The 57,214-nt window shown below is 58.4% G+C and carries 51 protein-coding genes and 1 pseudogene (2 of these 52 cut by a window edge); 37 read left to right on the forward strand and 15 right to left on the reverse strand.

Annotation, left to right across the window (positions count from 1 at the left end; translation table 11 throughout):
* Positions 1–271, forward strand: the 3' portion of a protein-coding gene (chrA, locus tag AC5SEO_RS04270) for a chromate efflux transporter (RefSeq protein ID WP_112959739.1). It extends 959 nt beyond the left edge of the window; only the last 271 of its 1,230 coding nucleotides appear in the window; the start codon falls outside the window, past its left edge; its stop codon occupies positions 269–271.
* Here the strand turns inward: chrA and AC5SEO_RS04275 are convergent.
* Positions 266–1,156: a LysR family transcriptional regulator gene (locus tag AC5SEO_RS04275; protein WP_441360342.1), complete on the reverse strand. Its 891-nt coding sequence runs from the start codon at positions 1,154–1,156 to the stop codon at positions 266–268. The two genes, chrA and AC5SEO_RS04275, sit on opposite strands and share 6 nt — an antisense overlap.
* 133 nt (positions 1,157–1,289) lie before the next feature.
* Here AC5SEO_RS04275 and ampC point away from each other — a divergent pair, with 133 nt between their 5' ends.
* The 10 genes from ampC to AC5SEO_RS04325 all read left to right on the forward strand — a co-directional run bounded on the left by ampC (position 1,290) and on the right by AC5SEO_RS04325 (position 13,731).
* Positions 1,290–2,447 carry a class C beta-lactamase gene (gene ampC / locus AC5SEO_RS04280; protein ID WP_112959737.1) on the forward strand — a complete coding sequence of 386 codons (1,158 nt, stop codon included), beginning with the start codon at positions 1,290–1,292 and terminating at the stop codon, positions 2,445–2,447.
* Between the two features lie 191 nt (positions 2,448–2,638).
* Entirely contained in the window at positions 2,639–3,451 is an 813-nt protein-coding gene (locus AC5SEO_RS04285; protein WP_112959736.1) for a FadR/GntR family transcriptional regulator, read from the forward strand.
* Between the two features lie 78 nt (positions 3,452–3,529).
* Positions 3,530–5,038 (forward strand): ABC transporter substrate-binding protein, encoded by a 1,509-nt coding sequence (locus AC5SEO_RS04290; RefSeq protein WP_112959735.1) that lies wholly within the window; start codon positions 3,530–3,532, stop codon positions 5,036–5,038.
* Between the two features lie 67 nt (positions 5,039–5,105).
* Positions 5,106–6,053 (forward strand): ABC transporter permease, encoded by a 948-nt coding sequence (locus tag AC5SEO_RS04295; protein ID WP_003499573.1) that lies wholly within the window; start codon positions 5,106–5,108, stop codon positions 6,051–6,053.
* Positions 6,054–6,064: 11 nt separating this feature from the next.
* Entirely contained in the window at positions 6,065–6,937 is an 873-nt protein-coding gene (locus AC5SEO_RS04300; RefSeq protein WP_162695613.1) for an ABC transporter permease, read from the forward strand.
* 22 nt (positions 6,938–6,959) lie between these two features.
* Positions 6,960–8,744 carry a gamma-glutamyltransferase family protein gene (locus AC5SEO_RS04305; protein WP_495363741.1) on the forward strand — a complete coding sequence of 595 codons (1,785 nt, stop codon included), beginning with the start codon at positions 6,960–6,962 and terminating at the stop codon, positions 8,742–8,744.
* Between the two features lie 4 nt (positions 8,745–8,748).
* Positions 8,749–10,560 carry an ABC transporter ATP-binding protein gene (locus tag AC5SEO_RS04310; RefSeq protein WP_111828465.1) on the forward strand — a complete coding sequence of 604 codons (1,812 nt, stop codon included), beginning with the start codon at positions 8,749–8,751 and terminating at the stop codon, positions 10,558–10,560.
* A 240-nt stretch (positions 10,561–10,800) separates the two neighbouring features.
* Complete coding sequence (locus AC5SEO_RS04315; RefSeq protein WP_003517745.1) at positions 10,801–12,255, forward strand: sensor histidine kinase; 1,455 nt, start codon at positions 10,801–10,803, stop codon at positions 12,253–12,255.
* Positions 12,252–12,689, forward strand: a complete 438-nt coding sequence (locus tag AC5SEO_RS04320; protein WP_003517744.1) for a response regulator — start codon at positions 12,252–12,254, stop codon at positions 12,687–12,689. Before AC5SEO_RS04315 ends, AC5SEO_RS04320 begins: the two co-directional genes overlap by 4 nt.
* Positions 12,690–12,693: 4 nt before the next feature.
* Positions 12,694–13,731 carry a sensor histidine kinase gene (locus AC5SEO_RS04325; protein ID WP_038493696.1) on the forward strand — a complete coding sequence of 346 codons (1,038 nt, stop codon included), beginning with the start codon at positions 12,694–12,696 and terminating at the stop codon, positions 13,729–13,731.
* A gap of 210 nt (positions 13,732–13,941) precedes the next feature.
* Here the strand turns inward: AC5SEO_RS04325 and AC5SEO_RS04330 are convergent, their stop codons facing one another.
* Complete coding sequence (locus tag AC5SEO_RS04330) at positions 13,942–14,166, reverse strand: hypothetical protein (protein WP_003517740.1); 225 nt, start codon at positions 14,164–14,166, stop codon at positions 13,942–13,944.
* A 129-nt stretch (positions 14,167–14,295) separates the two neighbouring features.
* Positions 14,296–14,505 (reverse strand): cold-shock protein, encoded by a 210-nt coding sequence (locus tag AC5SEO_RS04335; protein WP_003517737.1) that lies wholly within the window; start codon positions 14,503–14,505, stop codon positions 14,296–14,298.
* Between the two features lie 224 nt (positions 14,506–14,729).
* On the opposite strand from AC5SEO_RS04335, the pseudogene AC5SEO_RS04340 reads away from it, so the two are divergent.
* A pseudogene (locus AC5SEO_RS04340) lies at positions 14,730–14,966 on the forward strand (type II toxin-antitoxin system VapC family toxin); the annotation flags it as partial.
* A gap of 33 nt (positions 14,967–14,999) precedes the next feature.
* Here the strand turns inward: AC5SEO_RS04340 and AC5SEO_RS04345 are convergent.
* From AC5SEO_RS04345 to AC5SEO_RS04365, 5 genes are all read right to left on the reverse strand, one after another.
* Positions 15,000–17,003 (reverse strand): CocE/NonD family hydrolase, encoded by a 2,004-nt coding sequence (locus AC5SEO_RS04345; RefSeq protein ID WP_495363742.1) that lies wholly within the window; start codon positions 17,001–17,003, stop codon positions 15,000–15,002.
* A gap of 105 nt (positions 17,004–17,108) precedes the next feature.
* The gene (locus AC5SEO_RS04350; RefSeq protein ID WP_045022873.1) at positions 17,109–18,722 is read right to left on the reverse strand and encodes an ABC transporter ATP-binding protein; all 1,614 of its coding nucleotides are present in this window, start codon (positions 18,720–18,722) and stop codon (positions 17,109–17,111) included.
* Positions 18,719–19,543, reverse strand: coding sequence for an ABC transporter permease (locus AC5SEO_RS04355; protein ID WP_019566413.1), 825 nt, complete (start codon positions 19,541–19,543; stop codon positions 18,719–18,721). Before AC5SEO_RS04355 ends, AC5SEO_RS04350 begins: the two co-directional genes overlap by 4 nt.
* Positions 19,540–20,487 carry an ABC transporter permease gene (locus AC5SEO_RS04360; protein ID WP_003517729.1) on the reverse strand — a complete coding sequence of 316 codons (948 nt, stop codon included), beginning with the start codon at positions 20,485–20,487 and terminating at the stop codon, positions 19,540–19,542. The genes AC5SEO_RS04355 and AC5SEO_RS04360 overlap by 4 nt, the downstream gene beginning before the upstream one ends.
* Positions 20,487–22,049 carry an ABC transporter substrate-binding protein gene (locus tag AC5SEO_RS04365; RefSeq protein WP_013761343.1) on the reverse strand — a complete coding sequence of 521 codons (1,563 nt, stop codon included), beginning with the start codon at positions 22,047–22,049 and terminating at the stop codon, positions 20,487–20,489. Before AC5SEO_RS04365 ends, AC5SEO_RS04360 begins: the two co-directional genes overlap by 1 nt.
* 234 nt (positions 22,050–22,283) lie before the next feature.
* On the opposite strand from AC5SEO_RS04365, the gene AC5SEO_RS04370 reads away from it, so the two are divergent.
* On the forward strand, positions 22,284–22,550 hold the full coding sequence (locus AC5SEO_RS04370; RefSeq protein WP_003517727.1) for a CBU_0592 family membrane protein: 267 nt from the start codon (positions 22,284–22,286) through the stop codon (positions 22,548–22,550).
* Positions 22,551–22,556: 6 nt separating this feature from the next.
* On the opposite strand, the gene AC5SEO_RS04375 is transcribed toward AC5SEO_RS04370, so the two are convergent.
* Complete coding sequence (locus AC5SEO_RS04375; protein ID WP_013761341.1) at positions 22,557–23,447, reverse strand: LysR substrate-binding domain-containing protein; 891 nt, start codon at positions 23,445–23,447, stop codon at positions 22,557–22,559.
* A gap of 118 nt (positions 23,448–23,565) precedes the next feature.
* Positions 23,566–23,784 carry a hypothetical protein gene (locus AC5SEO_RS04380; RefSeq protein WP_495363743.1) on the reverse strand — a complete coding sequence of 73 codons (219 nt, stop codon included), beginning with the start codon at positions 23,782–23,784 and terminating at the stop codon, positions 23,566–23,568.
* A 298-nt stretch (positions 23,785–24,082) separates the two neighbouring features.
* Here AC5SEO_RS04380 and AC5SEO_RS04385 point away from each other — a divergent pair, with 298 nt between their 5' ends.
* A complete protein-coding gene (locus AC5SEO_RS04385) occupies positions 24,083–24,409 on the forward strand; it encodes a GCG_CRPN prefix-to-repeats domain-containing protein (RefSeq protein WP_013761339.1) in 327 nt (108 codons plus the stop codon).
* A 269-nt stretch (positions 24,410–24,678) separates the two neighbouring features.
* Here AC5SEO_RS04385 and AC5SEO_RS04390 read toward each other — a convergent pair whose 3' ends face one another.
* Complete coding sequence (locus tag AC5SEO_RS04390; protein WP_495363744.1) at positions 24,679–25,473, reverse strand: SDR family oxidoreductase; 795 nt, start codon at positions 25,471–25,473, stop codon at positions 24,679–24,681.
* A 251-nt stretch (positions 25,474–25,724) separates the two neighbouring features.
* Positions 25,725–26,615, reverse strand: a complete 891-nt coding sequence (locus AC5SEO_RS04395) for a LysR family transcriptional regulator (protein WP_495363745.1) — start codon at positions 26,613–26,615, stop codon at positions 25,725–25,727.
* Positions 26,616–26,748: 133 nt separating this feature from the next.
* Here AC5SEO_RS04395 and AC5SEO_RS04400 point away from each other — a divergent pair, with 133 nt between their 5' ends.
* Positions 26,749–28,263, forward strand: a complete 1,515-nt coding sequence (locus tag AC5SEO_RS04400) for an MFS transporter (protein WP_495363746.1) — start codon at positions 26,749–26,751, stop codon at positions 28,261–28,263.
* A gap of 151 nt (positions 28,264–28,414) precedes the next feature.
* Here AC5SEO_RS04400 and AC5SEO_RS04405 read toward each other — a convergent pair whose 3' ends face one another.
* Both AC5SEO_RS04405 and AC5SEO_RS04410 read right to left on the reverse strand, forming a co-directional pair.
* Positions 28,415–29,350 carry an MYG1 family protein gene (locus AC5SEO_RS04405; RefSeq protein ID WP_495363747.1) on the reverse strand — a complete coding sequence of 312 codons (936 nt, stop codon included), beginning with the start codon at positions 29,348–29,350 and terminating at the stop codon, positions 28,415–28,417.
* A gap of 253 nt (positions 29,351–29,603) precedes the next feature.
* Positions 29,604–30,887 (reverse strand): cystathionine gamma-synthase family protein, encoded by a 1,284-nt coding sequence (locus tag AC5SEO_RS04410; protein WP_495363748.1) that lies wholly within the window; start codon positions 30,885–30,887, stop codon positions 29,604–29,606.
* Between the two features lie 126 nt (positions 30,888–31,013).
* Between AC5SEO_RS04410 and AC5SEO_RS04415 the strand changes: the two genes are divergently transcribed.
* Positions 31,014–31,472, forward strand: coding sequence for an Lrp/AsnC family transcriptional regulator (locus AC5SEO_RS04415; RefSeq protein ID WP_013761333.1), 459 nt, complete (start codon positions 31,014–31,016; stop codon positions 31,470–31,472).
* Positions 31,473–31,553: 81 nt separating this feature from the next.
* Here the strand turns inward: AC5SEO_RS04415 and AC5SEO_RS04420 are convergent, their stop codons facing one another.
* On the reverse strand, positions 31,554–33,581 hold the full coding sequence (locus AC5SEO_RS04420; protein WP_495363749.1) for an aq_1923 C-terminal domain: 2,028 nt from the start codon (positions 33,579–33,581) through the stop codon (positions 31,554–31,556).
* A 331-nt stretch (positions 33,582–33,912) separates the two neighbouring features.
* On the opposite strand from AC5SEO_RS04420, the gene AC5SEO_RS04425 reads away from it, so the two are divergent.
* From AC5SEO_RS04425 to AC5SEO_RS04525, 21 genes are all read left to right on the forward strand, one after another.
* Entirely contained in the window at positions 33,913–35,559 is a 1,647-nt protein-coding gene (locus AC5SEO_RS04425) for an ABC transporter ATP-binding protein (protein WP_019566405.1), read from the forward strand.
* Positions 35,560–35,853: 294 nt separating this feature from the next.
* The gene (locus AC5SEO_RS04430) at positions 35,854–36,339 is read left to right on the forward strand and encodes a MarR family winged helix-turn-helix transcriptional regulator (RefSeq protein WP_026330963.1); all 486 of its coding nucleotides are present in this window, start codon (positions 35,854–35,856) and stop codon (positions 36,337–36,339) included.
* A complete protein-coding gene (locus AC5SEO_RS04435; RefSeq protein WP_495363790.1) occupies positions 36,339–37,049 on the forward strand; it encodes an SDR family NAD(P)-dependent oxidoreductase in 711 nt (236 codons plus the stop codon). Before AC5SEO_RS04430 ends, AC5SEO_RS04435 begins: the two co-directional genes overlap by 1 nt.
* Before the next feature lies 1 nt (position 37,050).
* Positions 37,051–38,382: an NAD(P)/FAD-dependent oxidoreductase gene (locus AC5SEO_RS04440; RefSeq protein ID WP_495363750.1), complete on the forward strand. Its 1,332-nt coding sequence runs from the start codon at positions 37,051–37,053 to the stop codon at positions 38,380–38,382.
* 140 nt (positions 38,383–38,522) lie between these two features.
* Entirely contained in the window at positions 38,523–40,184 is a 1,662-nt protein-coding gene (locus AC5SEO_RS04445; protein WP_495363751.1) for a peptide ABC transporter substrate-binding protein, read from the forward strand.
* A gap of 124 nt (positions 40,185–40,308) precedes the next feature.
* Positions 40,309–41,259 (forward strand): ABC transporter permease, encoded by a 951-nt coding sequence (locus AC5SEO_RS04450; RefSeq protein WP_013761327.1) that lies wholly within the window; start codon positions 40,309–40,311, stop codon positions 41,257–41,259.
* Between the two features lie 42 nt (positions 41,260–41,301).
* Positions 41,302–42,192 (forward strand): ABC transporter permease, encoded by an 891-nt coding sequence (locus AC5SEO_RS04455; protein WP_003517690.1) that lies wholly within the window; start codon positions 41,302–41,304, stop codon positions 42,190–42,192.
* 12 nt (positions 42,193–42,204) lie between these two features.
* On the forward strand, positions 42,205–43,530 hold the full coding sequence (locus AC5SEO_RS04460; protein WP_035199276.1) for an NAD(P)/FAD-dependent oxidoreductase: 1,326 nt from the start codon (positions 42,205–42,207) through the stop codon (positions 43,528–43,530).
* Positions 43,531–43,589: 59 nt separating this feature from the next.
* Positions 43,590–43,931, forward strand: coding sequence for a cupin domain-containing protein (locus AC5SEO_RS04465; protein ID WP_236761863.1), 342 nt, complete (start codon positions 43,590–43,592; stop codon positions 43,929–43,931).
* 418 nt (positions 43,932–44,349) lie between these two features.
* Entirely contained in the window at positions 44,350–45,258 is a 909-nt protein-coding gene (locus tag AC5SEO_RS04470; protein ID WP_003517687.1) for a LysR family transcriptional regulator, read from the forward strand.
* Positions 45,259–45,405: 147 nt separating this feature from the next.
* Entirely contained in the window at positions 45,406–46,188 is a 783-nt protein-coding gene (locus tag AC5SEO_RS04475) for a carbon-nitrogen hydrolase family protein (RefSeq protein WP_236771338.1), read from the forward strand.
* A 15-nt stretch (positions 46,189–46,203) separates the two neighbouring features.
* A complete protein-coding gene (locus AC5SEO_RS04480; protein WP_003517685.1) occupies positions 46,204–46,869 on the forward strand; it encodes an RraA family protein in 666 nt (221 codons plus the stop codon).
* Between the two features lie 62 nt (positions 46,870–46,931).
* Positions 46,932–47,972: an ABC transporter substrate-binding protein gene (locus tag AC5SEO_RS04485; RefSeq protein ID WP_003517684.1), complete on the forward strand. Its 1,041-nt coding sequence runs from the start codon at positions 46,932–46,934 to the stop codon at positions 47,970–47,972.
* A 301-nt stretch (positions 47,973–48,273) separates the two neighbouring features.
* Positions 48,274–49,347, forward strand: a complete 1,074-nt coding sequence (locus tag AC5SEO_RS04490) for an ABC transporter ATP-binding protein (RefSeq protein WP_495363791.1) — start codon at positions 48,274–48,276, stop codon at positions 49,345–49,347.
* On the forward strand, positions 49,344–50,222 hold the full coding sequence (locus AC5SEO_RS04495) for an ABC transporter permease (RefSeq protein ID WP_019566396.1): 879 nt from the start codon (positions 49,344–49,346) through the stop codon (positions 50,220–50,222). The genes AC5SEO_RS04490 and AC5SEO_RS04495 overlap by 4 nt, the downstream gene beginning before the upstream one ends.
* A 12-nt stretch (positions 50,223–50,234) precedes the next feature.
* A complete protein-coding gene (locus tag AC5SEO_RS04500) occupies positions 50,235–51,029 on the forward strand; it encodes an ABC transporter permease (protein WP_013761321.1) in 795 nt (264 codons plus the stop codon).
* A gap of 12 nt (positions 51,030–51,041) precedes the next feature.
* Positions 51,042–52,442, forward strand: coding sequence for an ethanolamine ammonia-lyase subunit EutB (locus AC5SEO_RS04505; RefSeq protein WP_495363752.1), 1,401 nt, complete (start codon positions 51,042–51,044; stop codon positions 52,440–52,442).
* Complete coding sequence (eutC, locus tag AC5SEO_RS04510) at positions 52,442–53,218, forward strand: ethanolamine ammonia-lyase subunit EutC (RefSeq protein ID WP_174011844.1); 777 nt, start codon at positions 52,442–52,444, stop codon at positions 53,216–53,218. The genes AC5SEO_RS04505 and eutC overlap by 1 nt, the downstream gene beginning before the upstream one ends.
* Before the next feature lie 105 nt (positions 53,219–53,323).
* Positions 53,324–54,721: an NAD(P)/FAD-dependent oxidoreductase gene (locus AC5SEO_RS04515; protein WP_025596022.1), complete on the forward strand. Its 1,398-nt coding sequence runs from the start codon at positions 53,324–53,326 to the stop codon at positions 54,719–54,721.
* Positions 54,718–55,980, forward strand: coding sequence for an NAD(P)/FAD-dependent oxidoreductase (locus tag AC5SEO_RS04520; protein ID WP_174011840.1), 1,263 nt, complete (start codon positions 54,718–54,720; stop codon positions 55,978–55,980). Before AC5SEO_RS04515 ends, AC5SEO_RS04520 begins: the two co-directional genes overlap by 4 nt.
* On the forward strand, positions 55,980–57,214 hold the 5' portion of the coding sequence (locus tag AC5SEO_RS04525) for an FGGY family carbohydrate kinase (protein WP_025596024.1). Its footprint extends 163 nt past the window's final position; the window shows 1,235 of its 1,398 coding nt (coding positions 1–1,235); the start codon lies at positions 55,980–55,982; its stop codon lies off the right edge, out of view. Before AC5SEO_RS04520 ends, AC5SEO_RS04525 begins: the two co-directional genes overlap by 1 nt.

A 57,214-nucleotide genomic window follows, 5' to 3' on the forward strand; every position in this document is an offset into this window, starting at 1 on the left:
GGGCATGCTACTGCTCGTCGGTGCGCTGCCCTTCTGGGAGGGCTTTCGCAAGCACCTTCTGGCGCAGGCTGCCATGCGCGGCGCAAATGCCGCCGTCGTTGGCATTCTCGGGGCCGCGCTTTATGATCCGGTGTGGACAAGCGCCATATTCATGCCGAAGGATTTTGCGCTTGCGCTGACGGGTTTCATCCTGTTGACGGTGTGGAAGACGCCGCCATGGATCGTGGTGGTCATCTGCGCGATTGGTGGCGTTCTGCTCGCCCTGTCATAGGCCGTCTTGCGCAGGACCGATATTGGTAAACATCCAGTCCGAGAAGGCCTGCATGGCTGGTGTCGGCGGCTTTGATTGCAGCCTCGTCAGCCAGTAGCTGCCAAGCGATATGGTGACGGGGAAGGGCTGCACGATAGCCCCGGATGCCAGATGCCGCGAGAACATCGATGGCGGGGCGAGCGCCACGCCGAGCCCTTGCAATGCGGCCTCCATCATGCCGAGCGAGGTATCGAAAACGATGCCGGCATTCACATGCGCCACCGGTGTTACGCCAGCCGCTGCAAACCACGTGGCCCATTCGTCAGACCTGTAGCTGCGCAACAGCGTGGCGTCCGCGAGATCAGCGGGGGATTTCAGTGTCTCCGCCAGTTTCGGCGTACAGAGAGGCGAAAGGGGCGCCTCGAAAAGCCGGAATGCATCCGTGCCATGCCAGGAGCCCTGGCCGAATCGAATGGCGAAATCGAGGCCTTCGGCGGCCATGTCCACGCGGTTGTTGTTGGTGGAAACGCGCACGTCGATGAACGGGTGCCGCTTTTGAAATTCCCTCAGCCGCGGCAGCAGCCAGCCCACGGCAAAGGTTCCCACGACGCCCAGAAACAGCAGTTCGCGCACCTGACCGGCTTCGATCCTGTCGAGCGTGATCGCCATCTGGTCGAAAGAGCTGGTGACCGTCGGTAGCAGGGCTTCGCCTTCCGCGGTGATTTTCAGGCCTCTTGGAAGCCGTTGAAAAAGGGAAACCCCCAGTCGTTTTTCGAGGCCCTTCACCTGTTGGCTCACAGCCGCCTGCGTCACGCAGAGTTCTATGGCCGCGCGGGTGAAACTGAGGTGCCGCGCTGATGCCTCAAATGCCCTCAAGCCGTTCAGTGGAAGAAATTGCCGAACCATTCAAGACCTAGATTTTGTTATGCCTCGTCCGAGATATCATGATTTGTTCGTGCAATGTAGGGCGGTTAAACGTCTTTCGCTGGGGACGGCGCAGGCGCCGAAAATCCACTTGAGGTTTTGGAGAACGCGAAAGATGAAACTTAATCGCAGACATATTGCATTGGCCACATTGATCTCGACGAGCCTGTTCACGCAGACTTTTGCCGCTGATGATGCCAGGCTGAAAGCGATAACAGATGCAGCGATCAAGCCGGTGATGGAGAAGAACGGTATTCCGGGTCTGGCCGTTGGTATCAGTGTCGATGGCGAAAATCACGTCTTCACCTACGGTGTCATGTCCAAAACTACGGGCCAGCCGGTTACCCCGCATACGCTTTTCGAGCTGGGTTCCATCAGCAAGACATTCACGGTCACGCTCAGTACCTATGCGGAGACGCAGGGCAAACTGTCACTATCAGGCAAGGTCGAAGACTATCTTCCCTCCATGAAGGGCAAGCCGTTTGGCGATGTCACGCTGATGCATCTTGGCACTCACACCGCCGGCGGCTTTCCGTTGCAGGTGCCGGACAATGTCAAGACGGAGCCGCAGCTTTTGGCCTATCTCAAGGCCTGGATGCCTGCATACAAGGCGGGAACGCACAGAACCTACGCCAATCCCAGCATCGGAATGCTCGGATACGTCACCGCAAAGGCAATTGGCCAAAGCTATGACAGCGCTATGCAGGACGTACTGTTTCCGGCGCTTGGATTGAAGAGCACCTTCACCGTGGTGCCCAAGGCAAAGATGGCCGATTATGCGCAGGGTTATAAGAGAACCGGCGAACCGGCCCGCATGACGCCAGCCATTCTCTCATCGGAGGCTTACGGGGTCAGATCGACGGCGACCGACATGATCCGTTTCGTCAATGCGAATATGGGGCTGGAAAAGCTGGACGGAAAACTCCAGCAGGCGATCGCCAACACTCATACGGGATATTTCAGCGTCGGCGCGATGACGCAGGATATGATTTGGGAGCAATATGCCCACCCGGCCGCGCTGAAAACACTGATCGAAACGAACTCCGGCGCCTTGCTCAAGACGGTGCCGGTATCGGAAATTTCGCCGCCGATGAAGCCGCGTGGCGATGTCTTCATCAACAAGACCGGCTCCACCAACGGTTTCGGCGCCTATGTGGCGTTCATACCGGAGCAAAAACTCGGTATCGTCATTCTGGCCAATAAAAACTATCCCAATGAGGATCGTGTTGCCGTGGCTTACGAGATTTTGAACGGACTCAAAAGCTCCGAATGATGTCAATGCTGGCGTAAACGCGTACAGGACAAGGGTGGCATTTCGGTCGTAATTCATTTGCTCGCCGGCATTGTCATCCTTGCCTTGAAAGCATGCATTTATGTCCCTGAAAATCGGCGTATGCCCATATTTTGAGCGCTTGTAATCAAGGCTCAAAAATGGGCTTGACGTCTGCCGAAATTTCTCACCAAATGAACCAATGTTCGATTGGTTCACGCAAATGGTGCGGCTTGGCGACAAACCCTAACGACAATTCAAACTACGCTCTGGCAAAGCTGCGCGAGTACATTCAGACAAAGAATCTCGCGAATGACGGCCGTCTGCCGACGGAGCGGGCATTTGCCGAGACCTTCAATGTCGGCCGCCGGTCAATCCGCCGTGCTCTGGAGGTTTTGGAGGCCGAGGGTCTTATCTGGCGTCGCCAGGGGGCCGGAACCTTTGTGGGTGAAAAGCCGGACGATTGGTCCACCCAGGTGACCGAAATGGTCGCCAGCACCGATATCATGGAAATCATGGAAGTCCGCCTGCGCATCGAACCGCAACTGGCGCAGCTTGCAGCCATGCGCGCCAAGCCCGCCGAGTTGGAGCGCATGCGCGCGCTCGTCAAGAAGACCGGCGAAAGCACGGATGCCGATGCCAAGGAATTGTGGGACGGCTCGCTCCACCGCCAGATAGCCCAGAGTGCTGGCAACAAGCTGTTCCTGTCGATCTTCGATGTCGTGAACCGTATTCGCCAGGACGATGCCTGGCAGTCGATACGCGAACTCGCCCGGCGCAGTGGCACGAATGGCAAGGCGTCTTTCGAACAGCATGTCGCCATCGTCGATGCCATTGCCGATCGCGATCCGGCGCGTGCCGGAGAGGCGATGCGCCAGCACCTTCTCATGCATCAGGAACGATTGATCCGCGCCACTTCGCTCGGGTTTCAGGAGGAGAGCGCTGCGGAAGACCGTGCGGCGAAGAGCATCAACGAAGCCGACAATCCGCTTACCCCGGCCTCATAGGCCGCGGACGTAAACCCGCCGGTCCTTCGGGGCCGGCCAATGATAAAAGTCAAAGAAAACCAGACCAGAGGATCGAACATGAAGAAAATCTACACACTGACTGCGGCGCTATTGGCAAGCGCGTTTCTGACCGCACCAGCCATGGCTTCCGAATTGCGCATCGGCCTCAACGATGACGCGGACGTGCTTGATCCCGCGCAATCGCGCACCTTCGTCGGCCGTATCGTCTACACCTCCATGTGCGACAAGCTGGTGGATATCTCGCAGGACATGAAGATCGTTCCCCAGCTTGCCACCGAATGGGCCTGGTCCGAGGGTGGCAAGGTGCTGACGATGAAAATTCGCGACGGCGTGAAGTTCCACGACGGCGAGACGCTGGATGCGGCCGCCGTCGTTGCCACCATCGAGCGCAACATGACCCTTCCGGAATCCCGCCGTAAGAGCGAGTTGTCCTCGGTTGAAAAGGTTGAGGCCACCGGGCCGCTGGAAGTCAAGTTCACGTTGAAGACGCCCGATGTCACGCTGCTTGCCCAGCTTTCAGATCGCGCGGGCATGATCGTCGCGCCGAAGGCCGCCAAGGAACTGGGCGCGAATTTCGGCTCCAAGCCGGTTTGCGCCGGACCGTTCAAATTCGTCGAGCGCATCCAGCAGGACCGTATCGTCCTCGAAAAATTCGCGGATTATTGGGACAAGGACAAGATCAAGGTCGACAAGATCGTCTACCTGCCAATTCCCGATACCACTGTGAAGCTTGCAAACCTCCGCTCTGGCGATCTCGACATTGCCGAACGTATCTCGGCGTCCGATGCGGAATCCGTCAAGAATGACCCCAAATTGACATATGCGGACGTGATCGGTCCGGGCTACATGGCCATGTATGTCAACATCAACAACGGCGCGCGCGCTGACAATCCGCTCGGCAAGGACAAGCGCCTGCGTCAGGCCTTCTCTTACGCGATTGACCGCGAAGCGATCGGCCAGATCGTGTTTGAGGGTACGTCCAAGGCCGGCAATCAGTCATTCCCGCCGACAAGCCCATGGTTCAACCAGAACCTGCCGGTGCCGCCACGCGATATCGACAAGGCCAAGCAGCTGATGAAGGAGGCTGGCTACGAGAAGCTCGATATCGAACTTCAGCACGCCAACAACACCACGCAGACGCAGATGATGCAGGTGATCCAGTCCATGGTGGCGGAGGCTGGCTTCAACGTTACGCTGAAGGCCACCGAATTTGCGACGCTTCTTTCCGAACAGACCGCCGGCAACTATCAGCTCAGCCGTTCCGACTGGTCTGGTCGTATCGATCCCGATGGCAATCTTCACCAGTTCGTCACCTGCAAGGGCGGCATCAACGATGTGAAATATTGTAATCCTGAAGTCGACAAGCTGCTGAACGAAGCACGCGCCTCGACTGAAGATGCGGTCCGCAAGGAGAAATACGATGCGGCAAGCGTCATCCTAAACGACGACATGCCGATCATCTATCTCGGCCACCAGCCCTATGCCTATGCCATTTCCAAGAAGGTCAAGGGCTGGGAGCCTTCGCCTGATGGCATGATCCGCCTTCTCGGCGTCAGCAAGGACTAAGCGCTTCAAATCCGCCGCACGGCTTGCCGTGCGGCCCTCCAGAACGTGCACGAACGGGGGCAATGCCATGCCTGTCTATATCGGCAAGCGACTGCTGGTCGCGATCCCGACGCTTTTGATCATCTCCATCTTCGTCTTCTCGCTGCAGAAACTGTTGCCGGGTGATCCGGTTCTCGCCATGGCGGGTGAGGAGCGTGATCCGGCGACGATTGAATTCCTGCGGGAGAAGTATCGCCTGAACGACCCGGTGCCGCTCCAGTACATCAACTGGCTGGGCGGCGTGGTGACCGGCGATTTCGGTATTTCGCTGAGGACCAACCAGCCGGTGCTGGAACTGATCGGCCAGAAGCTGCCGGTCACCATTCAGCTGGCTGTAATGGCGATGTTCTTTGCGATGGTCATCGGCATTCCGATCGGCATTCTGGCCGCCGTCAAGAAAAACACATGGATCGACTACACCGCCAATATCGTGGCGCTTTCCGGCCTGTCGATCCCGAATTTCTGGCTCGGCATCATGCTGATCCTGCTGGTCTCAGTGAAGCTCGGCTGGCTGCCGGCATCCGGATATGAATCGATATTCGTCGACCCCGTTCGCTCCATCGAGACGATGATCATGCCCGCCTTCGTGCTCGGCAATGCGCTTGCGGCAACGTTGATGCGCCACACGCGTTCGGCAATGGTTGCGGTTTTGAGTTCAGACTATATCCGCACCGCCCGCGCCAAGGGGCTTTCGCCGCGCGAGATCATCCTGTCGCACAGTTTTCGCAACGCGCTTCTGCCCGTCATCACGCTGTTGGCACTGCTTTTCGGTGAGTTGCTGGCCGGTGCGGTTCTGACAGAGCAGATATTCACCATTCCCGGCTTCGGCAAGATGACCGTCGATGCGGTCTTCACCCGCGATTACGCCGTCGTCCAGGGCATCGTGCTCTGCACCGCGGTCGGCTTCATCCTCATGAACCTGCTGGCGGACATTGCCTATGTCCTGCTTAACCCTCGCCTCAGGGCGACGATCTGAGGCCTGATATCATGACCGCTCTCGATCAAAACTTGTCCGTACCGGTGCCGCGGCAGGAAAGCCGCGCCTGGAAGAAAATGAAGCGCAACAAATCGGCGCTGGCCGGTCTGATTATCGTGCTTTTCTTCACGGTACTTGCCATTGCAGCACCGATCCTGCCGATTGCTGACCCTATTGCGACCAGTTGGTCGGCCATCCGCAAGGCGCCGTCCGCCGCCCACTGGCTCGGCACCGACGATCTTGGCCGTGATATCCTTTCGCGCATGATTTATGGCGCCCGCGCCTCGCTGATGGCGGGTGTTGTCTCCGTTATGATTGCGGTGGTCATCGGCGTACCCTTCGGGTTGATCGCCGGTTATTTTGGTGGCTGGGTGGATATGGTCATATCGCGCATCACCGAAGCGCTGTTGGCTATGCCGTTCCTCATCATGGCAATTGCCCTTGCGGCCTTCCTCGGCCCGAGCCTTACCAACGCGATGATCGCCATCGGGCTTTCCGCCATGCCAATTTTCGTTCGGTTGACCCGTGGTCAGGTGCTGGCGGTCAAGATGGAAGATTATGTCGAGGGGGCAAGGTCGATTGGCCTCAACCACTTCGACATCATGACACGATACATCCTGCCAAATGTCTTTGCTCCCATCATCGTGCAGGCGACCTTGACGGTTGCGACCGCCATCATTGCGGAAGCGAGCCTGTCCTTCCTCGGCCTTGGCCAGCAGGCACCGGCGCCGTCGTGGGGTTCCATGCTGAACACCGCGAAGAACTTTCTGAGCCAGGCGCCGTGGATGACGATGTGGCCCGGCATTGCAATTTTCCTCGTCGTCATAGGCTTCAATCTCCTGGGCGATGGCCTGCGTGATGCGCTCGATCCGCGCGAAGCATGATTTCTCATAAGGAACTGACTGAATGACCGAATTTACCACACGCCCCGAGATCCTTGGCACATTCGGCGTCGTCACCTCGACGCACTGGATCGCATCGGCCGTGGGCATGGCAATCCTCGAAAACGGAGGTAACGCCTTCGACGCCGCGGTTGCCACCGGCTTCGTGCTGCAGATCGTCGAACCGCATCTCTGTGGCCCCGGCGGCGACATGCCTGCCGTCTTTTATTCAAAGAAGAAGGACAAGGTCGAAGTCATCTGCGCGCAGGGGCCTGCTCCGAGTGGCGCCACCATCGAGCACTATACCTCGGAGGGGCTCAAGCTGATCCCCGGCGATGGTCTGCTTGCAACCGTCATTCCCGGAGCCTTCGATGGCTGGATGCTGATGCTGCGCGACTACGGCACGATGAGCGTGCGCGAGGTGCTGGAACCAGCCATCTATTATGCCGAATACGGACATCCGACTCTGCCGCGCGTTTCCGCCACCATCAAGGGGCTGGCAGAATTCTTCGAGAAGGAATGGCCGACATCCTACGAGACTTGGCTGCCGGGTGGTGCCGCACCCGAGCCGCACGCCCTTTTCAGGAATCCAGTACTTGCGGAAACCTACAAGCGGATCGTCACTGAGTCCGAAGCGCGTTCGGGTCGCGAAAACCAGATTGAAGCCGCACGCGACGCTTTCTATCTAGGTTTCGTGGCGGAAGCCATCGACACTTACGTAAAGACCGCTGAAGTCATGGATGCAAGCGGCACCAAGCACAAGGGCGTGCTGACGGCGCAGGATATGGCGGAATGGAGCGCGACAATCGAGGCGCCGCAGACGCTTGATTATCATGACTGGACGATTGCAAAGACGCCTGCCTGGGGGCAGGGACCGGTTCTGTTGCAGTCGCTCGCCCTGTTGAAAGGCTTCGATCTTGCGGCCATGGACCCGTCCGGCCCCGATTTCATCCACACCATCGTTGAGGCCATGAAGCTCGCCTTTGCCGACCGTGAGGTCTATTACGGCGATCCTGATTTCGGCCAGATTCCGACGGAATATCTTCTCTCTGAAAGCTACAATGCCGGGCGTCGTAAACTGATCGGCACCGAGGCATCGCTCGATCTGCGTCCCGGCATCGTGCCGGGTTACGAGAAGCAGGTGGACGCCACCATGGCCATGCTTGCCGAAATGAGTGGCAAGGGCACCGTCTACGAGCCCACCATGTCGCATCTTACCGAAAAACGCGGCGATACCGTGCATATCGATGTCATCGACCGCTGGGGCAACATGGTCTCAACCACGCCGTCCGGCGGCTGGCTGCAATCATCGCCAATCGTTCCGGGATTGGGCTTTGCGCTCAATTCCCGCGCCCAGATGTTCTGGTTGAAGGAAGGCCTGCCGACCTCGCTTGCACCGGGAAAACGCCCGCGCACCACGTTGACACCCTCGCTCGCGCTGCATCAGGGACGCCCTTCCATGGTGTTCGGTACTCCGGGCGGCGATCAGCAGGATCAGTGGCAGCTGCCCTTCTTCCTGCGTTATGCGCATCACGGCAAGAACCTGCAGGCGGCCATCGACATGCCGCTGTTCCATACCTCGCATTTTCCGGGCTCGTTTTATCCGCGCACCAGTTCGCCGGGCGAGATCATGGTGGAAAGCACCGTGGGTGATATCACGCTGCAGGAGCTTCGCCGCCGCGGACACAAGGTCACCGTTGCCGATGCGTGGTCGGTGGGCCGCCTGACTGCCGCAAAGCGGGATCCCGATGGCCTGCTGCGGGCCGCCGCAACCCCGCGACTGATGCAGGCCTATGCTGTGGGACGATGACATCATGAATACGACACCTGTTCTCTCCGTTAGAAACCTGACCACTTCTTTTCTCGTCGATGATGCTTGGAAGAGCGTCGTCCGTAACGTCTCCTTCGATGTCGCTCCGGGCGAAACCGTCGCGATTGTCGGTGAGTCCGGTTCGGGAAAGTCCGTCACCTCGCTGTCCATCATGCGCCTGCTTAGCCCCGCTTTCAGCCGGATTGAGGGTGAAGTTCTCTTGAACGGGCGCAATCTTCTGGCGCTTTCCGAGAAGGAAATGCGGGGCGTGCGGGGCAACGACGTCTCGATGATATTTCAGGAGCCTATGACGTCGCTCAATCCGATCTTCACGATCGGCCGCCAGATTTCCGAGGTCCTCATCCGGCACAAGGGCTTTTCGAAGCAGCAGGCAAGGGCGGAGACGGTCCGGCTTCTCGAAAAGGTTCGTATTCCCAACGCGGCCGGTCGCTTTGACGAGTATCCGCATCAGTTTTCCGGTGGCATGCGCCAGCGCGTGATGATCGCAATGGCGCTCGCTTCCCGGCCGAAACTGCTGATCGCCGATGAACCGACGACCGCGCTCGACGTCACCATTCAGGGCCAGATTCTCGATCTGATCAAACTGCTTCAGGAAGAGGAGGGCATGTCGGTCCTCTTCATTACTCATGATATGGGCGTCGTGGCGGAGATCGCCGACCGCACCATTGTCATGTTCCGGGGCGATGAGGTCGAGACCGGACCGACCGGGGATATATTCCAGCGCGGCAAGCATCCCTATACGCGGGCGCTGCTTTCGGCGGTGCCGAAGCTCGGCTCGATGCGCGACCGGCAGTGGCCGACGCGCTTTCCGGTCCTCGACATGAAAACCGGCCTGTCGACCGAGCCGGTAGAAGTGGCCGAAACGGTTGCGAGCGGAAAGACACCTGTCCTGTCGGTCAAGAACCTCGTGACGCGGTTTCCCATCCGCTCCGGCCTTTTGGCCCGGCAGACGGGTGCGGTTCACGCGGTCGAAAACGTCTCCTTCGATCTGTTTCAGGGGGAGACGCTTGCACTGGTCGGCGAGTCCGGTTGCGGAAAGTCGACGACCGGCCGCTCGATCATGCGTCTTGTCGAACCGACGGCCGGCGAGGTTTCGCTCGATGGTTACGATGTGATGCGGCTCGATACCGTCGGCCTGCGCAATATGCGTAAGTCCGTACAGATGATCTTTCAGGATCCGTTCTCGTCGCTCAATCCGCGCATGACGGTGGGTACGGCGATTTCCGAACCCTTCATCAAGCACAAACTGGGCACCACGAAGCAGGCGAAGGAAAAGACTGCCGATCTCCTCGAAAAGGTTGGTCTAACCGCCGACATGGCGAGCCGCTATCCTCACGAATTTTCCGGCGGCCAGCGCCAGCGCATCGCGATTGCCCGTGCGCTTGCCCTCGATCCGAAGGTCATTGTTGCCGACGAAAGCGTGTCGGCTCTCGATGTTTCGATCAAGGCGCAGGTCTGCAACCTGCTCCTCGACCTGCAACAGAGCCTCAATCTCGCCTTCCTCTTCATCTCCCACGATATGGCGGTGGTGGAGCGTGTCAGCCATCGCGTCGCGGTGATGTATCTCGGTGAGATTGTGGAGATCGGTCCGCGCGCTGCTGTCTTCGACAATCCGCAACATGCCTACACGAAAAAACTCATGGCGGCAGTGCCGGTACCCGATCCGGCGCGACGCGGAATAAAGCGCGGCATATCCAACGATGAACTGAAAAGCCCGATACGGCCGATGGGATTTCAAACGCCGACGCGAAACTATAAAACCGTTTCCCCCGGCCATCTGGTTCAGGTTGTTTAAGGCAATTCTGGCATTGCGGATTGAAAAACCGTGAAGTTTCGCACCGCTATCCGCTATTCTGAGCGGAATATTTTTTACAGCCTTGCTCAACGCGCGTCGTCAAAAGTGGTTCCCATATGAATCGAAAATAAAACGTTCGATTCAATGCGCCGCATATTCTAGTTTGCGCGCGAATGAGGTGCATGCCGGGAATTTACAACTGTGATTAGTTTTTCGCCTTTTGCTCAGCGAAGCCTGTTTATGCTCGCTGTGGGTGTTGCAATATTGACCGGAATGGTCGCCACTTCGCTGTGGCTGGTGCAGGTGAACAACCGGTACTCGCAAGAAACAGCCGAGTTGCGCCGTGTGCGGGCAGCCATTCTCGATATCCTGACGTCGATGCAGGACATTGAAACGGGGCAGAGGGGTTATCTGCTGACCAACAACATTGAGTATCTGGGCCCTTATCAGGAGGCCTTGAGCCTGTTGCCGCAGAGGCAGTCCAGACTTCTCGAAGTGCTGAAGGACCAGAAGCAATACGAGCAGGATCTGACGGATCTCGGTAATGCCGTCGCCAACAAGCTGGCTGAAACCCAGGAAACCATCGATCTGCAAAAGGCAGGACGCATCACCGAGGCAGTCGAAGTCGTCCGTGAGAATGACGGCAAACGGTTCATGAACGAAATCAGGGCGATCTTGTCGAAGCTGCAATCGCAGACCGACGATCGGCTCCGCATCATCGTCGGAGACCAACTTGGCGCCGCCAATACATTGCAATGGGTAACGCTCGGCGGCACGCTGGCGATCCTGCTTGTTGTCGGCGGTTCAATCTTTCTGGTTTTCACATATATCCGTGCGTTGAACCGGTCTCGGGAAGATGTTGACGAGTTAAATCGCCATCTGGAGGAGCGGGTTGAGGAAAGAACCCGTGATCTTCGCAGCGCCAATCAGGAAATTCAGCGCTTCGCCTATATCGTCACGCATGATTTGCGTGCGCCGCTCGTCAATATCATGGGGTTCCTCTCCGAATTCGATACGTCCCTGAAGCCGGTCACCGCATATGTGCTCGCAGACGGCAAAATGCCTTCCGACGACGTGGTTCGGGATGCCAGACTGGCTGTCGAGGAAGATCTTCCCGAGGCGATCAGTTTCATCCGCTCTTCGACACGCAAGATGGACCAGCTGATCAATGCGATCTTGAAGATATCGCGCGATGGTCAGCGAAAGCTGCAACCGGAAAAAGTCGACATAGAGACATTGCTGTCATCGCTCTCCGAGACGGTTCGTCACCAGATCAATGCCAATGGCGGCGAGATCAGTGTCGAGACATCAAAGCTGACAGTCGTGACGGATCGTATCTCTCTCGACCAAATCCTTGGCAATCTTTTCGACAATGCGGTGAAATACCAGATGCCGGGACGACCGCTGCGATTGACTGCCCGTGCTTATCCGTCCGGGCGGGGTGCCATCAGCATCGAAGTCAGCGACAACGGGCGTGGCATTGGCGAGCATGATCTGGAACGGGTGTTCGAACTCTTTCGCCGCGCCGGTGATCAGGATCAACCGGGGGAAGGCATCGGCCTTGCCCATGTTCGGTCGCTAATAAGAAGTTTAGGAGGAGACATTAAGGTGAGTTCCGAACTTGGCAAAGGCAGTACATTTACATTGCTGTTGCCGAGCGATCTCAGAAAAGTGACGAAAGAAGGCGAAAAATGAAGGCAACCGGTCAAGAGGTAACGATCATTATGATCGAGGATGACGAAGGTCATGCTCGGCTGATCGAGAAGAACGTACGTCGCGCAGGTGTGAATAACGAGATCATGCCCTTTACGCTCGGTGCAAAGGCACTCGACTACATCCTCGGTGAAAACCGCGATGGCGTTGTCAGCAAAGATCGATATCTTCTCGTTTTGCTCGATCTTAACCTCCCTGATATGTCGGGTATCCGAATTCTCGAGGAGATCAAGAGTAACGAATATACGCGCCGTTTGCCGGTGGTCGTTTTGACGACGACGGATGACGAAACCGAGATTCAGAAATGTTATGACCTTGGTGCAAATGTCTATATAACCAAGCCGGTCGACTACGAAGGCTTTGCGAGTGCGATAAAGAACCTCGGCCTGTTCTTCTCCGTAATTCAAGTACCTTGAAGGCATGATGGCATTGCGCGTTTTGTATGTTGATGATGATCCGGCTCTGGCGCGGCTTTCCAGCCGGATCCTCGGTCGTCACGGAATGGAGGTGGTCCATGCCGCATCCGTGGCGTCCGGGCTCAAGATGTTTCAAGACGAGCAGTTCGATATCGTCGTTCTGGACCATTACTTCCAGACATCGACGGGAATGGAGTTCCTTGCCGCGATTCAGTCCTTGCCGGGGCGGGTTCCCGTTCTTTATGTAACGGGATCGAACGAAGCCCAGATCGCGATCGACGCCCTCAAGGCGGGTGCCGCCGACTACGTCATAAAGAATGTCGGTGACGACTTTTTCCCGCTGTTGCTTACGGCTATCGATCAGTCGCTGGAAAACCATCGTCTGCGTCAGACGAAGGAGGAATCCGACCGGTTGCTGGTGAAGGCCAAGGAACATGCGGAAATGATGGTGAAGGAGATGAACCATCGGGTGGCCAACAGCCTCTCGCTGGTATCCGCCATGATTCGCCTGCAGATAAACACCATCAAGTCTGAGGAAGCCGAAGTCGCCTTGCTGGAAACCCAAAGCAGGATTTCGGCGATCGCCGGCGTTCACCGCAGCCTTTACAATACCGACAATATAGGTCTGGTATCGCTTAATTCGTACCTGACGTCGATCATCGATGGGTTGTTTCAGGCGGTTCCCGGATCTTCGTCCATTACCGTCGAAACATCGCTTTGTGACATCAGCCTCAAGGCAGACCATGCCGTAGCTCTGGGTGTCATCATCACCGAGCTGCTGACCAACGCGCTGAAATACGCTTATCCAGATCAATCCGGCACGGTTCGCGTCGAACTTTCGGAAGAAAATCGGCAATTTGTTCTCGTTGTCGAAGACGATGGTGTCGGTTCAAAGCCCGACGCATCTCCGCGTGGTACTGGCCTCGGAACAAAGCTGATTATGGCAATGGCTCAGAACATTGGTGCTCGCGTCGAGCAAACGCATACGCACCCGGAACAGGCCAAGGGAACGCGTTACACGATGACCTGGAGCGAGACGTAAACGCCGATAGCTTCGGTTTTTAAATATAATTCTAATTTAGTGATTTAATACAATTGGCGCCGCGCTTGGGCAGCTGGAACGTAAGCTTGCCTGGGAGTTGACAGGCATGCAACAGCTCAAGGCCCGGCGTCTGTATATACCGGGATGGTCAGGAAGCCGTCTGATGCGAATTGGCTTCAGGCACCTGTTCTGACGATGCCGTCAAAACCATCATCGTGCACGGGCACGCTTGGCAAGAAGAGCGGATGTCGCAGAAATGCGATCAGACTGTTCCTTTGCAAGACGTGCTTCCCGCAGCCGCAAGGTCTTGGCGTCGCGGGACTGCGTGATCGAATCAAGCTCGTCGAGCGCTTTGTCCTTTGCGAAGAACGGCGTCTGGATGTTGCTGAAGGCAACCTCGGCCTTCTGGCGCGAGATACTGTATTTTTCTGTCATGGGTGTTCCGGTGGTAAGGCTCGACATGCGAGCGGAAAACAAAAGGCCAGACAATTTGCCTGGCCTTGATTGGTTCGGGGTGCTTCCGGCAGTGCCAGTACATCCGTGGTCAAAGGGAAGCAAAACCCGTTAGGCAGCCTGCAGATTGCAGGCCGACATTTTGCCGGACTTGTTGTCGCGTTCCAGGTCGAAGCCGATCTTCTGGCCCTCGACGAGTTCGCGCATACCAGCCCGCTCAACGGCGGAGATATGAACGAAGGCATCTGTGCCGCCGTTGTCAGGCTGAATGAAGCCGAAGCCTTTAGTGGAATTAAACCATTTAACTGTGCCAGTGGTCATGATGAACCCTTTCATAGCGATAGAGGACCCACAGCACTGAGAAGCGCTGCGAACATTGATAGCGATTTTGAAAGGAAAGGTTCGTTCAGAACGCGGTGCCAATCGCGCAACAAGCAAAGCTAAGCAAGCAAATTCGATGGTTCGTTATAGCGTGCTTGCACGGTCGCGTCAACTATTAGTTTTTCTAATTTTTGCGTCTCGACAAAAAGTTGTGCTTGGCCATCCCTTTTACTCGCTCTGCATTGTTTTCAGCGGGAAGGTCTTCACGCAGTATCGCCGTGCAGGCGGATTCCACAGACGTTTTGCCAGACTCTTTTATTGGGGCTCATGCCGCGGTTCAAGGTCTCCCGCTTCTGACACGAGACGTAGGCCGATATCGATCCTGTTTCCCAACCGTGACATTGATCGCTCCTGAACAGGAAAGCCTACAGATACGGTACCGAGACAATTGTATGTTGTAGGCCCCCGCAAATAGCTGCAGGGGCCATGCAACATCAGATGAGGTCGCGTTTGTAGCGCTCATCCCACTTCCGGGTTTTGACGAGGCTGCCATTTTCGAGTGCCGAAAGTTCTCCGGTCAGGTAGAAATTCTCCCTGTCGGAGCGCATCTCGGTGCGGCTCTCGATCTTGATGCGCCACCCATCCCGGCCAATTTCATATGTCTGGGTGAGGACGTATTTCGCGGAGAGGGGATCTCCGTCGCGAATGGTCAATTCACGCCGCAGACTATGGCTGAGTTCGGTGTCGATGTCGTCAAACCGCAACACGCCCTCGCCGAACAAGCCGCCCACGCCTTCCGTGACATAGGTGTTGATACCCGTCTCATGGTCCTGCTCGGTCCAGCGGCGGACCGTGCCGGGATCGACCTGCGTCATGGGTGTCGATGGGCCGTGGGCAGGGGCCTCGAAACGCACAGGCTTGTCGTCACCGGTGGCACGCACGGGCAGGTCAAGCGCGCTTTCTGCAACGGAAACGCTGATCGTCGCATCGTAAGGCGATGTCCATACCATCGGCCAGTAGGCCGTGGCGATGGCGAGTTGCAGCCGGTGCCCTTTGGCAAAACGATAACCGCAATCATTGAGCTTGATTGCGACATCGTAAAATTTGCCGGGTTCCAATGCTTCCGGATTTTCGTGGCTATCGCGGTGGGTCAGGTTGAAAACCTGATAACTGACACGTGTGACGCGGCCATCCGGCAGGACGTCGTTGAGGCGCAGTGAAATCTGCGCGACAGGGCAATCTGCGGCAATGCGCAGACGCGCTACCGGCGCACCGAGAATATCGAAATCCTCTTCCATCAAGGCGGTTTCGAAAACGAGCGCGCCACCGTTGTCGAGCCGCTGATCGGTTGGATGTTCGCCGGGGCATCCGGTCGCCATCCATTCCCCGCCCGCCTTGCCGTGGCTTTGCGGCGAACGAATGCTGAGAATTGCCGGTTCGCTTGCCGTATCGCGCAGTTCCTTCGCTGCACCGGGGTAAAGTGAGCGGGTTGCAATTTCAGGCGAAGGCCATGTTGCTTCGCCCACCCAGCGGCCTTGCGTCGTCGTGCGCGTACCGGTCGGTTCGATCGTGTCGCTGACGAAGGCGCGCAGCATCGGCTCGTCCATGACGCCGGTGTCCTTGCCTTTCAGCCAATGGTCCCACCAGCGCGTTGCTTCCTGCAGGAAGCCAATTGCGGGACCGGGAACACCATCTTGGGGGTAGATATGGCCCCACGGACCGATGATGCCGCGACGCGGGACCTGAAGGTTCTCCAGAAGCCGCGGGACGGCATTGGTATAGCTGTCCGCCCATGCGCCGATGGCAAGGACTGGGCATTCAATGGCGCTCCAGTCTTCGCAGACCGAGCCGTGTTTCCAGTAATCGTCGTAACGTTGGTGTTCCAGCCAGAGTGCGGGAAAGAAGGGGAGCTTCTCCAGGCGCTCGATCCAGCTGTCGCGCCACGTGTCGCCAACGATCTCCGGATCGAGCGGACGGCTCTGATAAGCAAGCATGATGGTGCCCCACCACAGATTGTCGTTCAGCAGCAGGCCGCCCATGTAGTGAATGTCGTCGGTATAACGGTTGTCGGTCGAATAGGCGGTGATGACGGCTTTCAGTGCCGGCGGACGGCGGGCGGCCACCTGCAGGCCGTTGAAGCCGCCCCAGCTCTTGCCCATCATGCCGACATTGCCGCTGCACCACGGCTGGCGGGCAATCCAGTCGATCACCTCGAGTGCGTCGTCCTGTTCCTGCTTCAGATATTCGTCTGCCATGTGGCCATCGGATTCGCCGGTGCCGCGCATGTCCACGCGAATTGCGGCATATCCCTGGCTGGCAAAATAGCCGTGCATCGGCTCGTCGCGTCCGCGGGTTCCGTCTCGCTTGCGATAGGGAATATACTCGAGAATGGCGGGAACCGGCGATTGTTCCGCGCCCTCCGGCAGCCAAAGGCGAGCACCAAGGCGTACGCCATCGCTCATGGGAATCCAGATATGTTCTTCAACGCGTATTGTCATTTGGGGTATTCCAGTCGGGTCATTTGAAGCGGGCATCGCTTTGCCGGGAGACAACAATGAAAGAATGCGAGGCGACACCCATCAAAGAGTGAACCGCCCCGCAGATCATGCGGCGGGGAGGCCACGTTTTGCCAGCACGCCATCCAGCCAGTCGCGCCGCAGTTCGGGGACCGAGGTGATGAGCTGTTCGGTATACGGTTGGTAAGGAGGTGCAAAAACCTCCTTGGTCGTGCCGGTTTCGACAATGCGGCCATGCTGCATCACCATCGTCCTGTCGGCGAGCCGGCGAACGACGCCGAGGTCATGGGTGATGAACAGATAGGAGACGCCCAGTTCATCCTGCAACGAGCGCAACAGTCTGAGAATTTCTTCCGCCACGAGAGGATCAAGTGCCGATGTCACCTCGTCGCAGATGATAAGATCGGGTCTTGCGGCAAGTGCGCGTGCGATACACACGCGCTGCTTCTGCCCCCCGGAAAGCGCTTTTGGCAGGCGCTCTGCAAACTCCCGGGGCAGACCGATCAGGTCCAGCAACCGGTTCACCTCGGAGGCGCGCTCATCTTCATTCATTCCGAAATAGAACGACATGGGACGGCCGATGATCTCGCCGACGGTGTGGCGTGGATTGAGCGCCACATCCGGAAGCTGGTAAACGAGCTGGATACGGCGAAGATCTTCGCGCGAACGTCTGGAGTACTTGTCCGCAAGCCGGTGTCCAGCCAGCGAAACGACACCGGAAGATTGCGGCGGCAACCCGGCGATAACCCTGGCCAAAGTGGATTTTCCCGACCCGGATTCACCCACGACTGCCAGTGTTTCGCCCTTTCGGATTTCGCAGTGAACGTTGTCCAGCACCTTCTTGCGACCGTAGTAGGCGGTGACGCCACGCGCTTCCAGCAGGATTTCACCACCCCTGTTCTGGACGGATTCGCCGGACATGCTGGCTTGGCGTTCGGAAACAAGGCGGCGCGTATAGTCTTCCTGCGGGTGCTCGAGGATATCCTCGGCAGAACCTGCTTCTACCTTTTTGCCATGGCGCAAGACCATGATGCTGTCAGCAATCTGCGCGACGACGGCAAGGTCATGCGTGATGTAGAGGGCGGCGGTATTGTAGCGCTGGATGAGGCTGCGGAGCAGGGCCAGAACCTCTATCTGCGTGGTGACATCGAGTGCCGTTGTGGGTTCGTCCAGCACGAGTATGTCAGGGCGGCATGACATCGCCATGGCCACCATCGCGCGCTGTAACTGCCCACCGGAGACCTGATGCGGGTAACGGTCGCCGAAATTCTGATAATCGGGAAGTTGCAGCGCTTGCAGCAGTTCCAGCATCCAGGCTTCGGCTTCCCGCCGGTTCATGACGCCGTGGTAAAGCGGTCCCTCGATAATCTGTTCGCCAATCTTCATGGCAGGGTTGAACGCCGCAGCTGCACTTTGCGCCACATAGGCGATGCGCGCACCGCGCGCCGCCTCACGACCGGCGCGATCGACCGTCATCAGCGAAACGCCATTCACGACGATTTCTCCACCAACGATTCGGCAACCGTTTCGGCCATATCCCATGGCGGCAAGCCCGATGGTGGATTTACCGGCACCGGATTCACCGATCAGCCCTTTGACCTCACCGCGCTTGAGATCCAGATCGATACCATCAACCAGAATTGCTCCATTCGGTGCAGCAACTTTCAGGCCGCGAATTTGCAGGACCTCATTGTTACTCATCGGTCTGCTCCCTGAATTGCGCTGCGGCCAGCCAGCAGCCAGTCCACGACTAGATTGACGCCGATGGTGAGAACGGCGATGGCAGCGGCCGGATATAGCGGTGCGTAGAGACCGTAAAGAATGGCCTGCTGGTTGTCCTTCACCATGCCGCCCCAGTCTGCGAAAGGTGGCTGAACGCCAAGCCCGAGAAAGGACAGGCCGGCCACGAACAGAAAGGTGAAGCAGAAACGCAGGCCGAATTCCGCAATGAGCGGCGGCAGGGCATTGGGCAGTATCTCCCTGAACACTAGCCAGATCAGGCCTTCTCCGCGCAGGCGCGCGGTCTCGGCATATTCCAGCACATTCACGCCCTGGGCGACAATGCGCGCCAGACGGAAGACGCGGGTGGAATCCAGAAGCGCAATGGTCACTATCAGAACGGGGATGGACGAGCCTAGCGCCTGCAGCACGACAAGAGCCGAGATCAGCACTGGAATACACATGACAGTGTCGACGATGCGCGAAAGAACCATATCGAGCCAGCCGCCGAAGATAGCCGCGATGAAACCAAGCGTGATCCCGATTGTGAAGGAGAGCAGGGACGCCGCCAGCGAAACGCCGATGGAGATTTGCGCACCGGCCAAAAGGCGCGACAGCATATCGCGTCCGTTCTGATCAAGGCCAAACCAGTGCATTGCCGAAGGCGGATCGAAAGGCGAACCGACGATCTCCTCCTGCCCGAAAGGCGCGATATGCGGACCGGCTGCGAACAGGACGATGTTGACCGAAATGATGAAAAGACCGACCCATGCGGTTGGGGTGATGGTGCGGAGCATTTTCATCGGGGATGCCTCAGGCGCGGGTTAAGCGCAATTGCCGACACATCGGCAATGATGTTTAGAATGACGTAGGTTGCGCCGAAAACGAGGGCTGCTGCCTGTACCAGCGGAAGGTCCCGCTTCGAAACGGCATCGACCATGAAACGGCCAAGGCCATTATAGTTGAACACGGCCTCTACCAGCACCACACCGGTGATGAGATAGGCGATGTTGAACGATACGACGTTGACGATCGGGGCCGCGGCGTTGGGAAGCGCGTGGCGAAGAACCACGCGTTTGGTCCGCAATCCCTTGAGATAGGCTGTTTCGACATAGGCCTGATCCATCACCGCAAGAACGGCGGTGCGGGTCATGCGCAGCATCTGCGCCACAGTCACCAGAACCAGCGTCAGAGCAGGAAGCGTGGTGGCTTTCAGCCAATCCGCAAAGCCCATGCCCGGATAAGTGTCAGCAAGGCTCGGCAAAAGATTGTACTGCACGGACACGAAAAGGATCAGCAACAGGCCCAGAAAATATTCCGGAAGGGAAACAAAGCCCAGCGCAACGATGTTGACAGCCCGATCGAACAAGCTGCCGCGCCAGATGGCACTGAACAGACCCAGAAGTACGGCAACCGGAACGGACACGACGGCGGCATAAAGCGCCAGCGCCATGGTGTTCCAGAACCGCGGCCATAAGAGAGCTGCAACGGGCTGGTGGTTTGCCAGCGAATTTCCAAGGTCGCCGGTCACGAAACCGCCGAGCCAGGAAAGATAACGTTGCAGAAGGGGCTGCTCCAGACCGAGATCGGCGCGCAGCACGGCGAGAGATTCAGGCGTCGCATTCTGTCCGAGTATTGCCGACGCCACATCTCCGGGAAGAAGCTGAGTGCCGGCGAAAATAAGCGCCGACACCAGCAGAAGCGTCAAAATACCCAAAGCAATGCGCTTCAGGATAAGCTTAGTCATTATGCGTCCAACCAGACCTTTTCAGCGAGACGGGCACCCATGAAGTTGAACATCGGATGCGTGGTCACGCCCTTCAGTTTCTTGGATGTCGCATCCAGATAATCTCCGAACATCGGGATCATGGCGCCGCCCTCATTGGAGATGAGCGCCTGAAGCTCGGCATAGATTTCCTTGCGCTTCGCATCATCGAGAAGTGCACGCGCCTCGATGAGTTTCCTGTCGAAGTTTTCGTTCTTCCAGTGCGTATCATTTTGCGCCGAGGTGGACTGGTAAGCGATGGTCAGCATCTGGTCTGCTGTCGGGCGTCCGCCCCAGTATGACATGCAGAATGGAGCTTTCATCCAGACGTTGTCCCAGTAGCCATCGGCGGGTTCGCGCTTGATCGAAACATCGATGCCGCCCTTGGCCGCACTCGTGCGGAAAATCGCCGCTGCATCCACAGCGCCGGAGAAGGCGGCGTCGGAAGCGGAAATCTCTACCTTGAGCGTATCGAGGCCAGCCTGCTTCAGATAAAACTTCGCCTTCTCGGGGTCGTAGGGACGCTGCGCCAGATCCGCGGCATAAAAGCGGTCAGAACTCGGGATCGGATGATCGTTCCCGATGCGGCCGTAGCCACGCAGCGCGGTTTTCAAAAGCTGCTCGCGGTCGATGGCGTGCTTGATGGCAAGGCGGATATTGTTGTCCTTGTATGGCGCCTGCGTGCAATCCATCAGGAACGTGAAGTGCTGGCCGCCAGCCGATTGGACGATGTTGAGGTTGGGGTTACGGCGCAGCAGGTCTACTGTCTTGAAGTCGAGTTGGTTGATCGCATGGACCTGACCCGACATCATGGCATTGGTGCGTGCGGCGATATCGTTGATGACGATGACTTCCACGGCGTCAACGTGAGCGGCATTCGGCTTCCAGTAATTCGGATTACGGGTAAAGCGCGAACGAACGCCCGGATCGTAGCTTTCGAACACGAATGGCCCGGTGCCGACAGGTTTGCTGAAATCCGTCCAGCCTTCAGGCACAACGAGGAAATGGTAGTCGGACAGGATGTAAGGAAGGTCGGCATTGCCGCTTTCGAGGACGATCTTGACCTCGGTGTCGGAGAGCTTGTCGACGCTCTTGAGCGCAGACGCGACCGAGCGTGCCGCAGAGGTGGTTTCGCCACGGTGCAGGTTGATGGAGTAGATGACGTCTTCCACCGTCAGGGTCTTGCCGTTGTGGAAGGTGACACCCTGACGCAGCTTGAAGACCCACTCCACGGCGCCGGGCTGCGCTTCCCAGCTTTCGAACAATTCAGGCACAGCGTGATTGCTGGCATCGATCTCGACAAGGCCGTTCATGATCATGAAGGCCTGATTGACCGGCACCCAGTCTTTCAGGATGCGGGGATCGAGGTTATCCGTGGTGCTGCCGCCGCCGATACCCAATTTCAAAACGCCACCCTTCTTCGGTGTGTCCGCGCCTTGCGCACTGGCGTCTGTGATGAAACCGGCAGAAAGCGCCGCGAGGCTGGCCGCGCCGGCAAGAAAATGCCGCCGGTCGAGCGAGAAGGAAAAGGGGGAGGATGTCATGTTTGGGTTCCCTGTTTTTTATCGGGGCCGGACGAGGCGCGGCTGGCAGTGGCGTATCGTACTCGACGGTTCGGCACTAGATACCGATGCGCGCAGGGGGGTATGATTTTTGCGCATGGGGTCATGAAATCTGAGCGCATCCGGTTATCTGCGAAGCGGAGTAAAGGGATGCGCCGGAGCGGGTCCGGTGTAGCAGGCGCTCGCCGGGCGGGCGTGTTTATGGAGTGGTTACAAATGGGGCTAGCGGATCTTGTCGGCCTTGCAGGAGCGTTTTTTTATCTCTTCGCCTATGCCCTGTTGCAGCTACGACTTCTGACGATAGAAGACTGGCGCTACACTCTCTTAAATGTTCTGGGTGGCGTGTTTCTGATCTACTCGCTGATATGGAATTTCAACCTCGGCTCGCTGATTTCACAGGTCGCCTGGCTGCTGTTCACCATCATCGGCTACGCGCGGTTCCTCCTGGACCGGCGCCGCAAGACACCTCCTGCGCAGGCATGACGGGTTTCAGCGCGCGGTTTTATGGTTGTCTGCAATCAGCCAATCGGACACCTCGCGCACAATTTTACGCTGGTGGCGATCTGCCGGTCGCATCAGGTAAAATTTGCCTTCCGAGCGCATGGCATGGGAATGCACAGGAACGAGCGCTCCGCTATCCAGTTGGTCGCGGATGAGCCAGGTCCACCCAAGCGTTGCACCAAGCCCCTGCGATGCCGCCGCGACGCAGAGGCCATAGTCTCCGAGTTTCCACTGGATTGCATCCTGTGGCGGCAACAGGTGTGACGAGCGCCACCAGTCGCTCCAATCCTGCCATTCCCGCATCGAATCTTCGATGGAGATCAAAACCGGTGCCCTCTGCTCCATAAGATTGGTCATGCCGCGGGCAGAAACGGGGACGACCTCCTCCTGGCCGAGTTCCGATAGCCAGACGCCAATCGGTCTTTCCTTGCGATAGAAAATAGCCAGGTCGAATTCATCCAGACGCAGATGTGCCACATCGTCAGTTACCCGCACCCGCAATTCGATGCCGGGAATATCGCGTTTCAGTTTCTGCAGGCGAGGCATGAACCATTGATCCGCAATCCCGCGAGAGCAGGCGATGGTGATCTGGCTGGCGCCGGTCCACGAGCGGACGCCGTCCGTGACACTTGCGATATCGAGGATCAGCCGCGATATATCGATCGAGTAGTTTTCGCCGATGGTCGTCAGTCGCACGCCTGTCGGCACGCGCTCGAAAAGCTTGGAGCCAATGAACGCCTCCAGCTTGCCGATCTGCCGGCTGACGGCGCTCTGTGTCAGGCCCAGCTCGTTGCCCGCGCGGGAGAAGCTGCCCAAACGGGACGCTGCCTCAAAAACAACAAGCGCCTCCAGCGGCGGCAATCTAAAAGACGGTTGCATTCAGGTTCCCAAAAACAGAGTTTGCGATCCGATACACCGCCGCCGCAAACTCTTCAATTTTTTTGGGATTCCATGCTGCGCTGAGGCTTTGCCACTAGAGCCTGTCTGTTACCCTCGACTAGGGCTGGCGGTCCGGCATTATCAGCCAGAACAATTGCATGAGGTCGCGCCAGGTTCGAGCCAGATCCTCGGCCGTCGATGTCAGCTCCCTGTAAATATAGATGCCCGCAAGCGTGAGAACGGCTGCAAGCGTTAGAACGGCCAACAGCACCCAAGGCCAGATGAGGCGTTTGCTCTTTGGCTTTGGTTCGGGCTTTGTGTCCAGATTGGGGTTCAATCACCGTCTCCTCATTCGCTTGAGGACTATGACGAAAACCGCGGGACTGCAACCGGAGGGGATACATCGCGCCCCTTCAAACCACTGGCACATAAAAGAATAACAGGTCTGCATTGACTGGGGCGGGGCAGTGGGCCGCGCCGCCTTGACGCCGCTTCACCCTTTCGCAGTGATCGAAACGCGAAGCCGGCATCTGCCACAATTGTGGAGTTTTTGCCACGAAAACATCAAGATTCATTCAGCCACAGTTCACCGGCAAGGGCGCTAAATCCCTCCATCCCGGAAGGAGGGAGATGAAATGCGTAAGATGATTTTAAGCGCTGGAATAATTCTCGGTGCCCTGTTCGGCAGTGGCGCGAACGCGATGCCTGTCGGTCAACCGGCCGCACCCCTGGCATCCAACGTTCAAAGTGTGGACTATGCTTGCGGACGCGGCTTTCATCTATCGCCGCGCGGATATTGCCGGCCCAATGGACCGCCGAGATATGAGCGCGGCTGGGACAGACGTGATCGCTGGGAAGCCCGCAGGGAGTGGCGTGAACGTCAGGCCCGCAGAGAATGGCGCGAGCGCAGAGATTGGCGCGAACATCGCGAATGGCGAGACCGTCGCGACTATCGATGGTAATGAAAACAGGCCCTCTCCGAACCGGGAGGGCCTTTTCCGTCTGGGTGCGTCTTGAGTTTTTAGCGACGATCTTCAACGCATAGATTGATCGGTTTGCGCCAATTGCCGTCATAAATCATTTGGGCCGAACTCTTCCCAAATGATCCAAGGTTTTGACGCGTTTGCCGGGAGTGCCACAGAACTGGTCGGTGGAAGTTCGACCTTTACTATCTTCCATCATAATGGGGGCAATGGACCAAGAAGGTGCGGTCATTCCATAGCCCGTTATTCTAGCTTCCCGGTGCTGCGGCTGATCCTGCAAGAATGCCGCCATCGATGTTCAGTTCGGCCCCAGTCATATAAGTTGCCTCGTCAGATGCGAGCAGGACTGCCAGTGCGGCTACCTCCTCGGCTCTGCCAAAGCGTTGCATGGGCGTTTCTTTGACCAGCGAAGCTTCACGATCTTTGCGGTCCGGGCCATTTCCCAACATCGGCTCCCACATCGGTGTCATCACGGCTGCAGGGTGAATTGAATTGCACCGGATGTTCAGGCCCTGACCGGCGCAGTATAGGGCCACGCTCTTGGTGTGGTTGCGGACGGCGGCCTTGGATGAGGCGTAGGCCGCTGCCATTGGAATTCCGACAAGCCCTGAGCGTGAGGAAATGTTGATAATCGACCCCGCACCATTTGCTCGCATGGCGCGGATTGCATAACGGCAGCCCAGAAAGGTGCCATCCAGGTTGACCGCATGGACCTTGTGCCAATCAGCAAGTTGGGCATTTTCTGGATCATGGGCTGGCGGGGCCCCTTCGAACGGTCCTTCAAAGCCTGTTATTCCCGCATTGTTGACGACGACGTCCATCTTGGGAAATTGACTGGCAATTTTCGCCCAGTCTGCCTCGCATGCGACGTCGAGACGGACAAACCTCCCGCCGATTGAGCCTGCGGTCAACAAGCCGCCATCCACGTCTATATCGGTAACGATGACCTGTGCCCCCTCGTCAGCAAACGCTTGGGCGATAGCCGCACCAATTCCGCGCGCCGCGCCGGTCACGAGTGCGGTCTTTCCAGAAAGTCTGGGCATGAATGTTCCTTTGATGCAAATGCTGAGCTAGCCGACGCGTCGTTTTAAAAAGACTGCGCTGTCATCGACGTAAGTCCGGATTATCGGCGATCTTTGTCCATGGTCATAAACTCCTCATCAGCATCCTTTATTTACCCACCACTGTCTTATTGGTCAAGAAATGCACCGTACTAGTCCGCCGATGGCTGCAATGGACGAACTCCACCGGCGCGCATAAGCCCGCCAGCATCTGTCATGCGCAGATACTCCAGTCAGGTTTCGACAAAGAGCTTTTCGATCGCAAAATCGATGAAGGCGCGCAGCCGCGGCGCCATGAAGCGGGCTGATGGCCAGACAATTGAAAACTGGCCTGGTGCGGCGAGATGCTCGTTCAGGACCGTCTCGAGCAGGCCATCCCTGATGGCGTCCGTCGCCAGGAATTCAGGCATGTAAGCGAGCCCCATCCCGTCAATCGCCGCCGCCCTTATCGCCTCCATATTGCCGCAGGTAAGGGCGATACGCATGCTCAACAGGGGGTTGTCGCCGTTTTCCAGCAGCCATTCCTGAAACCTGCCGGAGGTCGGAAAGCGGAAGCGCAATGCTTCATGCTCTTGCAATTGGCTGGGGTGCCGGGGCGTGCCCATTCGTTGAAAATAGTCCGGCGACGCGCATAAAATGAAGCGGAATGGACCAAGACGCCGCGCTATCAGGCTGGAATCATCAAGCTCGCCACTGCGGATTGCAGCATCGAAGCCGCCCTCGATCAGATCGACGCGCCTGTCGTTAAAGTCGAGTTCCAGATCGATATCGGGATAACGCCGGCGAAATTCAGGCACGATCGGCAGCAGAAAGCGGTATCCGATTGTCGGAAGCGTCACGCGCAGACTGCCGCGGGGCAGGGCCAGATTGTCCGTTACTGCTTCATGTGCGTCGCGCAGATCGGTCAGGATGGACCGATACCGCTCAAACAGCATTGCCCCTTCATTGGTCAGGGAGACCTGCCGGGTGGTGCGATTGAACAGCCGTACGCCCAGAGATGCCTCCAGTCGGGCAACGCTTTTTCCGACAGCAGAAGGTGACAGCCCCAGGCTCTGCCCGGCCTTGGCAAAATTCAGCCTTTCGGCAACCCGGACGAAGGCATCGATCTCGCTCAACTTATCCATTGTCACTGATTAGAGAATTTTAATCCGCAATGAAAGGCCCGTGAGGCCGATTGTCGAATTCATGTCGTCTGATGAGGATGGATGCCGATACGCGACCTTGGTGTCGCGATGCCATTTCACGATTGGAGTTCGCATGAACGACGCCCCTCATAGATCCTCAGCCAGCCGGAATTCGGTATTGGTGGCGGTGTGTCTTGCCGCCTTGACCCTTCCTTTGAACTTCTCCGCCGGTGCGGTTGCCACACCGGCTATCGGGCAGGACCTCGGGGGATCGCCTGCATCCCTCACCTGGATCACCAATGCCTTCATGCTGGCTTTCGGAAGTCTTCTGATGGCGGCAGGCGCGCTGGCAGATCGATATGGCAGAAGGCGGGTGTTCTTGATCGGCCTTGCGCTGTTTACCGGCTTCTCCTTTGCGCTTGGATTTGCGCCTTCGGTGTGGATCATCGATCTGCTACGTGCCGGTCAAGGCGTGGGCGCCGCCGCGGCCCTGGCCGGAGGTACGGCCGCACTTGCGCAGGAATTCGACGGCCACGCTAGGACGCGTGCCTTTGGGTTGCTTGGAACGACCTTCGGCGTCGGTCTTGCATCTGGTCCGCTGCTGACGGGATTGATGATCGAAACGGTCGGATGGCGGGCAATATTCCTTGCCGGCGGCCTGATCGGCCTCCTTGCCCTGATCCTCGGCCCGCCACGGATGCGTGAAACGAGGGATCCCAATGCGGCGGAACTCGACTGGCTGGGCGCTGCAAGCTTTACCCTCACACTCACCCTCTTCACCGTTGCGATGATCGAACTGCCTGTTCTCGGGTCTAACGGTCTCATCGCTTTCAGCACAGGATTTGCGTTTTCGCTTGCAGCCTTCGTCTTGATCGAAATGCGGGCAGCGCGGCCAATGCTGGACTTATCGCTGTTCCGTTATCCGCGGTTCGTGGGGGTGCAGCTATTGCCAATCGCCACCTGCGCCTGTTTCGTTGTTCTTCTTGTTATCATTCCGTTGCGCCTCATCGGTATCGAGCAACAAGGAGCAATCGGGGCGGGGTTCATCATGTTGGGACTGTCGGCTCCGATGCTGGTGGTGCCTATAGTCGCGACGATGTTGGCGCGTCATGTTTCGCCGGGCATGCTCTGCGGCATCGGCCTGCTGATCTCCGCCTCTGGCCTCGTCTGGCTTGCCGGCTTCACCGCAGAGGATGGAGCCATGATCGTTCTGCCCATGCTCGTCATTGGGGTGGGCGCCGGCCTGCCATGGGGCCTGATGGATGGCTTGTCCGTTGGCGTCGTGCCGGTGGAGCGTGCGGGAATGGCGACCGGCATATTCAGTACCGTGCGGGTTGCCGGTGAGGGCATCGCGCTTGCAGTCGTCAGCGCCGCCCTGTCGGCATTGACCTCGGCATCCCTCGGACGGCTGGCGCCTTTGTCTACGCCCCTCTTGAATCAGACAGGTCAGCGTCTGGCAGTGGGCGACCTGGCGGGTGCAGCGGCAATATCGTCCCACATCGGGGACGACCTGTTGCGGGATGCCTATCAGACTGCGTTTTCGACACTTTGCTGGTGGCTTGCCGCGGTGACGACGCTATGCGCCATCGCAGTCCTTTTCCTGCTGCCCAATAGTGCTGCGGTCGCAGACAAGGTGACGGCTCCGTAGATTATCGGGAACGAACACGGTGTTCCCGGTTGGGCATGGAGGAGGAGAGTCCAGTGATGCGGCCGAAGAACATTTGCGGGCATATCCTTTGATATGCTCCGCCGGCCCGCCTTCCGGGCGATCTCCTACTCATGTTCCGTTGTTCAATGGACTACACTACGGGAGCAGGCAAGATCGCCTCTTTCACAGCCAGTTCTGCCATGGCGAGGGCGGCATCGCGGGTTTTGGCGGCGGCAATAAACCGGCCATTGTGGCAGAAACTCGCGCCTTCAATGCCACAAACGGCTTCCAGATCGCCATTTGTAAGGCCCGCCCATGCCGCAGGCAGGTCTGCCCGCAGTTCAAAGCCTTCATCTGCGCGACGGATACCGGTCAGACACCAGTCCTTGTCACGCGGGTGAACGACAAACAGCAGATTGTCTGCGCCCGCCTTCACAATGGCGGGCCGAAACGGCATACCCATCGGCAATTCCAGAATATGACCTTCACCGGCATCGACGATAGCCTGCATTACAAGCGCCTCGGCGCGCAGTTTCGCAGCGCTTTTGGCTATTTTCGCCTCGACGAAGCTGCGGGCAATGACGAGCGCCGCGTGGAAACTGCGATCATCGGCTTCGGGGTCGGTCTCGTCAAAAACAGGTTTCAGAGTTTCCAGCAGGACAGGCAGTGTCAGCGCAACCAGCGGCCCGGCGACGGAGGGGCTGACCGCACCATTGTCGACCAGATCGACCGGCAGCACAAAGCTGCCATCGAAAGAGGTATGGACGGTTTCGACATGTTCATCGGGGATGCCGAAGGTGGCAAGATAGTCCCGGCCGAAATGCTTCCAGATCAGTCCGAATGAACTATATGGTTGACCGTCATCCCTCAGCGGCGCGCCACGCTGATGGTGATCGAATATCCTGCTTGTCGCGTTATAGGCGCCGCCGACATCGTAGATGATGCGGTCCACCCCGGGGGTGATCCATTCCGGCGCCCTGCTGCGGACGATGCGGGCCTGCGGGAAAAGTCGGGTCAGGATGACGCTGGACAGCAGTTCGTCGGCATGGAAGCCACCGGAATGGGTGACGAGAAAATCCGGGATCATGTCAGGATACGCCTTGTTGCTTGCGGGAGGTCCGCCTGGAATTGAGGCACCTGATACCCTTTGCCCGACGCCATCTCAACCCGTCATTCGCCGCTTCTGTATCATATTGCCGGTGTGGGACTGGCTCCACTCGTAGCGGAAGGTAACGCCGCTCCCCTTATCGCCTTCCTGCACTACGTTGGTTTCCGTGTTTCGTATGTACTGGAAAACCCATAGGTATTGCAGTCGGGGAGGAGCGGCATTTGCCTCTCCGTCAGGCGGCATCCAGAGAGAGGGTCAGGTCGGCGACCAGATCGTCGGGATGTTCGATGCCGATTGACAGCCGTATCGTGGAATCAAGCACACCAATGCGCTGGCGGACGTCGGCCGGAACACCCGAATGCGTCATCGTTGCAGGATGGGAGGCGAGAGATTCCGTACCGCCAAGGCTGACCGCGAGTTTGAATATCGTGAGAGCGTTGAGGAATTTGAAAGACGCTGCCTGCCCGCCCGCAATGTCAAACGAGAAGGTCGATCCCGCACCGGTGCATTGATGTGCAAACACCTTGCCCACCGGGGACGCCGGATCGTGAAACGGCAGATAATGGATTTTCTCGACCTTGGGATGCGCCTTCAGGAACTCGGCCACCACCTCGGCATTGCTGTTTGCCCGCTCCATGCGGATTTGTAGCGTCTCAAGCGAGCGCCCGAGCATCCAGCACGAATGCGGGTCGAGCTGGGTGCCGATCGCTCCGCGTAATGCCTTCACCTGCTTCATGACATCCTTGCGACCGAGCGCTGCTCCGGCAATGAGGTCGGAGTGCCCGCCAACGTATTTTGTCAGTGAATAGAGCGAGATATCGGCACCGTGCTCGATAGGCCGCTGGAACACCGGACCGAGGAGTGTGTTGTCGCACGCGATGATTGGCCTGTGCCCCTGCTTCTGGCCGATTACGTCGGCAACGCGGCTGATCATAGCGATATCGACAATACTGTTTGTCGGGTTGGCGGGGGTCTCGATGAGGATGACGGACACCCTGCCTTTCGCCATCGCAGCCTCTGCGGCGGATATCACCGAGGCCTCGCTGACACCATCGGCGAAACCCACCGCCGAAACGCCGAAATTGTGGAAGGTCTTTGCCAGCAGCGTCTCAGTGCCGCCGTACAAAGGCTGGGAATGGAGTACGGTGTCGCCGGGCCGGACGAAGGCGAAAAGCGTCGTCGAAATGGCGGACATGCCGGACGAGAAGAGCGCACAACTCTCGGTGCGTTCGTAAACGGCAAGGCGGTCCTCGACGATCTCGCTATTGGGATGGTTGAAACGCGAATAGACGAGGCCTGCACCTCTGCCTGCTGGCGGCTCCTTGCGGCCGGAGACATAGTCGAAGAAGTCGCGACCGTCTTCCGCCGACTTGAAGACGAAGGTCGAGGTCAGAAACACAGGCGGCTTCACCGCTCCTTCCGACAATTCCGGATCGTAGCCGTAATTGAGCATCTGGGTTTCAGGATGGAGAGCGTGGTTGCCGATATGGGTTTTAGACGGATGCGGTGCAGTCATTTGCGGAAGGTCCTCCTCAACAGACGTTGAACTGTCCGCAGCTTACATCCAATCAAGTCAAAATACCTTGCATTCTGAAGCGTGGATATGTCTGATGAAGCAATATATTGCGGAGAATTGTGCTTTATGTCGCAAAAAATTGCAGATCCGATCGACCGGCGGATAGTCAAGGAGCTGTCTGCCGACGCAAGGATCACCAACAACGAACTTGCCGAGCGAGTAGGCTTGTCGGCATCTGCATGTCTGCGGAGGCTGCGACGGCTGGAAGAGACGGGGGTGATCAAAGGTTATTCCGCGATCGTTGATCCGGCAATCGAGGGATGGACGATGACCGCGCTTGCATCCATCCGCCTCAGTCGCCAGCACGATGACGAAATCCAGATGTTCGAGGCGGCCGTTCTGGACTGGGACGAGGTTCTGGAATGTCACCTCGTCACGGGTTCGAGGGACTACATGCTCAAGGTCATGTGTGGTGGGCTCGAGGACTACGAGCGCTTCATCAAAGAGAAGATCGCTAAGCTGAAATGCGTCGACACCATCGAGACCAGCTTTGTCATGAACACGATCAAGGCGCGGCGCATCTAAGCTTTGCTAGAAGCTCCGCGCCCGGTGTGTTCAAGCTCCGAGAACCGGAGCTTGAACCGTTTGGGGGTGCGATCGGACGACTTACTCGGCCGTCGCCTGGATATCGACCTTGTCGAGAAGAAGCATCGGGTTTTCAGACGCTGCAACCAGATCAAAAAGACCAAGGCCATTTGGTCCAGTGGAGCGGGCGGTAACCGTAAGAGTACCTGGGTTGTTGATGAAGCGAAGCAACGCGTCCACCGCACTCTTGAGTTTGGGCTGTTCAGCTGCGATCTGCTGCAACCCCGCGCTTGCCACGAGTGTCAGAACACCGCGCACTTGATCCTCGGTCATGTCGTTTTGCAGAGCATACAGCTTGATAGCCTTGGCCATCATGCCTTCGTCCTTGATCGTCAGCTTTACCTCGCGACCCGCGAGCCCCAGGAGGGCGGCCTGGGTACGATTGGTATCGAAGGAGAAGAACTCCTCCGTGAACCCGCTCGCCAGACCGGAGAAATTGACGCTGCCAATATCCTTGCCGCGCATGGAGATTTCCCGGATCACCAGGTTCTTGTTCGGTTCATCCCAGCCGGCGGCAAGGGCATAAGACAGGGCGAGTGCCTCGAAACCCAGTTTGCGGGCTTCGACAAAAACTTCCTCGGTCGAATCTTCCGGGATCGGAAGAGAAAGGTCATCCTGCCTGATCACGATATCTGTGGGTATGCCGTTGAAGGGCTTTGTCAGACCCATCTCGAAATTCCTGAGCGTGAACTTGATGCGCTCAGGCACGCCCTCCGTCTTTTCACCAGTCTCGTCGTCTGTCTGTTCCGGGGCGGCGACGTCAACATTGATGCCTCCGACGCGGACGGTGCCCAGTTCCGGTATCAGGTGATTAAACGGGAAAGTCTCGATCTGCTTGTCGTCAAGCCCGACGATTTTGGAGAGACTCTCGATTGTGGAACTCCAGTCAAAGCCCTTGAGGCTTGCCTCGGCGACTTCGATCGTGTCGACGCCATTTCCGATCGACATGCCATTCAGGCCGAAGTCGAGCTTACGGCTGTCCATCTGCATATCGATACGATCAATGCCGACCTTGACCCTTTTGCCGGCAGCCCCTTCGCTTTCATCAGGCGCGTCGGCTTTGAACCCGAGCAACTGCATGTTGCTCTTGCCAATCATATCGAGAATGGACAGGGCCTTGGCGAAAATTGCCTGGCGTTCCTGAGGTGAAAGCTCGTCGGTATTTTTGGTCGCCGAAAGCGCGCTCATCGTTTCCAGAAGCGGCTCGGCCGGCATGCGGGCGCTGAAGCCGTCGCTGCGTATTTCATCGTAGGTGAAATGACCGTCTCCGTCCGAGAACGAGATTTTGCTGACGGAGAGCGGGCCATAGAGAAGCTTTGCGTCCTTATCTTCGGGACCCGCTTTTTCCGTATAGAGCCTTGCGAGGTAAGCGGCATCGAAGTCCTGTCCGGCTACGGCGCCGGTCGATACGACCAAGTGCTTCTTTTTCATCGCGCCAGTGCTGTCCGGTAGATCCATCTGGATGTCGTAGCTGGCATTGTCGATGGAATATCGGGCGACCCGGCCTTTGGCGATGTCCGAAAAGGCTACGTTCTTATAAACAGTCTTCTGCTCGGTGGTGGCGATAGACTGCGTGAATGTCATCTCAGGCGTGGAAATACGCTCTGCTGCAAAACGCTCTATGCGCTTAGGCAGAGAGTTGGCATTTCCGTCTCCGGATACTTCAGCCGCATCCGGTTTTGTGAACGCGGCATTCTCGACACGCGCATGCGCCATCGAGATCTTGCCGGTTGGCACATCAACATTAATGTCGTTCAGCTCCAGTGCGCCATCCAGGAAAGGAAATTTTGGACGTCCATCGATAGCTGCAATCCGGATGTTCTTGCCATCGGCAAGCGGCAAGGCCAGTTCGCGAATATGAATCTGCCCGAGGAAATCAACCTCAACGGAACGGGCAGTTGCGCCAGTGCGGGCAACGAGTTCGCTGACCTTTGCTTCGTAGAAGGCCTTACCCCCGATGACGCCTACAGCAGCAACAGCAATAATCGCAACCGCCGCCCATAAAGCTTTGGTCCGGCCCTTACCGGTTTGGGTATTTACCTGTTCCACGAAATTGGTCCTCTCCGACGCGATTTGAAACTGCACGCCTTTTAAGCACGCGAAAGTTGCTCCGCAAGTGGGCGCTAGCGGGACAGTTGGAGAACTTGTCCCGAAACGCAAAACGCCGGGTCCGTTCCTGACCAAATATCAAACGGGACAGCCTGGCATTTTGCAGATCATAAAGGTCAAGAATGCTGGACAGCGCCAACGCGGTGCCGGTTCGACCGTCTCAGCTACCGCCACTCACTGGACAATATAGTAGACATAGTCCACCATATTGTTTCCGACGTATGAAGCGTCGGCCAAAGCGAACAAAGTTACAAAAAAACAAGGGGAACTTATGTCGCATCCAACCACGTCAGCCGACGTGGTGCTGTCCGTTCGCAATCTCACGGTGGATCTTCCGCCGGGAATGGAGCGCACCCACGCGGTCAAGAATATCTCTTTCGACCTCCACGCAGGTGAAATCCTGTGCATTATCGGTGAATCCGGGTCCGGCAAATCCGTCACTGCCAGCACGATCATGGGACTGTTGTCGCCCGTGATAAAAGTCAGCTCCGGCGAAATCCATTTCAAGGGAATGGACATACTTGCGGCCAGGGAAGATAAAATCCGGCCGCTGCGTGGTCAGGCGGTCTCAATCATTTTCCAGGATCCGCTCTCCGCGCTCAATCCGTTGATGACAATCGGGGATCAGATCGCCGAAGTGCTTGAAGCGCATGGCTATGGAACGCCTGAAACCCGCAAGACCAAGGTTCTGGATCTACTTGAAGAAGTCGGTCTTCCCGACCCGCCTCTGATGCGGCTGCAATATCCATTCCGTCTGTCTGGCGGACAACGCCAGCGGGTCATGATCGCCATGGCTCTGGCACTCGATCCGGATGTCCTGATTGCCGATGAGCCAACAACCGCTCTCGACGTTACCACCCAGGCGCAGATCCTTGAGCTCATCCGCAAGATACAGAAGCGCAAGAACATGAGCGTCATGTTCATCACCCATGATTTCGGCGTCGTTGCCGAAATTGCCGATCGCGTCGTGGTGATGGAGAAGGGATATCTTGTGGAGCAGGGAAGGGCGGACCAGGTTCTGGTCAATCCCGTCCACCCCTATACCCAGCGACTTGTGGCTGCGGTGCCACGGATGCGGAGCACTGAGCGTTCAGTCAGCGAAGATGCCCCCGTCGTTCTCAAGGTCGAAAATCTTGAGAAGGAATATCGCAGCTCCGGCTCGTTTTTCCGCAAGGCCCGTATCGTCAAGGCGGTCAATGGTGTCAGCTTCAAGCTTCACAAGGGCCAGACCCTTGGTATCGTTGGCGAAAGCGGGTCGGGCAAGTCCTCGCTCGGGCGTGTCCTGCTGAAATTGCTGGAGGCGGATGGCGGTTCAATATGCTTCGATGGCCGTGACATAGCAGCGATGGACGAAACGACGTTTCGATCGTTGCGACCCTATATCCAGATGATTTTTCAGGATCCTTTCGCGTCGCTTAATCCCCGCCATACGATCGGCAGGATCTTGACGGTCGGCCCCGTTGCCCACGGAATGGCTGTGCATGAGGCGAGAATTAAGGCTCTGGGAATTCTGAAGCTCGTGGGGCTGGATGAACAGGCCTATGACCGTTACCCGCACGAATTCTCCGGCGGCCAACGCCAGCGCATCGGCATTGCCCGTGCACTGATGTTTGATCCGGTCGTCCTTGTGGCCGACGAAGCCGTGTCTGCTCTCGACGTTTCCATACAGGCGCAGGTTCTGGAGCTTCTGGCGCGGGTGCAGGCTGAAATGAAGGTGGCGATGATCTTCATCACCCATGACTTGAGAGTCGCAAGCCAGATTTGCGACGATGTGCTTGTCATGCACAAGGGAACGGTTGTCGAACAGGGGCCGCCGACAAAAATCTTCCGGTCGCCGGCTCATCCCTATACCCGCAAACTCGTTGCTGCGATCCCCGGTGCGGACTGGGAACCTGCGGCAACTGCCGTCGGCACATAACATCGAAGTCTGACGAGCCGGACACCTCGTCAGACTTTGCATCGCGCGACATCAAAGACCGATTGCACCGCCGGATTATCGTGGATCCGGCGGCGCGAGAGGTTTTCCTTTTAAAGGTCTGATTTAAATAATAAAAATATGATTTCAGGAATAAAAAGTAGTTGCGTTTGTCTACTAATTATCCTTTCATTCAGTCACGAAACTGACATACGACATGGCCGAAAACCTGCACTGCGGCACGCCGGGAAAGCGTGTGCGCCAATGTCGATCTTTGACCATTCGAACGGAAACTCCATGTCCAAACCAACTGAAAACCCGCCGACATCGCCAACTGATATCAATCTCGACGTGCTTGAAGACACGCTGAGCTTTTACATCCGCACGATCAACCTTGCCGTATCGCGCGATCTCGATGCCCGGCTGGACGGGCTGGATGTGGCGAAGGGAACTGGAAAGATCACGACCCTGCTGCTCGTCGATGACTACCCGGGTATCCGTCCTTCAGTGATAGCTCATCTGACGATGCGGGACCGGTCTGCAATGGGCAGGATCATCGACCAGATGGTGTCGCACGATCTGATACGCCGGGAAGTGTCGCAGGAGGACAGCCGCGCCCAGGAGCTTTACATCACCGAAGCCGGAGCGGCACTTGCAACGAAAATCCGGGAGATCGTTCCGCAGCAATCGCGCGATTTCTTCAGCTTCATCCCGGAAGACGAGCAGAAGCAGGTTATCGACATTTTGCGTCGCGCCTACCGCCATATTGTGGGGCTAGCATGATGGAACGAACGACAAAACGCGTTGCTCTCATATCCGGTGCAAGCCGGGGTATAGGCGACCATATCGCTGCTACTCTTCTTGGCGAAGGCTGGTCGGTATCGCTTGGTATGCGCAGCCCGTCGCTGCCGCAATGGGCTGTGGGTCAAGAGGGACAGGTCCATCTTGCCCATTATGACGCAAATGATGCGAGTGCGGAGAAGCGCTGGGCCGATGAAGCGTATCAGCATTTCGGTCGTATCGATGCTGTCGTGGCCAATGCCGGCATCATGATACCGAAGACAGTGATCGAAGCGGATGACGAAGACATCGACGCCATGCTTGCGGTCAACGTCAAGGCACCGAGAAGGCTGGTTAAGGCCGCCTGGGAGGCGTTGAGCGAGAGCGGTCGTGGCCGGGTCATCATCCTCGCTTCCCTCTCCGGCAAGCGGGTGAAGTCCGCATCTGCCGGTAGCTATTCTCTCTCCAAATTTGCGGCGGTCGCGCTTGCGCATGCCATCCGACAGGCGGGCTTCGAAAGCGGCGTGCGCGCAACAGCCGTATGCCCCGGTTTCGTTGCGACCGATATGGCGACCGCCTTGTCCGAACGGTCGGCGGATCAAATGACCCAGCCCGCCGATCTTGCCCGCATCATTGCCATGCTGCTGTCCTTACCGAATGAGGCTTCCGTCGCCGAATTCGCCATCAATTGCCAGCTTGAGGAGTTTTTCTGACATGCCCGGTCCTTATGTCGTTCCCGTCCATGGCGATGCGGAATTGCCGAAAGAAGTCGATGTCGTCGTGATTGGCGGCGGCATTATCGGCACCTCCACCGCGCTCGAACTCGTCGATCAGGGGCTGCGTGTTGCACTTTGCGAAAAGGGCGGTATCGGCCACGAGCAGTCGAGCCGCAACTGGGGCTGGGTGCGCATTTCCCGCCGCGACCCACGCGAGGTGCCATTGATGGCAGAATCGCTGCGCATCTGGGCGGATCTCAATCGTCGTACAGGACGGGAGACCGGTTTCAAGCGTTCCGGCATCGTCTTTACATGCGCAAACGAAAAGGAATTTTCCGAGCACGAACGCTGGAACCGCAATCTGGAAGGCTACCAGATTGAAAGCCGCATGCTGAGTAGAGCGGAATTCAAGGCGAAATATCCCGGCTCCAACATGGATGTCGCCGGTGCGCTCTATACTGCCGGCGATTGCCGGGCCGAGCCGCAGCGCGCCGCGCCTGCCATCGCCGAAGCTGCCCGCGACCGCGGCGCGTTCATCCTGACCGAATGCGCCGTGCGTGGGCTGCAGCTTTCCGGCGGCAAGGTGTCTGGTGTCGTGACAGAGCGCGGTGAAATTGCCTGCAAGGCGGCGGTCATGGCGGGTGGCGCGTGGTCCAGCCTGTTTCTCGGCAACAACGGTCTCGATCTGCCGCAGCTCAAGGTCATGAATTCCGTGCTGCGCACAAAGCCGCTGGAAGGCGGTCCGGAAGAGGCAATCTGGTCGAACGGTTTTGCGATCCGCAAGCGCCTCGACGGCGGATATACGATCGCGAACGGCTTCCAGAACATCGTCGACATCGTGCCCGCATCTTTCCGTTATGCACTGAAATTCCTGCCGGCTCTGCGGCATGAGTGGCGCTCACTCGACCTGCGCCTGACTGGCCGCTTTTACGATGAATGGCGCATTCCGCGCCGCTGGGCGCTCGATGAGGCTTCGCCCTTCGAATATAATCGCGTGCTCGATCCCGTTCCGGCGATGGACATGACGGACGGCGCCTTTGCCAAGCTGAAGAAAGCCTTCCCGGTCTTCGAAAAGGCCGAAATTTCGCAGCGCTGGGCGGGCATGATCGATGTGACGCCTGACGCTATTCCGGTCATCGACAATATCGACGCCATTCCGGGCTTTCATGTTGCAACCGGCTTTTCCGGCCATGGCTTCGGCATCGGCCCGGCGGCTGGAAAACTCATGGCTGATATCGTCACAGGCCGCAATCCGATTGTCGATCGTCGCGATTTCCGTTTCAGCCGCTTCAGCGACGGTTCGAAGATCGAACTGGTCAGCGGCTTTTGAAATGAGAAGCCCGGCGGTCAGGTGCCGCCGATCCTTTTGACGCATGAGGCAGGCAACTGCTGATGGGAGTAGTACCGCCCAAAGAGGCGGAAGCAAAAATAATCGTCGTGTTCAACCATCGGATCAAGGGGAACTAAAAAATGTCCGACCAGAACAAGCCGCTTATCAATACCACCCGCCGCCAGGCACTCTGCCTTTTCGCGCTCGGCGCATCCGGCGTCGTCCTTTCCGGTCTTCCGGGTTTTTCCCGCGCCATGGCGCAGGACAAGGCCGCCAAAGGCCAGCTCACGGTCGGCTTCTCGCAGGAGCCTACCGTGTTCAATCCACATATGCCACATATTGAGGTAGATGAAGGCATCCATTTCAGCATCTTCGACCCGCTGTTTTATGTCGACGAGAAAGGTGCCTTCGTGGCAGCTCTCGCCGCCGAAGTGCCGACGGTCGAAAACGGCGGCATTTCCGCCGATGGTCTCAACTGGAAGGTCAAGCTGCGTGACGACGTCAAATGGCACGACGGCAAGCCGTTCACCGCTGAAGACGTGAAGTTCACGCTTGAACTCCTGGTCGATCCCAACTTCCGTTCATGGCGCAAGACCGGGCACGAATTCGTACGGGATTTGACCGTGGTTTCGCCAACGGAAATCACCTGGAAGATGGAAAAGCCATTCGCGCCCTATCCCTCGATCCTTGCTTCCACATTTATTACGCCGAAGCACCTCCTAGGTGCGGAAGCTGACCGCAATACCGCCGCCTATAACAACGCGCCGGTCGGAACGGGCGCATTCAAATGGAAAGAGCGGGTTGCGGGTGACTACATTCTGCTCGACGCCAATACCGAGTATTTTGGTGATGGCCCGCATATAGAGCGTCTGGTCTACAAATACGTACCCGACCTGAATGTGATGTACACCCAGTTCAAGACCGGCGACATAGACGTGGTGGGCCTGCAATGGATCACACCCGACCATTATGACGAGGCCAAGGATCTCGCCGGCAAGGTGGTCAACGTCGTGCCGGGCTCGACGATTGAATCCCTCTCGTTCAACATGGAACGTCCACAGTTCAAGGAGCTGGCGGTAAGAGAGGCGCTTTATGCGGCGATCGACAAACAATCGATCATCGAGGCACTTTATTACGGTTTGCCCACACCCACCGAAAGCTACGTTCCGCAGCAGTCTTTCTATTACAATCCAGATCTTCCCAAGCATGAATATTCCATCGAGAAAGCTAAAAAGCTGCTCGACGATGCGGGCTGGGCGCCCGGGGCGGACGGCATACGCGCCAAGGATGGCGTGAAGCTCGCCTTCACCTGCTCCACGACAGCGGGCAACCACATCCGCGAACAGGTTCAGCAATACATGCAGCAATCCTTCAAGGATATCGGCGTGGAGATGACCATTTCGAACCTGCCGCCAGCTGTCATGTGGGGTGACTACTGGATGCTGTCGAAGTTCGATTCGGTTATCGTCGGGCTCGACTTCCTAACCGGCCCGGATCCCGATACCTCCGACTTCTTCCGCTCAACGTCGAGTGCTGCAAAAGGCGGCTCGGGCCAGAATACCTGGCAGTTCGTCAACAAGGACGTCGATGATCTTCTGGCCAAGGGCGGCAGTCTCTTCGTGCCGGAGGAGCGCAAGGCCGTCTACCTGAAGATCCAGGAGATCATGCGCAAGGAACTGCCGCTGTTGCCGCTGTTCCAGTACGCAACGGTGCGTGGTCACAAGCAGGGCGTCGAAAACGTGAAGCCAAACGTCAATAACCGTATCGATACCTGGAACGTTGCGACCTGGCGTCTGGCGTAAAGCCTGCCGCAGACAGGGCTTTATGCCCGATCCATGTGAAGTGCCGGCTTTGAAGCAGCCGGCACTCTGACGGCTATTCGTGGATGGTGCTAGCCAGTTCCACGATGCGACCTGGAGTCTCATCATGCTGACCTTTCTTCTCCATCGGATATGGCAGAGCCTCGTACTTCTGCTGCTTGTCTCGATCATCGGTTTTGCCATCCTCAACCTCGCGCCTGGCGGGCCATTGTCGCAATTTGCCCTGACGCCCGGCATGACGCGGGAGGCGCTTGATCGCATCGCCCATCAGATGGGTCTCGATCGACCCTTGCCGGTGCAATATCTCGAATGGGCCTGGCGCCTGCTGCAAGGCGATTGGGGGAAATCCTATCGCGACCAACGTCCGGTTCTCGATATCATCTCCGGGCATTTGTTTGCGACCCTGCTGTTGATGGTCTCATCAACCGTCGTATCCATCCTTGTCGGCACCTGGATCGGTATCAAGGGGGCGACCAAACGTTACACGCTGTTCGATTACACCGCCACGGTCGGGGCCATGGTCGCGCTTTCAATTCCCACCTTCTGGTTCGGGCTGGTGGCCATCTATGTTTTCGCGCTCAGGCTGAAATGGCTACCGGCGGGCAACATGTATACGATCGGCGATCAGTCTTTTTATGACTATGCAATTCACCTGATCATGCCGAGCCTGGTACTTGCCCTCGTCAACATCGCCGTCTGGAGCCGCTACATGCGGACTGCGACGCTTGACGTCATCAATCAGGATTTTGTCCGCACTGCCCGCGCCAAGGGGCTGACCCCGCGCCGGGTTCTGATGAAACACGTCGTCGGCAATGCACTTCTGCCAATGATTACCCTTGCCGGTCTGCAGCTTCCGACGATTCTCGGCGGCGCGCTTGTCACGGAGACGGTCTTTACCTGGCCCGGCATGGGCCGCCTGTTCCTCGATAGCCTTGGTTATCACGACTACCCCGTCGTGATGGGGCTTCTGATGTTTTCCGCAATCCTCGTGCTCATCGGAAGTCTGCTCGCTGACCTCATGGTTGCTCTCGTCGATCCCCGCATCCGGCTCGGATAGGGCCGGATCGACGAAACGCCGCACTCAATCGAAGGAAAGACCATGTCCGCTGCAACCCTCCATCCCTCACAGGCCGCACCGCGGTTCCACTGGTGGCAGAACCGCACGCTGCGCCGTTTCGCCCGCCACAAGCTTGCTGTGCTCGGCCTCATCATGATCACCGTCATGATTTTCGCCTGCGTGGTTGGGCCCTATCTCTTGCCTTACGACGAATTGTTCATAGATCTGCGCGCCCGTTTTGCCCCGCCGATGACCGGTTACCATATTTTCGGCACCGATCCGCTCGGACGCGACATAGCCGCGCGCCTTTTCAATGCCGGACGCATTTCACTGCTGGTCGGGTTTTTCGCCATGGTGCTGTCGACACTGATCGGCACCATCATCGGTGTCGTTGCCGGTTATTATGGCGGGCGCATCGGCGCGATACTGATGCGTTTCGTCGATGCCTTTCTGTCTTTCCCGAGTATTTTCCTGCTTCTCGCTCTGGCTGCTTTCGTCAAGCCGAGCCCGTTCATGATCACGGTTATCATTGCCGTCACGAGCTGGATGGAAATTGCCCGTCTGGTTGAAGCGGAAGTGCGGTCTCTGCGCGAACGCGACTTCGTCATGGCAGCCCGTATGCTGGGCCTGCCCAATGGCTGGATCATGTTCCGGGAACTGCTGCCGAATGCTGTCGGCCCCATCATCGTTGCCGCGACCCTGACGGTTGCGCGTGCCATCCTTCTGGAAGCCTATATCAGCTTTCTCGGTTATGGCATTCAGCCGCCGCTGCCGAGCTGGGGCAATATGCTGAACGGAGCCCAGCAATATCTCGACAAGGCGCCCTGGCTCGCCATCGTGCCGGGCGTCGCCATCACGCTTGCCGTCACCAGCTTCAATTTCATCGGTGATGGGCTTCGTGATGCGCTCGATGCGCGCAGCGACCTGAACTGAAGGTGTCGGTAGATGGTTTCGTTCTCACCCTTTGACGTGACACTGTGGTATGCGACCGCAGCTTCAGCACCGCATACGGAGCCTCTTTCGGGTCGCGTGCAGGCCGATGTCTGCATCGTCGGCGCGGGTTATACCGGTCTGACGACCGCATTGGAGCTGGCGAAAACCGGCATCAATGTCGTGCTTCTGGAGCGGCAGGAAATCGGCTTCGGCGGTTCGGGCCGTAATGCCGGACATTGCACCCCGACCTTTACCCATTATAGCCTGCCCGAGCTGCGCAGGATGCTGGGTGAGCCCTGGGCGGAACGGCTGATCGAACGGCAGACGCGGGCGAATGACCGCGTATCGAGCATGATCCGCGACTATCAGATCGACTGCGAATGGGTACAGAACGGTTATGTGATGGGCGCACCGCATAAGGGCGCCATGGATGAGATCAGGCGCAAGGTCGAGACCTATAATGCTGTGGGCGCGAAAACCCGGCTGCTCGACCGTGACGAGGTGGAAGCGGTCACCGGCAGTCCGCGTTTCGACGGCGGCTGGCTGCACGAAGAGGCAGGTCACCTCAATCCGCTCGGTTACGCCCGCGGTCTCGGCCGTGCTGTCATCCAGGAGCGCGGAAAGATATTTACCGGCTCGGCGGTGACGGGTTGCGAACGCGACATAACCGGAGGCTGGAAGGTCAAGACCGATCGCGGAGAAGTGGTCGCGTCGAAAGTGATCTTTACCACTGGCGCCTATACGGTTGGCGGCTGGCCCAAGCTGGATCGGACGTTCAAGATTCAACGCGTGTTCGTTGCTGCCACGCAAATTTTGTCCGAAGAGACACGCCGGACCGTCCTGCCGCAGAACACGACCATTCATGATGGTCGCGGCGATATCTACGTCTACAAATACAATGCCGAAGGCCGGATCGTCGCATCGATGTTTCCCATGGGACGCCGCGGCCGCGACATGGCCTATACGAGACAGGTCATGAGCGAACGGCTCAAATGGCTGCATCCAAAGCTCCGGGAAGAGATCCGCTGGGAGTATTTCTGGTTCGGCGAACTCGATATGCAATATCGCACCGTACCGCGGTTTTATGGTCTCGCGCCGGGCGTTGTGGCTTTGACCGGTCTTTCGGGCCGTGGTGTGCCGACCGGCTCGATGCTCGGTTCCATTCTTTCGGAATGGGCGCTTGGTAAGCCGGAGAACGAGCTTGCCCTGAAGCTGGAACCACTGAAGGCAGCTCCCTTCTTTATGGGTTTCGCACCCGCAATGGCGCTGCGTTACTACCGGCTGCGCGACAACATATCCACGAAACTAGCTGGGGCGGAACTGCCGCCCCATGCCTGAACCGGCGCGGCCCCAAGGTCCGTGCCAACATTGACAAAGCAAGGAGAATTCCCGTGACCATGCCGATTTTCAATATTTCCGATGACGTGGATCTTGTTCCGGCCATGCCCGCCGAAGGCCGTGAAGGCGGTTCGTATCGTCGCCAGATATGGCAGGACCAGGTCGAAAATGGCACAATCGTCGCAGTCTGGAAGGCCGAGCCCGGCATCTACAACTATCCGGGTCGTGACCTCGAGGAAACTTTTGTCGTCGTTGAGGGTGAGGCTATGTATTCGCAGGCCGAAGCCGAACCTGTGAAGATCGGTCCCGGATCGATTATCAGCATCGCCAAGGGCGTGCCAAGCCGCCTCGAAATCCTGTCGCCGTTCCGTAAGCTCGCAACTGTCATCCCGAAGCCGTGAGGTTTGGGGGAGGGGTGCCTGCAGACCTAAGGCAGGCTGTGTCCTGTATGCGGGGCACGAGGATTTAGGTCTCGCCGATCTGTCTTTCGTCACAGCAATCCGGTGCAACGCTGATGGCCCGACAATCAAAGATTTGAAGAAACAGGGCTCCGAGGAGACGCAGAGCCCTGTTTGCGTTCAATGGTTTGGGAAGCAGCTGGTGCAAAACAGGCCACTCATTTGAAACATCCTTGTGACCGTCATCCCTTTTCCCAGCCCCAGCCGGTGCGAAAAAGCGGTGCCAGGGCCAGGGCGTTGATCCCTTGCTTATGGGGGCGTGCATCGGACATACTTACACTCGAACCACAAAGGGCCAAGGGCAAGACGAGCCAGCGACGTTAGTGCCGGCTCGCGGAGCCATGCGGGAAGATTTTACCTCATGAATACGCGATTTCTCGAAACTTTCCTCTGGGCTGCACGACTGAACAGCTTTTCGGCGGCCGCGGAACGGTTGAATACCACCCAGGCGTCGGTGTCCAACCGAATTGCCGCCCTCGAAAGGGAGCTTGGCGTCGTGCTTTTCACGCGCGATGTGCGCTGCGTCAACTTGACACCTGCTGGTCGTCTGGCGCTGCAGCATGCCGAAAAGATCGTCAATCTGACCGGTGAGTTCCGACAGATCGTGAGTAGCCGGGAGGCGCTGAGAGGCACCGTGCGCATCGGTGCTGCCGACACGATCGTCTATGCCTGGTTGCCGCTGCTCATTCGCCGCATGAACGAACGTTACCCCGGCGTCAGTCTGGATCTGACCATCGACACCAGCCTGAAACTATCCCAGCGCATTCAAAACGGTGAGGTGGATGTCGGTTTCATCATGGGGCCGATCATGGCTGCAAATATCTACAACTCACCGCTCTGTACGTTCGAGTCCTGTTGGGTTGGCGCGGTCGAATTGCCGCTGCCGGAAACGGGCGTCACACTCGAAGATATCGCGCATTTTCCGTTACTTACCTTCTCGACAGGCTCGCAGCCACATCAGGCGTTGCGCGCGTTGCTCGATTCTCACGGGTTGTCCGACAGCCGCATCTATAATTCCAATTCGCTGTCGATCATGACCCGCCTTGTGGCCGCGGCCGTTGGGGTGGGCGCTTTGCCGCGTGTGCTGGTGGACGGCATCATCAAATCCGGTGAGGCGCGTATTCTCGACATTAGTCCGTCAGTACCGCCCCTCACATTTCACACCGTTTATCAGGAGCGTGGCGACAACGCGATTGCCCGGGCCATTGCCGATATGGCGACGGAAATCGTCAGTGAAACCACCACGCAATGGATGACGGCTGCCGCCTAAATTTTGCGCTGCAGCGCAAAATGATTAATCTATAAGCTTACCTTATGGGTTTCGATAGAGTTTTTCCGTTTGTAATGAAAACAGTTCCCGTTCTTAATTCTCCTCGCAACATGAGAGGAGAGCAACGTGAAAGTCTCACTTGTTCAAATGAATACCCAGAATGACAAGGCAGAAAACCTTAAGGTTGCTGCCGATCTTATTGAGAAGGCAGTCAAGGCGGATAATCCTGACCTTGTTGTTCTTCCAGAATACTTCGCATTTCTTGGAGATAATCCCCAGGAGATGCATGAGAGCGGGGAGGAATTCCCTGACGGCGAGATTTACACGCTGCTCTCGGGGCTGGCCAAGAAGCACGCGATCACGCTGCATGCCGGCTCCATCGTCGAGAAGGAAGGCAATCGCTTTTATAATTCGACGCTCGTTTTCGGGCCGGATGGCAAACAGATCGCGCGTTACCGCAAGATGCACCTGTTCGACGTCGATACGCCGAACGGCATCAGCTACCGCGAATCCGACTCCGTTGCCCGTGGCGAAGAAGTGGTGACCTACAAGGTTGGCGACAAGACGATCGGTTGTGGCATCTGCTACGATATTCGCTTCCCTGAACTGTTTCGCGCCCTGCGGGACAAAGGTGCAGACGTCATCGTTCTGCCAGCGGCCTTCACCCTGATGACAGGCAAGGACCATTGGGAAGTTCTGGCGCGCGCCCGTGCCGTCGAAACCCAGACCTACTTTCTGGCCGTCGGCCAGATCGGCACCCATGCGGGTGGCAAGAAGGCATGCTGGGGGCATTCCATGGTCATCGATCCGTGGGGCCACATCGTCGCCCAATGCTCCGACAGCGTTGGAACGGCCGGTGCCGTCCTTGACTTCGACTATTCGGCCAAGGTGCGCGCCAACGTACCGGTGGCGAACCACCACGTTCTCTGATCGGAGAAAGACTCAATGTTTATCGCCAACCCCATGCCCGAACAGATCGGTGCCGACATCATCGAGCTTCTTGAGAAGGTCGAAGTCGCAACGATCGGTCACGTGCTTCACTCCGGCTTCGTCGATCCTGAAATCCGCGCCGTCCTTCCTGGCAAACGTGTGGCAGGCACTGCCGTCACGCTGCGCATCCCCAATGCGGATTCGACCATGCTCCACTATCTGTCGCAGTTCGTGCGTCCCGGGGATATCGTCCTCATCGACCGTTGCGGCGATACCCGTCACGCCTGCTGGGGCGGTGTCATCACCAACACCATGAAGATGGCCGGCGTTAAGGCCGGTGTCGTTGATGGCCCGGCGACCGACTTCTCGGAGTTCGCCAAGGTCGACATGCCGATGTGGTGCCGTGGTCCTTCGCCCATCACCACCAAGATCCTCGGCCTCGAAGGCGCGATCAACGTTCCGATCAGCGTCGGCGGCCAGGTGATCAATCCGGGCGATGCGATCCTGTGCGATGAAAGCGGTGTTGTCGCTCTTCATCCAAGCCAGGCTAGAGCCATGGCTGAACGCGCCATCGGCATGCAGGAAGCCGAACTCGTGCTTCTGCAGCGCCTGCGCAACGGTGAGAAATTGCCGGACATTTCTGGCGCCAACAAGCTCGTTCAGGCCAAGCTGAGCGCCTGACATCGTCTTATGGGTGGCGGATCAGTCCGCCACTCCAAATAACAATAGAGGAGAACAGGACAATGAAGAAAACAATACTTCTGAGTGGGATTCTCATGCTCGGCGCGGCCGCTCTTCCGGCGCACGCCCAGCAGACCGTGACGTTCCTCGGCTATAGCGGCCTTTTCCAGGAGCGTTACACCAAGGCCGTCATCGAACCTTTCATGGCGGCTAACCCTGATATCAAGATCGAATATTTCCCGCAGCAGGGCTCTGCTGCAATGCTCGGCTCGCTGCGCGCCCAGAAGGCTGCGCCGCAGTCCGATATCGCTCTGATGGATGTCTCTGTCGCCAAAACAGGTACGGACGAAGGTCTGTTTGACAAGATCGACGAAAGCGTAACCAAGAATGTCGCCGACCTCTATCCTAATGCCCGCTTCGAAGGCGTGGCCGGGGTTGGCGTAACGTTCGACAATCTCGTGCTCATCTACAATACCGATGCCATCAAGACGGCTCCCGACAGCTGGAACGCTCTGAAGGATAGCGCCCTCAAGGGTAAAGTCGCCATGCTGAGCGCCCCCGATATCGTCGGTATCGGTACCACCATCATCATGGACCATATGAATGGCGGCACTGATTTCATCAAGAACATCGATGCCGGCATCAATGCGATGGCTGAAGTTGCTCCGAATGTGCAGACCTGGGAGCCGAAGCCGGAAGTCTATCCGAACGTTGTCAACGGCCAGGTTTCGCTGGGCGTGGGCTGGAACGCCCGTAGCCAGGTGAATGCTGACGGTTCCAAAGGCAAGATGAAGGTGGTTCTTCCGAAGGAAGGCACGATCCTCCAGATCAACACGCTCAACCTCGTCAAGGGTGGTCCGTCATCCGAGGCTGCGCGCAAGTTCGTTGATTATGCGCTGAGCCCGGAAGCCCAGGCTGCCTTTACCGCCGCCATGTATTATGCGCCGACCAATTCCAAGTCCTCTGTCTCTGCCGATGTGAGTGAGCGCACGGTCGTCAAGGCGATGGACAAGGTCATCCCGGTGGATTGGATTGGTCTCTCGAAGGTCCGTGACCAGATTACGCAGGACTGGCGCCGCAAGGTCATTCCCCTCAGCCGTTGAGACTTCTGCGCAGAGCGCAAAAAAATGAAAGGACTTCCGCGGCTCCCATGGCAGTCGCGGAAGCAGCATACCAAAACCCTCGGATCATCTCCTCTGTCGGCGCTGGGGCGGAAGAGGTGGGAGCCAACGCGGACATGCATGCCGAGCGGCCCCCAAGGCCTGCATCGGGGGGGCACCGCGAAACGGCGCAGCGAATTTTCGCCGCGCTTGCGTAGATCAAGGGCCAAGGCATTTCCGATTCCCTGCGGGTCGGAGATGCTCTGGAGAAAGGCAAGAAGCCAGAATGGGAACTTCAGATACCATGCAGCCAGGATTCCTCTCGATTCTTTCACTGACCAAGCGCTACGAGACAATCGTCGCCGTGGATAATCTCAATCTCGAGATTCCCAAGGGCGAACTGGTTGCCTTCCTTGGTCCTTCCGGCTGCGGCAAGTCGACGTCGTTGCGCATGATTGCAGGCCTCTCTCCTGTCTCCTCGGGGTCTATCCTGATCGACGGCAAGGACGTGACGAAACTTGCGCCTTATAAGCGTGACATTGGCCTCGTTTTCCAGAGCTACGCGCTCTTCCCCCACATGACGGTCCTCAAGAATGTCATGTTCGGTCTTGAAATGCGCAAAGTGCCTGCTGCCGAGGCGGAACGCCGTGCCCGTGAGGCCATTGCCATGGTGCGTCTGGAAGGGCGCGAGGACCGTCGCCCTGCCCAGCTTTCCGGAGGCCAGCAGCAGCGCGTCGCACTGGCGCGCGCCCTCGTCATCCAGCCGTCCATTCTCTTGTTTGACGAACCTCTTTCCAATCTCGACGCAAAGCTGCGCGACGAGATGCGCGCCGAGATTCGCCGTATCCAGAAACAGCTTGGCATCACTTCCATCTTCGTCACGCATGATCAGGTTGAGGCGCTCAGCATGTGCGACAAGGTCGCTGTGCTCAATGGCGGGCACCTGGAACAGCTTGGCACGCCGCACGATCTCTATGAGCGCCCAGCTACGGCATTCGTCGCCTCCTTCGTCGGTCGCACCAACAGGCTGGTTGGCAACGCCGCCGGTGACCGCATCACGGTTGGCGATGCGGTGCTGCGGGCGCCCGGCGCGCACAGCGGTAAGATCGACCTGATGGTACGGCCGCATCGCATGGCCATGACCGTCGCTGGCGACGCCGTCCCCGATTTCGACGGAGCGCCCGTCAATCGCATCGCCGGCGAAGTCCGCGATGTCTATTATGCCGGCGACATTCTCCACTACGAGATCGCTGCTGGCGGGCAGACCCTGTCCGTGGAGCGCGCGACCTCCGGCGGTGAAACGCCGGTCGCAGCAGGCAGCGCGGTCAGTCTCGTCTGGCGCGTGGAGGACACTCTGGTCTTCGGAGCAAACCGATGACGGCGGCGGTCATGATCACGGCTCCTGGTGGCCGTACCTCTTCCATCGTGTTTCTCGCAACCCTTCTTCTTGGACCCATCATTGCGGTTAACGGTCTGGCCTTTGTGTTGCCCGTCTTCAACCTGCTGCTGCTTTCCTTCCGCGAAAGCCTCGGCGGCGGCGGTCTCGGGGAAGCCCATACGCTCGACAACTGGTCGTCGACACTGACCGACGGTTTTTATATCGAGCTGATTGGTCAGAGCATTCTGACCAGCCTTATGATCACCGTTCTCACGCTGCTCGCCTCCTATCCCATCGCCCTCTACCTTCACCGGGCGCAGGGTCGCTGGAAAACGCTTTTGCTGGTGCTGGTCATTTCGCCGCTGCTCACCTCGGCGGTGGTGCGCACTTATGGCTGGATCGCAATCCTGGCGGATGACGGCCTCATCAACAACATCCTCTTCGCACTGGGTGCGCAAGACGGGGTGCGTCTGCTGTTCAACAAGATCGGCGTCGTCATCGGGCTTACCGAAATCCTGATGCCCTATATGATCCTGGCGCTCCTCGCCGGCTTCGGCAGGCTTGATCCTCGCGTCGAGGAAGCTGCTGAAACGCTCGGCGCATCGCCTTGGAAAGTGTTCTGGCGGATCATCGTGCCGCTCACCATGCCCGGCGTGGCCCTGGGTTGCCTGCTCTCATTCGTGCTGGCCGTCAGTTCGTTCATCACTCCCAAGCTGCTCGGCGGTGGCCGCGTCTTCCTTCTGGCAACGGAAATCTATGATCAGGCCATCGTGACGCTCAACTGGCCACTCGCCGCTACGCTTTCGATGATCATCCTCGTGATTTTCGGTGCCGCCCTGGTGCTCTATTCCCGGCTTCTGCGGGCCATTCTGTAAAGGAGATCGAAGATGGAAGAACGTCCCGCTCCGCTGGCGCTGAAAATTGTCGCCTTCATCATGTTCCTTTTCCTCCTTGCGCCCGTGGTGCTCGTCGTGCCGATCTCGTTTTCGGCCGACAGCTACATGACCTTCCCGCCCTCCGGCTGGAGCCTGCGCTGGTATGTGGATCTCATGCATAATTCCAAGATGATCGGCGCCCTGGGCACCAGCACGCTCCTTGCGGTCATCGTTACCGTTCTGTCCATGCTGATTGCGCTGCCCGCCTCCTATGCCATCGTGCGGATGCGGGTGATTGGCGCGGATACATTGCTCGCCTTCTTCACCGCGCCGCTTCTTCTGCCGACCATCGTTCTTGGCCTTGCGATCCTGATCGTCTTTGCCGGTGCGGGCCTGCTCGGCACATTCACGGGTCTGGTGATCGCGCATCTAATCATCGTGTTGCCCTATGCGCTGCGTGTACTCACCACGTCGCTTGCGGGCCTGCCGCTGATCTACGAGGAGGCCGCCTCCACGCTCGGGGCGTCACCTCTTACCGTCTTTCGCCGCGTCACCATGCCGATGATCGCGCCTGGCATCGTTGCAACGGCAGCGCTTTCCTTTCTCGTCTCGTTCGATGAAGCCGTGATTTCGCTGTTCCTCACCGGTCCGCGCATCACGACGCTTCCCGTTGCCATGTATCAGCATGTCGAAACCCAGGCTGATCCGCTTGTTGCCGCCATCTCCGTTCTTCTGATCGTGCTCACGCTTGCCGTCGTCCTGATCGTGGACCGTACGGTGGGCCTGACGAAGACTTTCGTGAAGTAAGGGGCCGGAAAAATGGCTTATCGACACATCGCAGCCGGCACGACCTATCGTTTCGACGATCTGAAAACCCTGATGGCAAAGGCGACGCCGGAAAGGTCCGGTGACCAATTGGCCGGGATCGCGGCGGAAGGGCCGGTGGAGAGACTGGCGGCGCAGATGGCGCTGGCCGATCTGCCGCTTTCCACCTTTGTTGCACAGGAATTGATCGCCTCGGACGAGGACGAGATTTCGGCCCTGATCGCGCGCCAGCACGACGCACTGGCCTTCGCGCCGGTGTCTTCTCTGACGGTTGGCGAATTTCGCGAGTGGCTGCTCAATTCCAAGGTCGGGCACGCGGAACTTGAGGCGGTAAGTTGGGGTTTGACACCGGAAATGGTGGCGGCAGTCTCCAAGATCATGCGTCTGCAGGATCTCGTGACGGTATCGGCCAAACGGGAGGTCGTGACCCGTTTTCGCAACACGATTGGTCTTTCCGGCCGCCTGTCCACCCGCAACCAGCCAAATCATCCGACTGACAGTTCCCGTGGCATCGCCATCTCGGCCATTGACGGGTTGCTGCTGGGGAGCGGCGATGCGGTGATCGGTGTTAACCCGGCCACCAGCGCTGTGACGGACTATATCCGCGTCGTGCAGTTGCTTGACGATCTGCGGCAATGGCTGGACATCCCAACCCAGACCTGCTGCCTTGGCCATGTGACGACGGCTATCAGGGCGATGGAGCGCGCTGCACCCGTCGATCTGGTTTTCCAGTCGATTGCGGGTTCCCAGAAGGCCAATGCGGGCTTCGGCATTGATCTTGCCGTTCTGCGAGAGGCTCATGAGGCTGGTCAGTCGCTGAAGCGCGGAACTATCGGCAGCGACCTCATGTATTTCGAGACGGGGCAGGGGGCTGCCCTGTCGGCCGATGCGCATTTTGGTGTCGATCAGCAAACGATGGAGGCGCGTGCCTATGCCGTGGCGCGCGAATTCTCGCCGCTTCTGGTGAATACCGTCGTCGGCTTCATCGGTCCGGAATATCTCTATAATGGCAAGCAGATCATTCGCGCCGGGCTTGAAGATCATTTCTGCGGAAAGCTGCTTGGCCTGCCGATGGGTGTCGACGTCTGCTACACCAACCACGCCGATGCCGACCAGGAAGACATGGACGTGCTGCTGACCATGCTGTGCGCCGCTGATGTGAACTTCGTCATTACCGTGCCAGGCTCGGACGACGTCATGCTGAACTACCAGACGCTTTCCCATCACGATTCAATCTATGCCCGCGAAACGCTGAAGCGTCGGCCTGCGCCGGAGTTTGAGGAGTGGCTGGTGAATATGGGCGTGACGGATGCCGCCGGCCATATGATCGAGAACCCTGCGCTGATGAACCGCGGGCTTCGCGAACTTGATTTTCTTGGAAGGGACGCCGCCTGATGCGTGACCGCCGGCCCTCCCTCATCTCCAGCCCGCCGGAACGTCTCAAGGCCCTGCGTGTGGCAACCGATGCACGCGTGGCGCTCGGCCGCACGGGTGCAAGCCCGCCCACGCGCGCGGTACAGACATTTCTGTTGGATCATGCGCAGGCGCGCCAGGCAGTGTGGCGTCCGCTGGACATTGAAAAAATGGAGCGTGCCTTGCGCGCTTCGGGTGCGGATGTCGTGCATGTCGCAAGCCGCGCGCAGGACCGTGCGGATTACCTGCGCCGACCCGATCTCGGCCGTGCTCTTTCAGACGAAGGCCGTCTGGCGCTCGACGGGCAGGCCAAGGGAGCCGATGTCGCATTGGTAATCGCCGACGGGCTTTCCGCAACGGCTGTGGAGATGAATGCAGTGCCGGTGGCAACGGCGTTGCTTAACTCACTCGCAAGCAACGGATTGACGGTTGCGCCGATCACACTTGCCACGCAGGCGCGGGTTGCGCTGGCGGATGATGTGGGAGCCGTGCTCGGCGCAAAGGTGGCGGTGATCCTGATTGGCGAGCGGCCGGGCCTTTCGGCAGCCGACAGTCTTGGCGCCTATGTCACCTTCAGGCCGGAGACCGGGCTGCCGGACTCCCGACGCAACTGCATTTCCAATATTCGTGATGGTGGCGTTCCGCCCGTCGAAGCGGCGGGGAAGATCATGACCCTGATCAGCGCCATGTGCCAGCAGGAGACAAGTGGCGTGACGCTGGTTGAATTCGAAAAGCCGCTGACGGCTTTGTCCGACTAGAAACAAAGCAGATCTCATTCGTAGCCACGATCCGGCAAGGTGCATCGGCTCGATCCGTTGCGCCTGTTGATTTCGCTTTCGAACCACGAAAATAAAGGCAAGTCCATGGTCCAGAGCCTCTCCACAGCATTCGACGTCGCCGTCATCGGTGCCGGGGTGGTCGGTTGCGCGGTTGCCCGTCGTTTCGCACTGGCTGGTGCGAAGGTCGTGATCGTCGAGAAGGGGTCCGATATTCTTTCCGGGGCATCGAAGGCTAACAGCGCTATCCTCCACACCGGCTTCGATGCGCCCGAAGGCAGTCTGGAGCTGGAATTGGTGAAGGCGGGTCGGGCAGAATATCTGTCCATCCACAGGCAGATGGGCCTTAGCCTCGTTGAAACCGGCGCGTTGGTCTGTGCGTGGAATCCCGACGAGGCGCAAAGCCTGGAGGCGATCGCCGAGCAGGGGCGACGCAACGGCATTTCCGAGCTCGGTCTGCTCACGGCCCGGCAGGCCCGGGAATCCATGCCCGGCTTGTCCGACCGTCTTGTCGCAGCACTCGAAGTTCCGGGTGAACATGTCATCGATCCCTGGTCCGCGCCGCTGGGCTATCTTACGCAAGCGGTGGCGCTTGGCGCGCAGCTGGTGCGCAACGCCGAAGTCCTGTCCGGTGCGTTTGATGGCGCGTGGCGGATAGAGACGACGGCGGGTCCGATCCTTGCGGCAAGCGTTGTCAATGCGTCCGGATTGTTCGGCGATATCGTTGATGCGCGGCTGGGGCTTGTCCCAGACTTCACCATCAAGCCTCGCAAGGGACAATTCGTTGTTCTCGACAAGGCCGCCCGCCGGCACGTGCCGCGCATCGTCCTGCCCGTTCCCACCGAAATCACCAAGGGCATCGTTGTGTGTCCAACCGCCTTCGGCAACGTTCTCATCGGCCCGACGGCGGAAGAACAGGATGACCGCGAGCGTGCGACGGTAGAAACGGCGGCGCTGGAAGCGCTGCTGACGCGCGGCAGGGAGATCGTTCCGGCACTCGCCTCCATTCCCGTGACCGCTATCTATGCCGGCTTGCGCCCGGCCTCCGAGAAGAAACATTACCGGATTTCCGCACGGCCGGACCGGCGCGCGATCACGCTTGGCGGCGTGCGATCCACCGGTCTCAGTGCGGCACTTGGTCTGGCGCAGCACGCTCTGGCGCTTCACGAAAGTTTCGGCACGCGCTTCATGCCCCCGCCCGCAGTGCCTCATGTGACGATGCCGAACCTGAGCGAAACCTGCGAGCGGGACTGGCAGCGCGCTGATCATGGCGAAATCGTCTGCCATTGCGAGCTTGTCACCCGCCGTGAGATCGAGGCGACATTTTCCAGCCCGGTGCCGCCGGGTGATTTCGGAGGTCTGCGGCGGCGCACCCGCGCCGGCATGGGGCGCTGTCAGGGATTTTACTGCAACGCCCGGCTGGCCGCGATGACGGGCGACCGTCTGGCTGTACCGCTTGCGGTCCGTCCGGGAGACGATCGATGAGCTCCCGGAAGCCTTTTCAGCAGATGCAAAAAAACGTTCCGGATGCAGATGTAATCGTGGTCGGCGGCGGCCCGGCGGGCGTGGCGGCAGCGCTGGAGCTAAAAGCACGCGGCGTTGCGCGTGTGACGATCCTCGAGCGTGAGCCAGCCCTTGGCGGCGTACCCCGTCATTGCACACATTCGCCTTTCGGCATGCGCGAATTCGGACGCGTTTATTTCGGCCCGGCCTATGCGCGACGTCTGCAGCGGCAGGTGCAGGATGCGGGCGTTGATGTCCGCACCGGTCATTCCGTGGTGGAACTCGGACAGGACGGTACGCTGCTGGTTACGTCTGCGCGCCGCGTGGAGACGTTGAAGGCCCGGCGCGTTGTGCTGGCGACCGGCGCGCGGGAAAAACCACGCTCAGCGCGGCTCCTGCCGGGCGACCGGCCGGTGGGAGTGATCACCACTGGCACGCTGCAATCCTATGTCGCCTTTCACGGCATCATGCCCTTTCGCCGGCCGCTTATCCTTGGTTCGGAACTGGTTTCCTTTTCCGCGCTTCTCACGTGCCTGACGCATGGCGCGCGGCCGGTGGCGATGATCGAGCCTGAGCCGGAACCGCTGGCGCGGTCGCTTTTCCGGTGGTTTCCGCGATTGGTCGGAGTGCCCTTTTATTGCCGCGCAACACTTGTGGACATTCGTGGGAGCGGTCGTGTCGAGGAGGCCGACATCCGGCTGACAGATGGCCGTATCCTCACCGTCAAGTGCGATGGTGTTCTCCTCACCGGGCGGTTCACGCCGGAGGCAACGCTTCTGGACGCATCCCCTGTTGATGTGGCGGCAGGCAGCGATGGCCCTACGATCGATCAGGACGGCCGGATGGCCAACCCGATGTTCTTCGCTACGGGGAACGTATTGCGGGCCGTGGAAACGGGTGGCTGGTCGTTTCGCGAAGGCCGCCGCGTGGGTGCTGCCGTTGCCGACGATCTCACCCGCGAACCCTGCAACGCAAAGGCAGTGCGTATCGCTTTCGCCGACCCGCTCAAACTCGCGGTACCCACCATGGTGCGATCGGGGGGACTTGACCGGCCGGCTTTTCTCGATTTTCAGCTGCGCTTCATCAGACGTGTTCAAGGCAGGCTTTCGCTTCATCTTGATGGAACCGAAGTGTGGAGCAAGTCCGGCCGATGGCTGCCGGAACGCCGTGTGCTTGTGCCCATTCCCCGCGCCGCCATTGAGGCGACCCAGATTGCCTTTCACTTTCAGGAGACGAATTGATGCGCATAGCGGCGATCGATCAGGGAACGACGTCGACCCGATGCCTTGTGATAAGCGACGGTGGCACGGCGCAACTCGTCTCAAGCCTGCGTCATGCACAGTTCTATCCAAACCCCGGCCGTGTGGAGCATGATCCGGAAGAGCTGTTGCGCAACATCCGCGCGGTACTGGCAGATGCCGGGCCGGTAGATGCGATCGCGATCGCCAACCAGGGCGAGAGTTGCCTGGCGTGGGATGCCGAGAGTGGGGAAGCGCTGTCGCCGGTCATCGTCTGGCAGGATGCCCGCACCGCCGAAGCCCTGGCCGCTTTGCCCCAATCAGCTGCGGAACGATCGAAAGAGATTTGCGGATTGCCGCTCGATCCCTATTTTTCGGCAAGCAAACTGTCGTGGTTGCTAAGGCACAATCCGGCGGTGGCACGGGCGAGAGCCGAAGGGCGGTTACGCCTGGGCACAACCGACGCATTCTTTCTGGATCGGCTTGCAAGCTGTTTCCGCACCGACCTTGCAACGGCCTCGCGGACGGGACTGCTTGATCTGGCAACCGGTGCCTGGAGCCCGGAACTCTGCGCTCTTCATGGGGTGCCGCTGGATTGCCTGCCCGCAATCGGTCCTGTTAATGGCGGCTTCGGTTCTATCGAGGGAACGCCCATTCGCGTTTCCATCGTCGATCAGCAGGCGGCGCTTTATGGGCACGGTTGCCGCAAACCGGGCGATTGTAAGATAACCTTCGGCACGGGCGCCTTCCTGTTGGCCATCGCTGGTCACGAACGCCCGTTGGCGGGGGAGCTTCTGCCCACCATTGGCTGGCAGAAGCAAGGCGGCGCAGCCGTTTTCGCCATCGAAGGCGGGGTTTATGACGCCGGTGCCGCGCTGGAATGGGCGCGAAAGATCGGCCTTTATGTTGACAATACCGAACTTGACGGTTTTGAGGGTTCATCGGCCGTTCGTCGTGGACTGGTGTTCGTGCCTGCATTTTCAGGCCTTGCTGCGCCATATTGGGATAGACAGGCCGTACCGCTTTTCATCGGCATGGACCACGCAACGGCGCGGAGTGACATGGTGCGCGCCCTGCTTGAGGGCATTGCCTTGCTGACGGTTCGGTTGATCGAAGCCGCGCAGACTTTCGTTCCCATCGGCGATACGATTTCGATAGATGGCGGCCTGTCGAACAGTCGCTATTTCGCCCGTTTCCTGGCCGCTGCCAGTGGTCGGACCATCTGCGTTCCGGCCAT

The sequence above is a fragment of the Agrobacterium sp. K11 genome (assembly GCF_059429395.1).

Excerpts from the sequence above, each read along its gene's own strand:
- AC5SEO_RS04440 (WP_495363750.1), top strand. The coding sequence starts at position 37,051 with ATGCCCGGTCCTTATGTCGTTCCCGTCCATGGCGATGCGGAATTGCCG.
- AC5SEO_RS04315 (WP_003517745.1), top strand. The coding sequence starts at position 10,801 with ATGCTCGCTGTGGGTGTTGCAATATTGACCGGAATGGTCGCCACTTCG.
- AC5SEO_RS04310 (WP_111828465.1), top strand. The coding sequence starts at position 8,749 with ATGAATACGACACCTGTTCTCTCCGTTAGAAACCTGACCACTTCTTTT.
- eutC (WP_174011844.1), top strand. The coding sequence starts at position 52,442 with ATGCGTGACCGCCGGCCCTCCCTCATCTCCAGCCCGCCGGAACGTCTC.
- AC5SEO_RS04485 (WP_003517684.1), top strand. The coding sequence starts at position 46,932 with ATGAAGAAAACAATACTTCTGAGTGGGATTCTCATGCTCGGCGCGGCC.
- AC5SEO_RS04370 (WP_003517727.1), top strand. The coding sequence starts at position 22,284 with ATGGGGCTAGCGGATCTTGTCGGCCTTGCAGGAGCGTTTTTTTATCTC.
- AC5SEO_RS04365 (WP_013761343.1), bottom strand. The coding sequence starts at position 22,049 with ATGACATCCTCCCCCTTTTCCTTCTCGCTCGACCGGCGGCATTTTCTT.
- AC5SEO_RS04285 (WP_112959736.1), top strand. The coding sequence starts at position 2,639 with ATGAACCAATGTTCGATTGGTTCACGCAAATGGTGCGGCTTGGCGACA.
- ampC (WP_112959737.1), top strand. The coding sequence starts at position 1,290 with ATGAAACTTAATCGCAGACATATTGCATTGGCCACATTGATCTCGACG.
- AC5SEO_RS04350 (WP_045022873.1), bottom strand. The coding sequence starts at position 18,722 with ATGAGTAACAATGAGGTCCTGCAAATTCGCGGCCTGAAAGTTGCTGCA.
- AC5SEO_RS04435 (WP_495363790.1), top strand. The coding sequence starts at position 36,339 with ATGGAACGAACGACAAAACGCGTTGCTCTCATATCCGGTGCAAGCCGG.
- AC5SEO_RS04505 (WP_495363752.1), top strand. The coding sequence starts at position 51,042 with ATGGCTTATCGACACATCGCAGCCGGCACGACCTATCGTTTCGACGAT.
- AC5SEO_RS04385 (WP_013761339.1), top strand. The coding sequence starts at position 24,083 with ATGCGTAAGATGATTTTAAGCGCTGGAATAATTCTCGGTGCCCTGTTC.
- AC5SEO_RS04490 (WP_495363791.1), top strand. The coding sequence starts at position 48,274 with ATGCAGCCAGGATTCCTCTCGATTCTTTCACTGACCAAGCGCTACGAG.
- AC5SEO_RS04305 (WP_495363741.1), top strand. The coding sequence starts at position 6,960 with ATGACCGAATTTACCACACGCCCCGAGATCCTTGGCACATTCGGCGTC.
- AC5SEO_RS04400 (WP_495363746.1), top strand. The coding sequence starts at position 26,749 with ATGAACGACGCCCCTCATAGATCCTCAGCCAGCCGGAATTCGGTATTG.
- AC5SEO_RS04325 (WP_038493696.1), top strand. The coding sequence starts at position 12,694 with ATGATGGCATTGCGCGTTTTGTATGTTGATGATGATCCGGCTCTGGCG.
- AC5SEO_RS04465 (WP_236761863.1), top strand. The coding sequence starts at position 43,590 with ATGCCGATTTTCAATATTTCCGATGACGTGGATCTTGTTCCGGCCATG.
- AC5SEO_RS04300 (WP_162695613.1), top strand. The coding sequence starts at position 6,065 with ATGACCGCTCTCGATCAAAACTTGTCCGTACCGGTGCCGCGGCAGGAA.
- AC5SEO_RS04495 (WP_019566396.1), top strand. The coding sequence starts at position 49,344 with ATGACGGCGGCGGTCATGATCACGGCTCCTGGTGGCCGTACCTCTTCC.
- AC5SEO_RS04455 (WP_003517690.1), top strand. The coding sequence starts at position 41,302 with ATGTCCGCTGCAACCCTCCATCCCTCACAGGCCGCACCGCGGTTCCAC.
- AC5SEO_RS04395 (WP_495363745.1), bottom strand. The coding sequence starts at position 26,615 with ATGGATAAGTTGAGCGAGATCGATGCCTTCGTCCGGGTTGCCGAAAGG.
- AC5SEO_RS04295 (WP_003499573.1), top strand. The coding sequence starts at position 5,106 with ATGCCTGTCTATATCGGCAAGCGACTGCTGGTCGCGATCCCGACGCTT.
- AC5SEO_RS04520 (WP_174011840.1), top strand. The coding sequence starts at position 54,718 with ATGAGCTCCCGGAAGCCTTTTCAGCAGATGCAAAAAAACGTTCCGGAT.
- AC5SEO_RS04355 (WP_019566413.1), bottom strand. The coding sequence starts at position 19,543 with ATGAAAATGCTCCGCACCATCACCCCAACCGCATGGGTCGGTCTTTTC.
- AC5SEO_RS04290 (WP_112959735.1), top strand. The coding sequence starts at position 3,530 with ATGAAGAAAATCTACACACTGACTGCGGCGCTATTGGCAAGCGCGTTT.
- AC5SEO_RS04320 (WP_003517744.1), top strand. The coding sequence starts at position 12,252 with ATGAAGGCAACCGGTCAAGAGGTAACGATCATTATGATCGAGGATGAC.
- AC5SEO_RS04430 (WP_026330963.1), top strand. The coding sequence starts at position 35,854 with ATGTCCAAACCAACTGAAAACCCGCCGACATCGCCAACTGATATCAAT.
- AC5SEO_RS04275 (WP_441360342.1), bottom strand. The coding sequence starts at position 1,156 with ATGGTTCGGCAATTTCTTCCACTGAACGGCTTGAGGGCATTTGAGGCA.
- AC5SEO_RS04375 (WP_013761341.1), bottom strand. The coding sequence starts at position 23,447 with ATGCAACCGTCTTTTAGATTGCCGCCGCTGGAGGCGCTTGTTGTTTTT.
- AC5SEO_RS04330 (WP_003517740.1), bottom strand. The coding sequence starts at position 14,166 with ATGACAGAAAAATACAGTATCTCGCGCCAGAAGGCCGAGGTTGCCTTC.
- AC5SEO_RS04390 (WP_495363744.1), bottom strand. The coding sequence starts at position 25,473 with ATGCCCAGACTTTCTGGAAAGACCGCACTCGTGACCGGCGCGGCGCGC.
- AC5SEO_RS04410 (WP_495363748.1), bottom strand. The coding sequence starts at position 30,887 with ATGACTGCACCGCATCCGTCTAAAACCCATATCGGCAACCACGCTCTC.
- AC5SEO_RS04470 (WP_003517687.1), top strand. The coding sequence starts at position 44,350 with ATGAATACGCGATTTCTCGAAACTTTCCTCTGGGCTGCACGACTGAAC.
- AC5SEO_RS04460 (WP_035199276.1), top strand. The coding sequence starts at position 42,205 with ATGGTTTCGTTCTCACCCTTTGACGTGACACTGTGGTATGCGACCGCA.
- AC5SEO_RS04415 (WP_013761333.1), top strand. The coding sequence starts at position 31,014 with ATGTCGCAAAAAATTGCAGATCCGATCGACCGGCGGATAGTCAAGGAG.
- AC5SEO_RS04475 (WP_236771338.1), top strand. The coding sequence starts at position 45,406 with ATGAATACCCAGAATGACAAGGCAGAAAACCTTAAGGTTGCTGCCGAT.
- AC5SEO_RS04445 (WP_495363751.1), top strand. The coding sequence starts at position 38,523 with ATGTCCGACCAGAACAAGCCGCTTATCAATACCACCCGCCGCCAGGCA.
- AC5SEO_RS04360 (WP_003517729.1), bottom strand. The coding sequence starts at position 20,487 with ATGACTAAGCTTATCCTGAAGCGCATTGCTTTGGGTATTTTGACGCTT.
- AC5SEO_RS04480 (WP_003517685.1), top strand. The coding sequence starts at position 46,204 with ATGTTTATCGCCAACCCCATGCCCGAACAGATCGGTGCCGACATCATC.
- AC5SEO_RS04450 (WP_013761327.1), top strand. The coding sequence starts at position 40,309 with ATGCTGACCTTTCTTCTCCATCGGATATGGCAGAGCCTCGTACTTCTG.
- AC5SEO_RS04345 (WP_495363742.1), bottom strand. The coding sequence starts at position 17,003 with ATGACAATACGCGTTGAAGAACATATCTGGATTCCCATGAGCGATGGC.
- AC5SEO_RS04500 (WP_013761321.1), top strand. The coding sequence starts at position 50,235 with ATGGAAGAACGTCCCGCTCCGCTGGCGCTGAAAATTGTCGCCTTCATC.
- AC5SEO_RS04335 (WP_003517737.1), bottom strand. The coding sequence starts at position 14,505 with ATGACCACTGGCACAGTTAAATGGTTTAATTCCACTAAAGGCTTCGGC.
- AC5SEO_RS04515 (WP_025596022.1), top strand. The coding sequence starts at position 53,324 with ATGGTCCAGAGCCTCTCCACAGCATTCGACGTCGCCGTCATCGGTGCC.
- AC5SEO_RS04425 (WP_019566405.1), top strand. The coding sequence starts at position 33,913 with ATGTCGCATCCAACCACGTCAGCCGACGTGGTGCTGTCCGTTCGCAAT.
- AC5SEO_RS04405 (WP_495363747.1), bottom strand. The coding sequence starts at position 29,350 with ATGATCCCGGATTTTCTCGTCACCCATTCCGGTGGCTTCCATGCCGAC.